The sequence below is a fragment of the Streptomyces sp. NPDC048415 genome (assembly GCF_040651675.1).
Lineage (GTDB): Bacteria > Actinomycetota > Actinomycetes > Streptomycetales > Streptomycetaceae > Streptomyces.
Window position 1 is genome coordinate 1 of sequence record NZ_JBEZKJ010000076.1, and the last position, 41,318, is coordinate 41,318.

The window sequence follows — 41,318 nt, forward strand, 5'->3', positions numbered from 1 at the left end:
GGCACGGGGCCGGGCGGCGCCTTCCGCGGACGCCGCCGCCGTCGTACTGGCGCGGCTGTCCGCGACGTACATCTCAGGACGTCCAGATGCCGGTGATGTCCTTGCCGGAGGCGGCGTTGCCCGCGTGCGGGAGGCCGTGCATGTCCTCCAGCGTGCGCAGCAGGTCGTAGTGGTTGTAGGTGGTGGTGGACGAGGAGCCGGCCGTCACCTGCTGGCCGTAGAGCACCGTCGGGATGCGGTTGCCGCTGAGCCGGTTGTCCTCGTCGAAGGTGACGACGAGCAGGCTGTTGTGGGTCTTGGCCCAGGTCGCGTACGCGCCCAGGTTGTTCTTCAGCCAGGTGTCACCCGTGGCAACCGAGCAGTCGTGCATGTCGCTGCACAGGTTGGGGACCACGAAGGAGACCTGCGGAAGCGTCGTGTAGTCCGTCGGGAACTGCGCGAAGGTCTTGGCGCTGGACGTCGGTACGTTGCTGAAGCCGAACCACGGGTTGTGCTTGCGCGCGTAGTTGCCGCTGCTGCACGTCGTGGAACCCTGGCTGGGCAGCGTCTCGTTGTAGCTGGCCCAGGTGTTGCCGGCGGCGATCAGCTCCGAGGCGAGGTTCGGGGCGGAGGAGAAGCCGGGCGTGTAGCAGCTGTCGTCCGTGATCCCCTGGGTGGAGCCGGAGAACAGGGCGAAGTAGTTGGGCTGGCTCGGGTGCGTCTCGGCGTACGACTGGGAGAGGTTGGCGCCGCCGGTCTTGAGGGAGTTGATGTATGGGGCGCTGGAGGAGCCGATCACCTGGCTGTATGCGTGGTTCTCGAAGACCACGACGATGACGTGGTCCGGGGTCGGGACCCCGCCCGCGGCATGCGCCGCGGACGAGCCGCCGAACCCGGTCCACAGGCCGGCCGCGGCCGCGGTGAAGGCCATGGCGGACGCCACCAGGGCGCGGCTGCGGCGGTACACGGTTCTGCCGGACACTTCGACCTCCGGTGAGGGGGGAGGGAACGGGGGCGGTGCGGACAGAGCATGCACACGCCAAAATTCCCATTCCCCACGTCGCTCAACCCGCAGAATGAAGACCGGATGAACTACTGCCTCTGCGCCGCCAGCTCGGTCAGCAGCTGGTGCAGCGGCTGTGTGGCCCGCTTCCGGTACTCCTGGATCGCCCAGCCGTTCCCATCCGGGTCCGTGAAGTACATGAACGTGGCGCCGTCCTGCGGCGTGAACGCGACCGGCTCGCTCACATCGAGCCCGCGCCCCGTCAACTCCTCGTACGCGGCCTTGGCGTCCGAGACGCACAGCTGCATCCCGTGGTAAGTCCCCGGCCGCGGCGTGCCCGTCGGGACCTGAAGCCCGTCCACGAGTGCGATCGAACACCCGGAGCCCGGCGGCGTCAGCTGCACGATCCGCACCCCCTCCATCACCTCGCCGTCCAGATCGACATGGAAGCCGACCTTGTCCCGGTAGAACTCCTTCGCCCGGTCCACGTCGGAAACCGGGAGCAGGATCACTTCGAGTGTCATGTCCATGGCGTGACTCCTTCGTCGTACGGCACGGCTCCCCATACAGAAGCCCAATCCGGCGCGGGGCGCCACCCTGGGATGCGGGGTTAGGCTCGGGCTCGTACGACCTTGATCCGACAGGAGGCCGGGATGACGGCGCCGGGGCGCAGAAGCAGTACCTTCACGCGGCTGCTGCGGCACGGCTTCACCGATCCGTCCGCTGCCGAACGGCTCCTGGAGAGCGCGGAACTGGAGCCCGTACGGTCCGATCCGGTGCTCCTGGACGCGCTGGGCGCCACCGCCGACCCCGATCTCGCGCTGCTCGGGCTCGTCCGGCTCGTCGAGGCGCAGGACGGGCACACCGCCCAGCGGGAACTGCTCGACACGCTGATAGCGGCCAAGCCGCTGCGCGACCGGCTGCTCGGGGTGCTCGGCGCCTCCGCCGCGCTCGCCGACCACCTCGCCCGGCACCCGCGCGACTGGCACGCGCTCGTGACGTACGAGCCGCAGGACCTCCACCCCGGGGTGCAGGAATTCGAACGGGGGCTGGCGGAGGCGACGGACCCCGTCTCGCTGCGCGTCGCCTACCGGCGCTGCCTGCTCTCCATCGCCGCACGTGATGTGTGCGGCACCATCGACCTGGCCCAGACCGCCGCCGAACTCGCCGACCTCGCCACCGCCACCCTGCGCGCCGCGCTCGCCATCGCCCGGACCGCCGCGCCCGACGACGCCGCGCTGTGCCGGCTCGCGGTGATCGCGATGGGCAAGTGCGGGGGCCACGAGCTGAATTACGTGTCCGACGTCGATGTGATCTTCGTGGGGGAGGCCGTCGAGGGCGCCGACGAGCGCAAGGCCGTGCAGGCCGCCACCCGGCTGGCCTCGCACATGATGCGGATCTGCTCCGAGACGACCGTCGAGGGCAGCATCTGGCCCGTGGACGCCAACCTGCGGCCCGAGGGGCGCAACGGCCCGCTGGTGCGCACCCTCAGCAGCCATCTCGCCTACTACCAGCGGTGGGCCAAGACCTGGGAGTTCCAGGCGCTGCTCAAGGCCCGTCCGGTGGCCGGGGACCTCGAACTCGGCGAGGAGTACGTGGCCACGCTGGCACCCCTGGTGTGGCACGCCGCCGAGCGCGAGAACTTCGTCGCCGACGTGCAGAAGATGCGGCGCAGGGTCGTCGAGAACATCCCCGCCGCCGAGATCGAGCGGGAACTGAAACTCGGTCCTGGCGGTCTGCGGGACGTGGAATTCGCCGTGCAGCTGCTCCAGTTGGTGCACGGGCGAGCGGATACGTCGCTGCGCAGCGGAACCACACTTGACGCGCTCAAGGCGCTGGCCGCCGGCGGATATGTGGGACGCGTCGACGCCGTACAGCTCGATGCGGCCTACCGGTTTCTGCGGTCCATGGAGCACCGGATACAGCTCTACCGGCTGCGGCGTACGCATCTCGTGCCCAAGGACGAGGCCGATCTGCGGCGCATCGGGCGCTCGCTCGGGCTGCGTTCCGATCCGGTCGCCGAGCTGAACCGTGAGTGGAAGCGGCACGCGGCGGTGGTGCGGCGGCTGCACGAGAAGCTGTTCTACCGCCCGCTGCTCGACGCGGTCGCCCAACTCGCCCCCGGCGAAAGCCGGTTGAGCCCCGACGCGGCGCGGGAGCGGCTCGTCGCGCTCGGGTACGCCGATCCGGCCGCCGCGCTGCGCCACTTGGAGGCGCTGGCGTCCGGCGTGACCCGCAAGGCGGCGATCCAACGGACGCTGCTGCCGGTGCTGCTCGGATGGTTCGCGGACTCCGCAGATCCCGACGCGGGACTGCTCAACTTCCGGAAGGTCTCGGACGCGCTCGGCAAAACCCCTTGGTACCTGCGGCTGTTGAGGGACGAGGGCGCCGCGGCCGAGAATCTCGCGCGCGTGCTCTCGGCGGGGCGGCTCGCCCCCGACCTGCTGATGCGTGCCCCGGAAGCGGTGGCGCTCCTCGGGGACGGCGACGCGGGCGGGCTCGAGCCGCGGACCCGGGCCCATCTGGAGCAGGAGATACTCGCGGCGGTGAGGCGGGCCGACGAGGCTCAGCAGGCGGTCGCCGCCGCGCGCGGGGTGCGTCGGCGTGAGCTGTTCCGTACGGCCGCGGCCGACATCGTCGCCTCGTACGGGACCGAGGAGTCGCCCGCCGTGGCGGATCAGGGCGCGCTGGTGGACCAGGTCGGCGGTGCGGTGTCCGATCTGACGGCCGCGACGCTCGCGGGCACGCTGCGGGCCGTCGTGCGCGAGGGGTGGGGGGACACCCTGCCCACGCGGTTCGCCGTCATCGGGATGGGGCGGTTCGGCGGCCACGAACTCGGCTACGGCTCCGACGCGGACGTGCTGTTCGTGCATGAGCCCCAGGAGGGGATGGACGAGCAGGAGGCGTCCCGGGCCGCGAACGCCGTGGTGTCCGAGATGCGGCGCCTGCTCCAGATTCCCAGCGCGGATCCGCCGCTGCTGATCGACGCGGATCTGCGGCCCGAGGGCAAGTCCGGTCCGCTCGTAAGGACCTTGAAGTCGTACGAGGCGTACTACCGGCGCTGGTCGCTGGTGTGGGAGTCGCAGGCGCTGCTGAGGGCGGAAGTCGTGGCCGGGGACGACGACCTGGGGCGGCGGTTCATCGAGCTGATCGATCCGCTGCGGTACCCGGCGGAGGGTCTGGGCGACGAGGCGGTGCGGGAGATCCGCCGGCTGAAGGCCCGGATGGAGTCCGAGCGGATGCCGCGGGGCGCGGATCCCACGTTGCACACCAAGCTCGGGCGCGGTGGGCTGTCCGATGTCGAGTGGACCGTGCAGTTGATGCAGCTGCGGCACGGGTGGGTGGAGCCGGGGCTGCGGACGACCCGGACGCGGGAGGCGCTGGCCGCCGCGTGTGCGGCCGAGCTCATCTCCACCGAGGACGCGGCGACGCTGGACGAGGCGTGGGTGCTGGCTACGCGGGTGCGGAACGCGGTGATGCTCGTGCGGGGGCGCGCCGGTGACACGTTTCCGTCGGGCGGGCGCGAACTAGCCGCCGTGGGGCGGTACTTGGGGTACGGGCCGGGGCACGTGGGGGACATGATCGACGGGTATCGGCGCACTACTCGGCGGGCTCGGGCCGTGGTGGACGAGCTGTTCTACGGCGCCTGAGCCCTCCGGGCACCGGGGGAGACCAGGGAGGGCTTACGCCTGCAGGGCCCGTGCGTGGGCCAGGAACCCCGTCAGCGCCAGCTCGAACGCCCGGTTCGCTCGGCCCTCGCCCACCGCGTCCAGTGCCGCGGCCAGGCGTGGGGTGGTCGTCTCGTCCGGGAGTTCCCACATCGTTTCCGGGGCCGCGAGGTCCAGGGCGGAGCCCAGGACCAGGTTCTCCAGGGCGATGATCAGGGGCATCACGTCGGCGAGGGCGAAACCGGCGTCCAGGAGGAGGCTGACCGCACGCTCGTACTGCTCGAGGACGCGGGGGGCCCGTACGGGTGACGTGGTCAGGAGCGGGATCGCTCTGGGGTGGGCCGCGAAGGCCGCGCGGTAGGAGCGGGCCCAGGCGTCCAGGGCCGTGTCCCACGGGGTCAGCGACAGGGTGTCCGTGTCGATCGCCGACGCCACCCGCTCCCGCAGGAGCTCCACGATGCCATCCCGGCCGTCCACATGGTGGTACACCGAGCCGGTCTGCACACCGAGCCGCTTGGCGATCTGCGGCACGCTGAACTCGCCCCGCTCATCGATCAGTTCGAGCGCCGTCGTGGTGATGCGCTCACGGTCGAGGAGTGGTGTGCGCGGCCGTCCCATGATCTGCGTTTCTCCCTGAGGTCTTCCCGGGTGCCCAACGGGAGGCTACATTGCCGAAACCGAAAGCCTTTAGGTTTACGGATCCCGGCGGCCGTCACGACCCCGGCATCCCGGGTCGCCCCGCACGCCCCGGACCGCTCCCCGTCCCCGCCAGAAGGGCTTCCCACGCATGCCCGTCACCACCTCCGAGGAGAGAACGCCGGCCCCCGCGGCGACCCTCCGCTCCGGCTCCCTCGGCACCGCCGACATCGCCTTCTTCGTCGTCTCGGCCGCCGCCCCGCTCACCGTCATGGCGGGCGTCGCCCCGCTCGCGATCCTGCTCGGCGGCATCGGCGCACCCGCCGGATACCTCGTCGCCGGCATCACGCTCGCCGTCTTCGCCGTCGGGTTCACCACCATGAGCCGGCATGTGCGCAGTGGGGGCGCGTTCTACGCGTACATCACCCGCGGTCTCGGGCGGCCGGTCGGCATCGGCGCCGCGCTGCTCGCCCTCATCGGCTACAACGGCATGGAGATCGGCGTCTACGGACTGCTGGGCACCGCCACCCAGGACACCGTGCACGCGCTCTTCGGTACCGATGTGCCGTGGCTGCCCGTGTCCCTCGCCGGGCTGCTCGTGATCGGGTACGGCGGTTACCGGTCGATCGACTTCGGTGCCAAGCTGCTCGGCGTGCTGCTCGTCGCCGAGACCGGGATACTCGTCCTCCTCGCGGGCGGGGTGCTGCTGAAGGGCGGCGCGCACGGCCTGTCCGGCGCCTCCTTCGCACCGGGCCATGTCCTGGTGCCCGGTACCGCCGCGGTGCTCGCCTTCGCCTTCGCCGCGTTCACCGGGTTCGAGTCCACCGTCATCTACCGACGGGAGGCGCGGGACCCGGAGCGCACGGTGCCACGTGCGACGTATCTCGCCGTCGGATTCCTCGGTCTGTTCTACGCGTTCATCGTCTGGGTGGTCATCCAGGCGTTCGGCGACGCGGAGGTCGTCGAGGCCGCGGCCACGGATCCCGGCGGCCTCTTCTTCTCCGCGATCACCACGTATGTCGGCGGCTGGGCGGCCGACCTGATGCACGTCTTCATCATCACCAGCGTCCTCGCCTCGCTGCTCGCCTTCCACAACGCCATCAACCGGTACGGACTCGCCCTCGCCGAAGAGGGCGTGCTGCCCCGGGCGCTGGGCCGCATCCACCCCGGCCACCGTTCCCCGTACGTCGCCGGGATCGCCCAGACCGTGCTGGGTGCCGTCGTCGTCCTCGGCTTCTGGGCCGCCGGTGCCGATCCCTACGGGCAGCTGCTGCTGTGGGTCAACACCCCCGGGATGATAGGGCTGTTCGCGCTCCAGCTCCTCGCCGCGATCGCCGTGCCCTGCTACTTCCGGCGGGTCCCGCATCAGGAGGGCGTGCTGCGGACGGTGGTCGCGCCCGTCGTCGCGACCGTGCTGCTCGCGACGGCCATCGTGCTGGTGGTGACCCACATCGACCTGTTCACCGGCGCCTCCACCACGGTGAACACCGTGCTGATCGTCCTGTCGCCCGCCGTCTTCGTCATCGGCCTCGCGCTCGCCTGGTGGCTGCGCCGCCAACGACCTCACGTCTACGCGGACTTCGCCGCCGAGCCTGCCGCATAGCCGTTCACCTCAAAGGAGTCATCCGCATGCCCACCGCCGAGCTGATCCTCACCGGCGCCAAGGTCCGCACCCTCGATCCCACCCGGCCGCACGCCACCGCCGTCGCCGTACGCGACGGGCTGATCGCCGCGGTGGGCGACGAGGGCGACGTACGGGACTGGCGCGGGCCGGGAACGGAGGTGGTGCCCCTCGAGGGCGCGGACCTCGTGCCCGGGCTCGTGGACGCGCACAGCCACCCGGTGTGGGGGCTGGACATGGCCACCGGCGTCGACCTGTCCGCCGTACGGGATCCGGACGGGTTGCGAAGGGCGCTGCGGGATGCGTCGCGGATCGACGGGTGGGTCATCGGGTTCGGGCTCGACCACAACGTCTTCGGCGGGCGGCCCGTGCACCGGGCCCTCGTCGAGGACGTGCTCGGCGGCGCGCCCGCCTTCCTGCGCCTGTACGACGGCCACTCGGCCCTGGTGAGCGAGGCGGCCCTGAAGGCCGCCGGGGTCGGGGGGCCGCGGTCCTTCGTCCAGCGGTCCGAGGTCGTCTGCGACGCCGGGGGGCGGCCCACCGGGCATCTCGTCGAGCATGCCGCGATGGACCTGGTCGCCGGGGTCCTGCCCCGGCCCTCGTACGGGGAGCGGCGGGCCCGGCTCGTCGAGCTGCTGTCCGCGATGGCGGCCACCGGACTGACCGGGGCGCACGCGATGGACCTGGGCGATCCCGAGCTGGTCGGCGCCGTCGCCGAGGAGACGGTGCTGCCGGTGCGGCTGCGGTTCGCGCCCTGGTGCATGCCCGGCGCGGACCGGGACGCCCTGGACGAGCTGGTGGCGCTCCAGGGACGCCGGGGACGGCACTGGCTGGTCGGCGGAGTCAAGTTCTTCATGGACGGGACCGTGGAGGGCGGCACGGCCTGGCTGGAGCACGCCGACTGCCACGGGCAGGGCACCGAGGCGTTCTGGCCCGACCCCGCCGCGTACACCGCCGCGGTACGGCAACTGCACGCGGCCGGTGTCCGCACGGCCACGCACGCCATCGGGGACGCGGCCGTACGGCACGTTCTCGACACGGTCGAGGGGCTCGGGGCCGGGGGACGGCTCGCCCACCGGATCGAGCACATCGAGACCGCCCCGGACGGCACGCTGGAGCGCTTCGCGCGGCTCGGGGTCGCGGCGTCGATGCAGCCGCCGCACACCGCGTACACCAGGGGTGATCACCGGGACGAGTGGTCGCGGCGGCTGGGCGCCACCCGTGCCGGACGGGCGTGGCGCATGCGGGACCTGCGGGACGCCGGCGCGGTGGTCGCCCTGGGCTCCGACTGGCCGATCGCCCCCTACGACGTACGCGGCGTCCTGGCGACCGCGCGGGCGCCGCTGGGAGCCGCCGCCGCCCGCGGCGGGCTCACGGGCCTCCAGGCGCTGGAGGGCTGCACCACGCACGCCGCGCTGGCCGCGGGGGAGTCCGAGGTGGCCGGGCGTATCGCCCCGGGATTCCGGGCGGACCTCACGGCCTTCGGCCTCGACCCGGTGGCGGCGCCCGCCGACGAGGTCGCCGAGGCACCCGTACGCCTCACCGTGACCGGTGGGTACCTCGTCCACCGCGCGGTCTGACGCGGCTCAGGCCTTCACGGGCGGCAACGGCGCGCCGCGCGTCCCCGGCGCCCAGCGCGGCAGCCCGTACGGCAGGGCGCCGTAGCAGAGACGGGCCACCGTGAAGCCGAAGGCGAGGCACAGCATGCCGCCCACCGCGTCCAGCCAGAAGTGGTTGGCGGTCGAGACGATGACGACCAGGGTGAGCGTGGGGTAGAGGAGGCCGAGGACGCGGGCCCACGGGGCCGAGGCGAGCGCGAAGATCGTCAGGCCGCACCACAGGGACCAGCCGATGTGCATGGACGGCATCGCGGCGTACTGGTTGGACATGTGCTTGAGGTCGCCGGAGGCCATGGAGCCCCACGTCTGGTGGACGAGCACCGTGTCGACGAAATGGCCGCCGCTCATCAGGCGGGGCGGCGCGAGAGGGAAGAAGTAGTAGCCGAGCAGGGCCACGGCCGTGGTGGCGAAAAGCCCGAGCCGCGCCGCCGCGTACCGGCCGGGATGGCTGCGGTACAGCCACACCAGGACACCCAGCGTCACCACGAAGTGCAGCGTCGCGTAGTAGTAGTTCATCCCAATGATCAGCCATGTCACCGAGTTCACGGCGTGGTTGACCGACTGCTCGACGGCGATGCCGAGATGGTGCTCCGTCCGCCAGATCCAGTCCGCGTTGCGCAGTGCCTCGTGTTTCTGCTCCGGCACGGCGTTCCGGATCAGCGAATACGTCCAGTAACTCACGGCGATCAGCAGGATCTCGAACCAGAAGCGGGGGCGACGCGGGGTCCGCAACCGACGCAGGAAACCCTGCCCCGCCTTCTCCTCCGCGACGGGCTGGGCAGTGGCCTGCTGCTGCCGGCCTTCCAGTGTCGTCACGGTCGTCTCACCCATAGGCACAGAGTCTGCCAGAAAAGCCCCGTGGCACCGATCATCCCTTGGTTGGGTTCTGGCCGCACGTTCTACGCCGAGCGGAGTCCAACCCGTGCCGTACCTTCTCCTCCTCAGGGACGATTCCGGTCCCCAGGGGCAGAAGCGGTCGAACCGCGCACCACCAGCTCCGGCATGAACACGAACTCACTGTGCGGCGCGGGGGTCCCGCCGATCTCCTCCAGCAACGTACGCACCGCCGCCTGTCCCATCGCCGGGACCGGCTTGCGGATCGTCGTGAGCGGTGGGTCGGTGAAGGCGATGAGGGGAGAGTCGTCGAAGCCGACCACCGAGATGTCCTTCGGGACCTCCAGACCGCGCTGGCGCGCCGCCCGTATCGCGCCGAGCGCCATCATGTCGCTCGCGCAGACGATCGCCGTGCAGTCACGGTCCATGAGGGCGCTCGCCGCGGCCTGGCCGCCCTCCAGCGTGTACAACGAGTGCTGGACCAGTCGCTCCTCGATGTCCGCGGGGTTCAGCCCCAACTGCTCCTGCACCGTGCGCACAAAGCCCTCGATCTTGCGCTGCACGGGCACGAACCGCTTGGGACCCAGGGCGAGTCCTATGTGGGTGTGCCCGAGCGAGACGAGGTGGGTGACCGCCAGGGCCATCGCCGCGCGGTCGTCGGGTGAGATGAACGGCGCCTGCACCTTGGGCGAGAAGCCGTCCACGAGGACGAACGGGACGCCCTGGGCGCGCAGCTGCTCGTAGCGCTGCATGTCCGCGGAGGTGTCCGCGTGCAGGCCGGAGACGAAGATGATGCCCGCGACACCGCGGTCCACCAGCATCTCCGTCAGCTCGTCCTCGGTGGAACCGCCCGGCGTCTGGGTGGCGAGGACCGGCGTGTAACCCTGCCGGGTCAGTGCCTGCCCGATGACCTGCGCCAGCGCGGGGAATATCGGGTTCTCCAGCTCCGGGGTGATCAGGCCCACCAGGCCCTCGCTGCGCTGCCGCAGCCGTACGGGCCGCTCGTAGCCCAGCACGTCGAGGGCGGCCAGGACGGACTGGCGGGTGGTCGCGGCGACGCCCGGCTTCCCGTTCAGGACGCGGCTGACAGTCGCCTCGCTGACCCCCGCCTGGGCTGCGATGTCGGCAAGCCGTGTGGTCACAGGATTGGACTGTACCGGTCGCATCTCAGACTGCCCACCAGACCGTTGAATCCGCGGGCACTTCGGTCGTTTCGGTGCCCGGCTCGACGTTCGCGCTGGCGAGGAGCAGGGTGCCGGGAGTCGGCACGCGGACGGGGAGCGCGGTCAGGTTCACCGTACAGACGAACGAGCCCTCTTCGGTGTCCCGGCGGAAGGCGAGGACACCCCGCGGACCCGGCAGCCAGGTGATCTGGCGGCCCGCGCCGAGCGCCGGATGATCCCGGCGCACGGCGAGCGCGCTCCGGTAGAACTCCAGCGTCGAAGTGGGGTCGCCCTCCTGCGCCTCGACTGTCAGGTGCTTCCAGGAGGCCGGCTGCGGCAGCCAGCTCGGGCCGCCCTCGACCGGCCCGAAGCCGAACGGCGCGACCTCGCCGGACCACGGCATCGGCACCCGGCAGCCGTCGCGCGTGCCGTCCTGGCCCGCGCTGCGGAAGAACGCCGGGTCCTGGCGGACCTCGTCGGGCAGATCGACCACCTCGGGCAGGCCGAGCTCCTCGCCCTGGTAGAGGTACGCCGAGCCGGGCAACGCCAGCATGAGCAGGGTCGCCGCCCTGGCCCGGCGCAGGCCACGCGCCTCGTCCCCTTCCGCGAGACGCGTGGAGTGCCGTACCACGTCATGGTTGGAGAGCACCCAGGTGGCGGGCGCGTGCACGGCGTTCATGGCGCTGAGCGAGCGGTCGATGACCTCGCGCAGGTCCGCCGCGTTCCAACCGGTGGTCAGATAGGAGAAGTTGAAGGCCTGGTGCAGCTCGTCCGGGCGCAGGTACAGCGCGCTGCGCTCCACGGTCGGCGTCCACGCCTCCGCGACGGCGATGCGCTCACCCGAGTACTCCTCCAGGATGCGCCGCCAGTTGCGGTAGATCTCGTGCACGCCGTCCTGGTCGAAGTACGGCACGGCCTCGGTGCCGAGCAGCTTGACCTGCTCGTCGTGACCGATGTCGGGCAGTCCCGCCGCCTTGACCAGGCCGTGTGCCACATCGATGCGGAAACCGTCGATGCCCAGGTCCAGCCAGAACCGCAGGATCGAGCGGAACTCGTCGTGCACGGCCGGGTGGTCCCAGTTGAAGTCCGGCTGTTCGGGTGCGAACAGGTGCAGGTACCACTCGCCGTCCGCGACCCGGGTCCAGGCCGGGCCGCCGAAGATGGACTCCCAGTCGTTGGGCGGAAGTTCACCGCTCTTGCCCTTGCCGGGACGGAAGTGGAAGCGCTCCCGGATCGGCGAGCCGGGGCCCTCACGCAGTGCCTGCTTGAACCACTCGTGCTGGTCCGAGCAGTGGTTGGGCACCAGGTCCACGATCACCCGCAGACCGAGCGCGTGCGCTTCCCGTACCAGGTCGTCGGCGTCCGTGAGGTTGCCGAACATCGGGTCGACGGCACGGTAGTCGGCGACGTCGTAGCCCGCGTCCGCCTGGGGGGAGGCGTAGAACGGGGACAGCCACACCGCGTCGACGCCCAGTTCCCTCAGGTAGGGAAGCCGGGCCCGGACGCCGGGCAGATCGCCCATGCCGTCGCCGTTGCCGTCGGCGAAGCTGCGCGGATAGACCTGGTAGATGACCGCGTCGCGCCACCACTCCCGGCGCGCGGAGGCGGCGGAGGCGGCGTCGGTGGGGAGTGCGTCGGTGACGTGCTGGGTCATGGATTCCCTTAGGGGTGCGGGGGGAACGACGAAGGCGCTTGCGCAGTGCGGCGGGGCCGCCGCTACGACTTGGTGCCGCCGGCGGTCAGCCCGGAGACCAGGCTGCGCTGCACCAGCATGAAGACGAGGGCGGCCGGAATGGTGATGATGATCGCCGTGGCCGAGGTCCACGCCCAGTCGGGACGCTGGTCCTGGGCGAAGGTGCGGATACCGACGGCGAGCGTGTAGTGGTCGGACTGCATGAACTGCGTGGCGTACGCGACCTCGCCCCAGGCGGTGAGGAAGCTGTAGAACGCGGTCACCGCGAGCCCCGGCTTGGCCAGCGGCACGATCAGCCGCCAGAACGTGCCGAACGGGGTGAGCCCGTCGACCCGGCCCGCCTCGTCTATCTCCTTCGGGATGGTGTCGAAGTACCCCTTCATCATCCAGGCGCAGAACGGCACGGCCGTCGTCGCGTACGCCAGGACCAGGCCGAGGTAGTTGTCGAGCAGGTTCAGCTCGGACATAAGGAGATACAGCGGCACGATCAGCACGATACTGGGGAACATCTGGGTGACCAGGAACGTCCACATCAGCTGCCTGCTGCCCGGGAACCTCATCCGGGACACCGCGTACCCCGCGGTTGCCGCCAGGAATACGCCGAGCGCTGTGGTGCCGCCCGCCACGATCACCGTGTTCAGGAACCATTTCGGCAGATCCGAATGACTCAGCACATCACTGTAGTTGTGGAAGCTGAGGTTCTTCAGCACCTGGCCCGGCTCCTGCCAGGCGTTCTTCGGGCCGAGCGAGATGAACAGGATCCACAGCACCGGGAAGGCCGCGATCACCGTGGCCACGATCAGGGTGCCGTGCAGGGCGATCGAGGAACCGAGGCCGCGCTCCGCACGGCCGCGCACCTTGCGCGGGGCGGCCGTGGCGGTCCGTCCGGCGGGAGCGGACGCGGAGGCCTCGTGGGTTGCTGTCGTCATGACCATGGCTCCTTACGCCTGCTCGGTCTTCAGGGTGCTGCGGCGGTAGAAGGTCGAGAAGGCCAGCAGGAGGGCGAGGATGATGATTCCGTACGTCGCCGCGCCCGCGTAGTCCGAGATACCGGTGAACGCCTTGCGGAAGGCGAAGGTGACAAGGATGTCGGCGTCGCCGCTGGTGTTGTTGCCCAGCAGCAGATAGATCACGTTGAACATGTTGAACGTCCAGATGCAGCCCAGCAGGATCACCGTGTTCGACACCGGGCGCAGGCCGGGAAGCGTCACGTTGACGAAGCGCTGCCAGGGCGAGGCGCCGTCCATCTCGGCGGCCTCGTACAGCTCCTTGGGGATGGACTGCAGTCCGCCGAGGACCGCGACCATGTTGAAGGGGATGCCGATCCAGACGTTCACCATGATGACGGCGACCTTCTGGGCGAGCGGGGTGCCGAGCCAGTTCTGGGCGGGCAGCCCGAACGCGGTGATGATCTCGTTGAAGACGCCGTACTGGGAGTTCAGCATCAGCCGCCAGGCGAAGACGCCGATGAACGACGGGACGGCCCAGGGCAGGATCAGCATGGCGCGGTAGAAGCCGCGGAAGCGCACCTCGCGGTTGAGCAGCACCGCGAGGCCCATGCCGATGCCGACCTGGAGGGTCACGCACGACACGGTCCAGATGACCGTCCACCACAAGCGCGGATAGAAGTCGCTGTCCGCGCCGGACAGGACGTGCCAGTAGTTGTCGAGGCCGACGAACTTGTACGTGGCCGGGCGGTGGAAGGCGCCGATGGTGGAGGCGACGTTCGCCTCATTGGCGTCGGTCAGCGACTGGTAGACGCCGTACCCGAGCGGATACAGGACGAGGACGGCCAGGACGATGGCGACCGGGGTCACCATGGCCCAGGCGTACCAGTACTTGTCCCAGGACCGCCTGAGTGCCGAAACGCGTGGGGGGCGCTCGGCGTTCCTGCCTCGCGCTGACTTGTCGGTGTTGTCGGTGCTCGCTGCGGTCGTCATCCTCATCGGCTCTTTCGCGGCGGAAGTTCTGGTGGAGCGGCGTGAGTGGTGGATCCGCAGCCCCGGGGAGCCCCGTTCGGGGCGGCAGCGGGGTGTTCGTTCCCCGGGGCTGCGCGTTCTTCGGTTACCTGTCGGCTACTGAGTGCCGGGTCAGCCGATGGAGTAGCCGGGCAGGAGCTTCTGGAACTCCTTGGCGGTGGCGCCCAGGCCGTCCTTGACCGACGAGTCGCCCTGCAGGATCTTCACGTAGTTCTGCGCGAGCGGCGTGAAGAGGGAGCCGACCTGCGGAAGCGCGACGCGCGGGCGGGCGGTCTGCTCCAGGATCGGCTTGAAGCCGGCGATCTTGGAGTTCGAGGTGACCTCGGACGTGTACGCCGACTTGCGGGTCGGCAGCGTGCCCGTGCCCTTGGCGATCGCGACCTGGCTGTCGGTCGACGTCATGAACTGGGTGAACAGGTAGCCGGCGTCCAGGTTCTTGGAGCCCTGGTACACCGCGAGGTTGTGACCGCCGGTCGGGGCCTGGGCCTTGCCGCCCGTACCGGCCGGGACGGGCGCGTAGCCGAGGTTGGCCTCGTCGCCCTTGAACGACTTGCCCTCCAGGTCCTCGCTGACCGACCAGGGCCCCTGGATCAGCATGGCGACCTTGCCGCTCTTGAAGGCCGTCTGCATGTTCTGGTAGGCGTTCGCGAAGTCGACCTTCATCGACGCCTCGTCATAGATCTTCTTCGCCGTGGTCAGCGCGCTGACGGAGTTGGCGTCGGAGATGGTGATCTTCTTGGCCGAGGTGTCGGCCATGTCCGCGCCGTTGCTGTAGAGCAGCGGGAGCAGGAAGTAGGAGTCGGGGTTGAGGTAGGTGCCGTACGCCCCGGTCTTCTTCTTGATGGTCTTGGAGTCGGCGATGAACTCGTCCCACGTGGCGGGCGGCGTGGAGATGCCGGCCTTCTTCAGCAGCGCCTTGTTGTAGAGCAGGCCCAGGGTGTCGGTGACCGACGGGACGCCGTACGTCTTGCCGTTGTACTTGGTGGTGTTCAGCGGCCCCGAGTTGAAGTCCGAGGTGTTCGTCAGCGCGGTGGTGCCGTCGAGCGGGGCGATGTAGCCCAGCGAGGCGTACTCGGCCATCAGACCGACGTCGGTGCGGACGACGTCCGGGGCGCCCTTGCCGCTCTTCGCGGCCGATTTGAACTTCTGCTCGACGTCCGTGAACGGGACGCTCTGGTAGTTCACCTTGATCTTCGGGTACTTGGCCTCGAACTTCTTGATGAGCGCCTGGTACGTCGGGCCCTCGGTCGCCGCGTCCGATGTGTCCCAGTACGTGATCGTCCCGGAAATGTCCTTGGCGGCCTTCGGCTTGCTCGACGAGTTGTCGTCGGAACCACCGCAGGCGGTCGCGGTCAGCGCGATGACAGTCACCGCGGCGGCGATCGATATGCCACGTCGCATATGAACTCCTAGAAGAGGGTGGCCCGGATCTTCCCTTGGGAGGACCGCGGGTGCCGTCTGTCCCATCGACGGCCGCCGGGCTGGGCAGGAAACTAACAGCGCTGCAAGTCCTTGCGAAAGACGTTGCAAGGAAATTTCCACAAGATCCTGCAAGCGTGACGTTCCCGTTACCGCCACATGTCGCCTTTCGCCCGGCTCAGCCCCTCAGTGGACCGGCCCGGTAAGATCACCCGACCATGGACACGAGCGCGGAGCACGAGATGATCGCGGTCCCGCCGGGCCGGGTCACGCTGTCCGACCGGCGCACCCGGCGCACCTGGACGGTCGAGCTCGCGCCCTACCGGCTGGCGGCACACCCGGTCACCCAGGCGCTGTACGCCGAGGTCACCGGGCGGCGTCCGAGTGCCGCCCGGGGCGACCGACTGCCCGTCGAAAGCGTCTCCTGGCGGGACGCCGTCCGGTTCTGCAACGCCCTGTCCGCAAGCGAGGGGCTCACACCCGCCTATCACCTTCACGCCGACGGCGAGGGCGTCGACTGGGACGCGTCCGCCGACGGGTACCGACTGCCGACCGAGGCCGAGTGGGAGCACGCCTGCCGCGCCGGCACGACCGGACCGCGCTACGGGCCGCTCGACGAGATCGCCTGGTACCGCTCCACCTCGCACGAGCGCATCCACGAGGTGGGCGGCAGGCGGCCCAACCCCTGGGGCCTGCACGACATGCTCGGCAACGTCTGGGACTGGTGCTGGGACGTCTACGACGCCGAGGTGTACGGCGGCTACCGGGTGCTGCGCGGCGGCGGCTGGTTCGACGAGCACTGGAGCTGCCGGGCCTCCGCGCGCCGCCGCAGTCATCCGAGCTTCCAGGTCGACGACGTGGGGTTCCGGCTGGCGCGCTCCGGCGGGGGCTGAGCCGCCCAGGGCGCGAAAAGGCCGTATCGGTGTGGGTCCGATACGGCCTTCCCGCACGCGGGGAGAGCGGGTCAGCAGCTCGACTTGCCCGTGTAGATCGCCAGCGCCGTGTTCGCGCCGAGGGTCGCCGTGAACTGGCCCGAGCTGTTGACGGTCACGCTGGTGTTGCTCTGGACGTCGCAGTACGTGCCGGCCGCCAGCGAGGTCTGGTAGGTCCGGGTCAGTGAGCTCGTCTCGTGGTTGATGGCGACGTAGCCCTTGCCACCCCGGCCGAAGGCGATGGCGTCGGCTCCGTCGTCCCACCAGTTGCTGACCGACTCACCGCGGGTGGTGTTGCGGAACGCCACCATCGACTTGATCTCCGGCCAGGCGTGCTGGCACTTCCAGCCGTCCTGCCAACAGGCGTTGACCGTACCGCCGTTGGGCGGCCCGGCGTCCGCGTCGGACCACTCGTAAGCCGAGTTGATGTCGGGCGCCCCGTACGGGTACGCGAGCATGAAGACGTTGGCGAGGGTGTAGTTCGCCCCGTCCTTGTAGTTGAGCGTCGAGCCGTTGCGCTCGGTGTCGTGGTTGTCGACGAAGACACCCGCGACCGAGCTGCTCATATAGCCCCAGCCCTCACCGTAGTTCTTCAGATAGGCGAGGTTCTCGTTGTTGAACACCCGCTTGAGGTCGTAGGCGTACCGGAACTCCTGGACGTCCCCGTTGCCCGTGTACTCCGTGGGCTGGACCGCCTCACCGGAGCCGTAGATGACCTCCTGCTTCCAGTACACCGACGGATTGCTCAGCCGGGACTTGATGTTGGCGAGGTCGGTCGCCGGGATGTGCTTGGCCGCGTCGATTCGGAAGCCGTCGACGCCGTAGCCGAGCAGGGTGTTCATGTACCCGGCGATGGTCTTGCGGACGTACTCCTCACCGGTGTCCAGGTCGGCGAGCCCGACGAGCTCGCAGTTCTGGACGTTGGCGCGGTTGGTGTAGTCGCTGATCGTCGCCGTGCAGTCGTCCATGTCGTACGAGGAGTACAGACCGGGATAGTTGTACTTCGTGTACGACGAGCCGCCGGTCCCGGTGCCACTGCCCGCCGACATGTGGTTGACGACCGTGTCGACGACGACCTTCACGCCCGCCGCGTGACACGTGCTGACCATGTTCTGGAACGCGGTGGCATCCCCCAGCCGCCCTGCGATCCTGTAGCTCACCGGTTGGTACGAGGTCCACCACTGCGAGCCCTGTATGTGCTCGGCGGGTGGCGACACCTGGACGTAGCCGTAGCCGGCCGGGCCCAGCGTGTTGGTGCACTCCTTGGCGACCGAGCCGAAATTCCACTCGAAGAGGACGGCGGTGACGTCCTTGGTGCCGGGAGGGGACGCCTGGGCGACGCTCGTGGGGAGGGTCACTGAGGCCGCGAGGCCCGCCGCGAGGGCGAACGTGGCGGCCAGCGTTTTTCTGGCCATGTTCTCTCCTGCACATCCTTGTGCGGGTGGGGGGAAATGCGGTGCGTGCGGGCCGGAGCCGTCCGATCAGGAACCGTTGTGCGATCAACAACACCGGGCGTGTGCGGGAACGTATCCCTTGCCATCAGGTTTCAGCAAGATGTCGTAAGCACTTCCAACACATGCCTTGATGGAGTCCGTTGACCGCGCCCGCGATCCCCGTGTCGCGAGCGCCAAGGCCCCGGCGGCTTGGGTACTCACCGTGCGCTGGAAGGCATCCGGTGGTCGGGCGCCCGGGACCGTCAAGGCCGGAATTGAAACTCCTTGCTGTGAGTTGCAAGCCTCTTGCTGTAAAGCTTGCGTTAGCGATACGGTCGCGCCGGTCGCCCGGCAACGAAGCCGACGCAGGCGTTCGGGGGCGCACCCAACTGAGCCGTACTCGCAAGGAGTTCACGCCTGTGATACCGAGATGGCCGGCGCCCCGGGTGCGCCGCACCCAGCGCAGACGGGTCGCGGCCGTCGCCGTGGCCGCCCTCGCGGCAGCTTTCCTCCAGCCCCTCGCGGCCCGGGCCGACACCCCGCCCGCGCCCCCGTCCGACGCCAAGCTCGCCGCCGAGCCGTCCCGGCACGACGACACCCGCGAGCAGTTCTACTTCGTCATGCCGGACCGCTTCGCCAACGGCGACACCTCCAACGACGAGGGCGGTCTGACCGGTTCACGCCTCACCACCGGCTACGACCCCACCGACAAGGGCTTCTACCAGGGCGGCGACCTCAAGGGCCTGACCAAGAAGCTCGACTACATCAAGGGGCTCGGCACCACCGCCATCTGGATGGCGCCGATCTTCAAGAACCAGCCCGTGCAGGGCACCGGCAAGGACGCCTCGGCCGGCTACCACGGCTACTGGATCACCGACTTCACCCGGGTCGACCCGCACTTCGGCACCAACAAGGACTTGGAGACCCTCATCTCCAAGGCGCACGCCAAGGGCATGAAGGTCTTCTTCGACGTCATCACCAACCACACCGCCGATGTCGTCGACTACCAGGAGAAGTCCTACGACTACCTCTCCAAGGGCGCCTTCCCGTATCTGACCAAGGACGGCGAGCCCTTCGACGACGCGGACTACGCGAACGGCAAAACCGCCTTCCCGGCGGTCGACAACGACTCCTTCGCCCGCACGCCGACCGTGACGGCGGCGAAGAAGACGGCCAAGGTCCCGTCGTGGCTGAACGACACGACGATGTACCACAACCGCGGCGACTCCACCTATGCCGGTGAGTCCACCACGTACGGCGACTTCTCCGGCCTCGACGACCTGTGGACCGAGCGTCCCGAGGTCGTCGGCGGCATGGAGAAGATCTACGAGAAGTGGGTGCGGGACTTCGACATCGACGGCTTCCGGATCGACACGGTGAAGCACGTGGACATGGAGTTCTGGACGCAGTGGGCGACGGCCCTCGACGCGTACGCCGCCGAGCACGGGCGCAAGAACTTCTTCATGTTCGGCGAGGTCTACTCCGCCGACACCTCGGTCACTTCGCCGTACGTCACCCAGGGCCGCCTCGACTCCACGCTCGACTTCCCCTTCCAGGAAGCGGCCCGCCAGTACGCCTCCCAGGGCGGCAGCGCGCGCAAGCTGGCCTCCGTCTTCGGCGACGACTACAAGTACACGACCGACAAGGCCAACGCGTACGAGCAGGTCACCTTCCTCGGCAACCACGACATGGGTCGCATCGGGTACTTCCTGAACCAGGACAACCCGAAGGCGACCGACGCCCAGCTGCTGAAGAAGGACAGGCTCGCCAACGAGCTCATGTTCCTCAGCCGAGGCAACCCGGTCGTCTACTACGGCGACGAGCAGGGCTTCACCGGCGCGGGCGGCGACAAGGACGCCCGGCAGACGATGTTCGCCTCCAAGGTCGCCGACTACCTCGACGACGACGAGATCGGCACCGACCGCACGCACGCGAGCGACGCCTACGACACGAGTGCACCGCTCTACAAGGAGATCACCGCTCTCTCCAAGCTCCGCAAGGACAACCCGGCCCTCGCCGACGGAGTCCAGACCGAGCGGTACGCGGCCGACGGCGCCGGTGTGTACGCCTTCTCCCGTACGGACGCGAAGACCGGCATCGAGTATGTGGTCGCCGTGAACAACGCCGACGAGGCGAAGACGGCGACGTTCGCGACGGGTTCGGCGAAGACGCGGTTGCGGGGGATCTACGGGACCTCCGCCGAGGTGACCAGCGACGCCGACAAGAAGGTCACCGTCACCGTCCCGGCCGGCTCGGCGGTCGTCTTCAAGGCCGCGGGCAGGCTTGCCGCCCCCGCCGCGCAGCCGTCGTTGACGCTGAAGACCCCGGCCGCGGGCGCCACCGGCACCGTCGAGCTGAGCGCCGACGTGGAGGGTGGACAGCTCAACCGCGTCGTCTTCGCTGCCCAGATCGGCCATGGCACGTGGCAGACGCTCGGCTCCGCCGACCACGCCCCGTACAAGGTCACCCAGGCCATCGGCAAGGACGTACCGGCCGGAACGGCCCTGCGCTACAAGGCCGTGGTGATCGACTCGGCCGGGCGTACGGCGAGCGCGACGGCTGCCAGTACGAGTGGCACCCCGCCCGCCGAAGAAGTCCCTACGGCCTCCTCCCGCGACTACGGGATCGTCCACTACAAGCGCACCGACGGCGACTACACCGACTGGCGGCTGTACGCGTGGGGCGACCTCGCCGACGGCGAGTCGACGACCTGGCCCGCGGGCCACGACTTCATCGGCCGCGACGCCTACGGGGCCTTCGCCTATGTGAAGCTGAAGCCCGGCGCCTCCAGTGTCGGTTTCCTCGTCATCGACAAGGACGGCAACAAGGACGTCGCCGCCGACCGCACGATCGACGTCACCAAGACCGGTGAGGTCTGGGTCGAGCAGGGCAAGGAAGCCGTTCTCACCGAGCGGCCCGACTACCCGGCGCAGGACAAGACCAAGGCGGTCCTCCACTACCACCGCGCCGACGGCGACTACACCGGCTGGGGACTGCACGTCTGGACGGGCGCCGCGAGCCCCACGGACTGGTCGAAGCCCCTGGAGCCGGTGAAGACTGACGCCTATGGCGCAGTCTTCGAGGTGCCGCTCGCCGAGGGTGCCACCAGCCTCAGTTACATCATCCACAAGGGCGACGACAAGGACCTCGCCACCGACCAGTCGCTCGACCTCTCGGCCAAGGGCCACGAGGTGTGGCTGTTGAACGGCCAGGAGAACCATCTGCTTCCGCAGCCTGCGGGCAGTGCCGCCGCGCTCGACCTGACCACCTCCAAGGCGGTCTGGATCGACCGGAACACGGTGGCCTGGAACGGCTCCGACGCGGCCGCCTCCACCCAGCTGCTGTACTCCCACGACGGCTCGATCGCGGTGAAGGACGGCACGCTGACCGGGGACGCCACATGGCTTCGTCTGTCCAGGACCAGCCTCACCGACGCGCAGAAGGCCACGTTCCCGCATCTCAAGGACTACACCGCCTGGTCCGTCGACCCGCGTGACCGCGACCGCGTACGAGAAGCGCTGAGCGGTCAGATCGTCGCCTCGCAGCGGGCCGCCAACGGCGCCGTGCTGACGGCTACGGGCGTCCAGATCGCCGGTGTACTCGACGATCTGTACGACGCGACGAAGGCGGCCCTGGGGCCGACGTTCCACAACGGCCGTCCCACACTGGCCGTCTGGGCGCCCACGGCGCAATCCGTGAGCCTGGACCTCGACGGTTCCACGGTCGCCATGAAGCGGAACGACACCACCGGCGTCTGGTCCGTCACCGGCAAGAAGTCCTGGACGGGCAAGCCCTACCGGTACGTCGTGAAGGTCTGGGCGCCGACCGTCCGGAAGGTCGTCACCAACAAGGTCACCGACCCGTACTCGGTGGCCCTGACCGCCGACTCCGAGCGCAGCCTGGTCGTCGACCTGGACGCCAGGTCCCTTGCCCCGAGCGGCTGGTCGTCGCTCAAGAAACCCAAGGCCGTGGCCCTGAACGACGCCCAGATCCAGGAGCTGCACATCCGGGACTTCTCCGTGGCGGACAAGACGGCCAAGTACCCCGGCACCTATCTCGCCTTCACCGACAAGGACAGCGACGGCTCGAAGCATCTGCGTGAACTTGCCAAGTCCGGTACCTCATACGTGCACTTGCTGCCCGCGTTCGACATCGCGACGATCCCCGAGAAGAAGGCCGCCCAGGCGACCACCGACTGCGACCTCGCCTCGTACGCGGCCGACTCCCAAAAGCAGCAGGAGTGCGTCGCGGCGATCGCCGCGAAGGACGCCTACAACTGGGGCTACGACCCGTACCACTACACGGTCCCCGAGGGCTCGTACGCGACCGACCCGGACGGCACCGGGCGCACGGTCGAGTTCCGGAAGATGGTCAAGTCGCTGAACGAGGACGGCCTGCGGGTCGTCATGGACGTGGTCTACAACCACACCGCCGCCAGCGGCCAGGCCGACACGAGCGTTCTCGACAAGATCGTGCCCGGCTACTACCAGCGGCTCCTGGCGGACGGCTCCGTGGCCACGTCCACGTGCTGCGCCAACACGGCCACGGAGAACCCCATGATGGGCAAGCTCGTCGTGGACTCCATCGTCACCTGGGCCAAGGAGTACAAGGTCGACGGCTTCCGCTTCGACCTCATGGGCCATCACCCCAAGGCCAACATCCTCGCGGTGAGGAAAGCCCTCGACGCGCTCACGCTCGAGAAGGACGGCGTCGACGGCAAGAAGATCATCCTGTACGGCGAGGGCTGGAACTTCGGCGAGGTCGCCGACGATGCCCGCTTCGTCCAGGCCACCCAGAAGAACATGGCCGGCACCGGCATCGCGACCTTCTCCGACCGCGCTCGTGACGCCGTACGCGGCGGGGGCCCCTTCGACTCCGACCCCGGCGTCCAGGGCTTCGCATCCGGCCTCTACACCGACCCCAACTCCTCCACGGCCAACGGCACTTCGGCCGAACAGAAGGCCCGCCTGCTGCACTACCAGGACCTCATCAAGGTCGGCCTGACCGGCAACCTCGCCACGTACCACTTCACCGACTCCGACGAGCTGGAGGTCAAGGGCTCCGAGGTCGACTACAACGGCCAGCCCGCCGGATACGCGGACGCGCCCGGTGACGCGCTCGCGTACACCGACGCGCACGACAACGAGTCGCTGTACGACGCCCTCACCTACAAGCTGCCCGCCGCGACCAGCGCGAGCGATCGGGCCCGTATGCAGGTCCTGGCCATGGCGACGGCCACCCTCTCGCAGGGCCCGTCCCTCTCCCAGGCCGGATCCGACCTGCTGCGCTCCAAGTCCCTCGACCGCAACTCGTACGACAGCGGTGACTGGTTCAACGCCATCCACTGGAACTGCCAGGACGGAAACGGCTTCGGGCGCGGGCTGCCGATGGCCGCCGACAACGCCTCCAAGTGGCCCTACGCCACACCGTTGTTGACCTCCGTGAAAGTGGGCTGCGACCAGATCGAGGGCGCCTCGGCCGCGTACCAGGATCTGCTGAGGATCCGTACGACGGAGAGCCTGTTCGGGCTCCGCACGGCCGACCAGGTGCAGTCGAAGCTCTCCTTCCCGCTGTCCGGGAAGGGCGAGACACCCGGGGTGATCACCATGGAACTCGGCGACCTCGTCGTCGTCTTCAACGCGACGCCCGATAAGCGGGAGCAGACGATCGGCGCCCTGGCCGGGACGGCGTACGCGCTGCATCCGGTGCAGGCGTCGGGCGCGGACCCTACCGTCAAGGCCTCGTCCTACGACGCGGAATCGGGCACGTTCGCCGTTCCGGGTCGTACCGTCGCCGTGTTCACCCGCGCCGCGCGCTAGCACACTAGATTGGGCGGGGCAGGGCCACAATCCGGTCTGCCCCGCCAACCGCGCGGTCCGAAGGGCTGTTCACATGGATGGCAACGACACCGGGTCCACCGTGATGGTGGTCGACGACACGGCGTCCAACCGCTATGCGATGGGCGCCGTGCTCAGCCGTGCCGGGCACAGCGTCATCCCCGTGGCCAGCGCCGGCGAGGCGCTCGTCGAACTCGACGTACGACTGCGCGCGGGCGGCCTGCCCGACGTGGCCCTGGTGGACGTCGGACTGCCGGACATGAACGGCTTCGAGCTGTGCCGCAGACTCAAGGCACGGCCGCCCACGGCGGCGCTGCCCGTCGTGCACTTCTCCGCCGTCTCCGCCGGAGCCGCCTACCGCTGCCGTGGCCTGGACGCCGGGGGCGAGGCCTACTTGACGGTGCCCGCGGAGCCGGAGGAAATACAGGCGGTGGTACGCGCCGCGGTGCGCGGTGCCCGGACGCGCCGCGGAGCCGAAGCGCTCGTGGAACGGCTGACGCTGCTGTCCGAGACGATCGTCTCCGTGCAGGCGGCGCGCTGTCTGCGGGAACTCGCCGACGCCGCCGCCGAGGGCACCGCCCGGCTCACCGGCTCGCCCGCCGCCGTGTTCGTCCTCGCCGAGGACGGCGAACTGTACCGGGGCATGTCCCGCAACCGGGCCAGAACCGCGCTGCCGGACCCCAGCGCGCACGACAGCGTGGCCCGGCTGATCCGCCATATGACGGCCGGCCATCCCGAGGCGCGCAGCGCCGTGGTCCCCGCCCCGCTGTGGCCCGCGGGATTCTTCCGGCCCGGCGCACCCGATGACGCACGGCTCGTACTGGCCCTGACCCACGACGGCAAGACACCGGTGTGTCTGGCCACCCCCGCGCGCGGTGGGCGCGACGGGTCGGTGGACACGGACGCCCTGGTGGCCCGGCTCGCCCAGGCCACCGCACTGGCCGCGGAGCCGCTGCTCATGTACCAGGTGGAGCGCCATGTCGCGCTCACCCTGCAACACAGCTTCCTGCCGCAGAGACTGCCCGAGCTGCCGGGCGTCGAGGTCGTCGTCCGGTATGAGCCCGCCTCCCGGCAGGCCGAGATCGGCGGCGACTTCTACGCCGCTCTGCGCACACCGGACGGGCTGCTCACCGCCGTCGGTGACGTCGTCGGGCACTCGCTGGACGCGGCCACCGTGATGGTCGAGATCCGGCACGCCCTGCGCGCCTACTGCGTCGAGGACCCCGACCCCGGAGTGCTGGCCCGGCGCCTTGACCGGATGCTCCAGCACTACCATCCCGACCTCACGGCCACCGTCTGCCTGACCCTGGTCGACCCGGCGAGCGGGCGCATCCGGATCGCCAACGCGGGCCACATCGCCCCGCTGATCATCGGCGATGACGGCACCGCCGGCTATGTGAAGGCCGGCGGCCCGCTGCTCGGCCTCGGCCTGGACCGCCCGCCGCCCACCGAGGCCGTCCTGATGCCCACCGACCGGCTCCTCATGGTCACCGACGGCCTCATCGAGACCCGCGGCACGGACCTGGAGGTCTCCCTCGAACAGCTGCGCACCGCCGCGGCCGCCGCCCCACCCGGCACGGCCGCCCTCTGCGACACCCTGCTCGACTGCTTCGGCCGGGACAGGGAGGACGACATCGCGCTCCTGGCGCTGCGGCTAGGGTGATCGGGAATCCCCTGGAACAGGAGTGCCCATGCCGCAGATCACCGTCGACTACTCCGCGCCGCTCGAGGACGCCTTCGACCGGCGCGGGTTCGCGCTCGCCCTGCACGCGGAGGTGGTCGAGACGGCGGCCGCGAAGATCGGGGCGTGCAAGACGCAGTTCCGCCGGACCGAGGACACCGTGGTCGGCGCCGACACCGACGGGCACGCCATCGTCCACGTCACTCTCGCTCTGCTGGCCGGCCGGACCGACGAGACCAAGGGGAAACTGACCGAGGCCGTACTGGAGCTGCTGAAGACGCACGTGAAGCCGGCCGAGGGCCTTGAGCTGCACGCCTCCGCGGAGGTGCGTGATCTCGACCCGTCGTACCGCAAGTTCGAGGCGTAGTACTCAGAAGGCTGACGCCGCCGGAGGCGAGGCCAGCGCGATCAGCCGGACGACGAGGTCGCTGAACGGTCCGTCGCCCGGCTCGTCCCCCAGCCCCTTGCGCAGCAGCTCGCTCACCTCCTCGTCGTACGCGGCGCTCACCGCGGCCAGCGCCGCGAAGTCGTGCACGAGCTGCACCTCCAGCTCGCCGCGCGGAATCCGCCGCCCGTCCAGCCAGATCAGCGCCGTCGACTCGACGAGGGAGATCCAGGAGCGGATCACCAGCTCGAGGCGGGCCGGCGGATTCTCGACCTTGAGATGCGAGAGGATCTGGACGTACGCCGCCTGCCGTACGGCGTCGATCAGGGCGTTGGTGGTGGAGGAGCCGACCGCGGGGCCGCCCCGCATCAGCGCGGCGAAACCGGGCCCGTGGTCGTCCACGAAGTCGAAGAACCGCCGCATCACACGCAGCAGCCGCGCCCCCAGCGGCCCGTCCTGGGGCTCCACGAACCGGCTCGCGAGATCGTCCGCCGCGCGCTGCAACGCCGCCTCGTACAGGCTGAGTTTTCCCGGAAAGTAGTGGTAGACCAGCGGCCGTGAGATGCCCGCGGCCGAGGCTATCTCGTCGATGGAGACCTCGTCGGGCGAGCGTCGGCTGAACAGTTCGAGGGCGACGCCGATCAACTGCTGCCGCCGCTCGTCGACACCCATCCTGCGGCGTACCCCGGTTGTCATGCGAACACCTTACCGATCGGATCCGGCCCGGAACGGGCCGGTCCGGCCACGGTCGTTCACATATCCAACACGATTCGCTCACCGCGTGTCCGCGATACACAGATCAGCATCGACCGATCACGCTCCGCATCGGTCAACAGTTCGTCCCGGTGCTCGATCTCCCCGGCCAGGACCCGCTGTTGGCAGGTTCCGCAGAACCCCTGCTCGCAGGAGTACGCCGTGTCGGGAAGCACCGCGCGGACGGCGGCGAGGACGCTGGAGTCGGCGGGCACGGTCACGGTACGTCCGCTGCGGCGCAGTTCGACCTCGAAGGCGCCGTTGCCGTCGGTGGACGTGCGGGGCGCGAAGCGCTCCAGGTGGAGTGTCGCGCCCTTGGGGAGGCGGGATGCGACGGCGGTCAGCAGCCCCTCCGGTCCGCAGCAGTAGACGGCCGTGCCGTCCGGCAGGTCCGCGAAGAGCGCGTCGAGATCGGGCAGCCCGTCCTCGTCCTCGGCCACGACCGTGACCCGGTCCAGCTTCTCGATCTCGTCCAGGAACGGCATGGAAGCGCGACTGCGACCGCCGTACAACAGCCGCCGTTCCACGTCTTCTCCAAGCCCCCGCACCATGGGCAGGATCGGCGTGATCCCGATGCCGCCCGCGACGAAGACGTACGCGGGTGCGTCAATGAGGGGGAATCGGTTGCGCGGCCCGCGTACCTCGACCGTCAAGCCCTCGCGCAGCCCCTCGTGCACCTCGCGCGACCCGCCGCGCCCGTCCTCGGCCAGCCGTGTCGCGACGGTGTACGACGAGGTGTCCGCCGGGTCCCCACACAGCGAGTACTGCCGTACGAGCCCCGACGGCAGCACCAGATCGAGATGCGCGCCCGGCTCCCAGCGCGGCAAGTCCCGCCCTTCCAGGCGCAGTTGTACGACCCCGTCGGCGACCCGCTCGTGCCGGGTGACCCGCAGCCGCAGCGCCCGGGAACGCGGCCGGCCGGAGATCGGCTCCTCCAGGGCGGGCAGCGGCCACAGCGGCGAGGCTCCGATCCGGCGGCGCATCGCCCGTCTGACGAGCAGGGCGGCACCGGCGACGGCCACGACGGTCAGCGGCCGGGGCATCACGCCACCCCCCGTTCCGCCGCCGTCGCCGCGGGGGAGGAGGCGAGATAGGCGACCGCCTGCTCGGTGGAGCCCTCCTGGGAGGGGTGATAGGCGCGGCTGAGATAGCGGGGGATGGACTTGAGCATGTCCCCGGCGGTCGGCAGCACGCCCTGCTTCCCGCTCACGTAGAAGTCCTTGAAGCTCGCCCGGCCCGCCGTCAGCGTCGGATCGTTCTCCATGAAGAAGCGCGTCCCGCGCTGCCACAGGAAGACCAGTGCGGTGAAGGCGGTCGCCCAGGTCCGCGCGCGCCGCCGGTAGCCCCCGTCGACGTGCATGAAGAGCTCGAACGCCACCGACCGGTGCTCGACCTCCTCCGCGCCGTGCCAGCGCAGCAGGTCCAGCATGGTCGGATCGGCGCCGCGCCGGTCCAACTCCTCGGCGTTCAGCACCCAGTTGCCGAGGAAGGCCGTGTAGTGCTCGATCGCCGCGATGATGGCGACCCGCTCCAGCAGCCACCACTTCCTGGCCCTGCCTGGTGGCAGCGTGCGGTCGCCGAGCAGCTTCTCGAAGAGCCAGTCGACCTGGGCGGTGTACGGCGTCGGATCGAGCCCCAGTTCCCTGACATGCGGCAGCACCTCGTCGTGGGCCTGCGCGTGCATCGCCTCCTGCCCGATGAACCCGATGACGTCCTCGCGCAGCCGCTCGTCCCGGATCAGGGGCAACACCTGCTTGTACACATGCACGAACCACCGCTCACCGGCCGGCAGCAGCAGGTGCAGCACATTGATCGTGTGCGTGGCGAACGGGTCGCCCGGCACCCAGTGCAACGGCGTGTCCTCCCACGAGAACGACACCTTCCGCGCCTTGAGCGGTATCCGTTCGGACTCGACGGGCCGGGGCAGCCGGGCCTGCTTGTTAGACATGCTGTCAATGTACTGACGGGTAAGTCCGCAGGGAACCCTCGTGTGGAGAGTTCCTCGTCGTCCTCGGCGGTGCGTAGCCATCCCACCAACCCCGGCAAGGTGACCGTCCTGTGCGGCGGCCCCCGGCGGGCTGGGAAGCGGCGCCACCGCGTTCAACCTGGTCCTTCGACCGCTGACGGACCCCCGGGCCCCCAGGGCTGTCGGCAAACTCCCGTCTGCCGCGCGAGCCATGCACCCGCGGCGCGGCTACCGCAGCGCGTCGATCGAACTGCCGTCGCTGAGCGTCCCCTTGAGGTCCGCCTGGGCGCCCCGCTTGGTCGGTACGGCGAGCAGGGCGCCCTGGGACGCCCCGCGCGCGCCGCCCGTCGCCCGGATCGACTCGGTGTCGCGGCTGCCCGCCGCCAGCAGGTACCAGGACCCCGCCGCCGACTTCCACAGCACCCCGGCCAGTACATGGGGGTCACGGGAGCCGCACGCGGGTGAGTTCTCGGCCTTCGCCGCGACCGCCCCGTACGCACCGCCGGGGGTGTGGAACTGCGCGAGCACCCGGGTGCCGCCGCCCCGCCAGGTGTCGGCCCGGGTGCACACCCAGTCGGCGCTGCCGCCGGCGTCGGGCAGCGGCTGCCGCGTGTACTGCCAGGCGTTCACGGAGCGCACGCCCTGCGAGCGCACGGAGGCGAGGGAGCAGGCGAACGGAGCCCAGCCGTGCAGTCTCTCGGAGGTGGACGCCTCGTGGGGCGCCGAGGGCCGGCCCGAGGTGAGCCGGGCCGGGGTCAGCTCTCCGAGGTCGGTCAGCACATGGGTGCCCGAGCCGTCCTTCAGCTGCAGCACGTTCCACGACGTGCAGGTGCCGGTCCGCTGGGCAGGACCGGCCAGCGGAGAGGTGACGCCGTCGGCCGAAGGGCCGAGGTCCATCGCGCCGGAGTTCGGCTTCATCAGATCCCGCTCGGCGGCCTTGGTCACCCAAGGGGCCGTCAGGTAGCGGACATTGCCGTCGGCCCGGTCCAGGACCACGGCGCTCGCCTCGGCGCCGGTCGCCCCGTCGACGCGCGCGAAATCGAGGGCGGCGCCGCTCGTGCCGTCCTTCGGCTCGGCATAGCGCGCGATGCGCAGACCGTCGTAGAGGATCACCACGCGCGCCTGGTCGACCTCGCCCGCGTACAGCAGCTGCGGTGGTCCGGGCGGGGCCCCCGACGGGGTGCCGGGGGTCGCCGAGACCTGCACGGACTTGCCGGGTCGCGCCCACACGGCGAGCGCGCGCCGCAGGAGTGCGGTGTCCCCGGCGAGGTTCCCGCGCGCGGGCCACACGGAGAAGTCGGTGCGCGCGGAGGACTCCCAGGCCGTGGCCGGCACCCGGGTCAACTTGCCCGGATCAAGGGCGGCTTCGGCCGCCGGGTTCTGCGCGTACGAGGGGGCCGCGGCGCCGTCGGGACCCCAGCCGTCGCCGGGCAGACCGAGGAGCGCGCCGCACACGGCGACGGCCGCGGCGGCGGCGAGGGCGGCCTTCATATGCTGCCTGCGCCGCATCAGATCGGTGGGCCGGGCGTGCAGCGAACAGGGGTCGAACTCGGGGGAGTTGAGCAGGGACTCCTGAGCCTCGACCCCCTCGGCCTCCGTGAGCGCCGCGCCCGGGTCCTCGACGCCCGCCGCCGTCAGCACCTTCCGGGTATGCGCGTCGGACAGCTTCTCCAGGCCGCGCAGCACATACGCGGCACGGGCGGGCCCGGACAGCGCGGACAGCCGCTGGTCCAGGGCGAGTTCGTCGGCTCCGCCCGAGCGGGGGAAAAGCCTGAGGCCCCATACCTGAGGGAGGAGAGGCGGCAGCTGGGACCGCTTGGGCCAGGCCCGCCGCTTCAGCGGCAGGCCCGCCTCCAGGGCCGTACGCACCACTTGGAGGCGCACGAAGGCGTAGCCCGGGTCGCTGTCGCGTCCGCCGCCGCCCTGCTGGGCCGGGATGACCGACGCGTCACCCGACGTACGGCCCCGCGGCAGCGCGCGCTGGGTGAGGGCGTGCGCGGTCAGCACCCGGCGGTTGCGGCCCAGGCTCGGCGGCAGCACCAGATAGGCGAGCCGGACCAGCCGCGGATAGTGCTCGACGAGCGCGGCCTCGACCTGCTCGACGTCGACGACCGGTCCTGAGGAGGGTGCGGGGCGCGGGGCTACATCCTGTGACTGCACGTTCAGCAAAACGAGCGAATCGGTGGATGGTCACCGGCCCCGTGGCGGGTCAGTCCTCGGGCTCCACGAGCAGGCGCGCGTAGTTCGCCATCGACCGCTGGTAGCGCGGCAGATGGGGGGCGAGGGCGCCGATCACGAGGGAGAGGCCCTCGCGCTCGCGCCCGAGGTCGGCGAGGCAGAGCGCGAGGCACGCGCGTACCGCGTCGTCCAGCTCGTCGGGCGGGCCGTCGAGTTCGCGTGTGAGCAGCTTGACGCCCTCGTCCGCCTGTCCGATGTTCCGCAGCGAACTGGAGAGCTGGATCTTGGCGCGCCGGCCCTTGTACCCGCTCAGGCCGCGCGCGAGCGCCTCCCGGTACAGCGGCACCGCCTTGTCCGAGTGCCCCGTCGAGTCCCAGGCGCAGGCCTCCTCGAACGGACCCAGGGGACTGTCGGCCGGCAGTTCGGCCACCAGCGCGTCGATCACGGCCCGGAAGTCCGCCGCGTCCGCTTCTTCGTAGTCGTCGAACGTGCCCCACGCGGCCGCCGTACGCTCTTCCCAGTCTTCGTTCACGGGAGCACCCTCGCACACCAGTGCCCCGGCGGCATCGGCTTTACCTCCGCCGGACGGCGGCCGATTGAGCGCGGGGCGCGCGGGAGCCGTATCGAACGGCAGAGCCCTCGCCGGGGCTCTTATCGGCGTGAGCGCCGACAGGTACCGGAGGAACGTATGAGGTTGACACGCGAGAAACTTCTGGCCGGGGCGGCCGTGGCCCTGCTGGCGCTGACCGGCTGCGGCGGATCGGGCGACAAGGGGGCCGCCGACCAGGAGACGGTCCCGGCCACGGCGACCGGCAGCCTGGAGGACCTGGCGGCCGAGGTGAAGTGCAAGCCGGACATCCAGACGGACGCGGACGAGATCCGCCAGGGCGTCTGCAAGATCAGCGACGGCAAGTTCATCCTGGCGACTTTCGCCACCGACCGGGGCCAGCGCGAGTGGCTCAACGGGGCCAAGGACTACGGCGGTTCGTATCTCGTCGGCGCGAAGTGGGTCGCCGTCGGGGACCAGAAGATGGTCACGACGCTGCGCGGCCAGCTCGGCGGAACCGTGGAGGAGGGGGCCTCGCACCACTCGGGAGGCAGCGGTGGTGGGGGGACCGAGACCGCGCACTCCGGTCACGCCGGGGGCTGACCGCGCAGGACTTTGGGGGTAGAGGAAAGCCGGTGGCGGGATTCCCCGCCACCGGCTCTCTCAGTGGGTTACTTGCAGCGCTGGCCGTTGTTGATGCAGGTGACCACCTTGTTCATCAGGTTCTCGTCGAAGACGTTGATGAAGTCGTCGTGGTCGGTGATCGCCTTGTGCAGCTGCTCCTGGAAGCCGTCGACGGCGTACGGGTTCTTCACGACCCCGTTCGCGATGGTCGGCGCCGGAACGCTGTACACCAGACGCATCGTCAGCTGCGGAATCGCCTTGAAGCCATTGGCGCAGTTGCCGCCCGCGTCGGCGAAGGCCACGTGGGTGCGGTGGTTGGCGCTGTCGATGTTCTGGCCGTCCCAGCAGCTCTGGAACTTGAAGGTCCGCACCACATTGCTGCCGGAGGGGCAGATCGGGTACTTGTCCGTCAGCTGCACCTTGTTCTCGAAGCCGGTGCAGCTCCAGTGCGCGTTGGCATTGGCGGGGCCGTTGGTGAAGGCCTTGGCGTCGCCGGTGATGATGCGCAGGAACTTCGGCATCGCGACGACCTTGCTCTTCGCGTTGCCGACGAACTTGATCTGCGCGGACTTGGCCTGCAGGACCTTACCGGCGTTGCCTTCCGTGCCCCCGCCGGCGTTGTTCTGGTCGAAGTCCTGCGTGCCGTCCTGCACACGCAGCACCGGCCAGTAGTACGACGACTTGTCGCCCTGGTTCGCGCAGCTGGTCTGGGCCGCGGCGAACGTGTCGTTGTTGGCGAAGGCGTCGTTCGACTGGTTGCCGACGTAGTCGTGCAGGTGGTGGGCGCCGTTGCTGACACCGGGCGCCACGATCACGTTGTCGGTGTTGAACTTCTTGTTGGCGTTCACACCGCAGGAACTCGTGAACGTGCCGGACGAACCGCCGGCCCGGGTCCGGGCCTTCTGGGCGACATTCGCCTGGACCTGCGTGATGTCGACGAAGTCGGCGGCGGCGGGACCGTTACCGGCCTGACCGCCGTTGCCGGCCTGCTGACCGCCGTTGCCCGCCGGCTGACTGGCCGATGCCGACGCGCTGGGGGCCGGGGAGGCGCTGGCCTGGCCGCCGTTGTTCTGGCCGCCGTTGTTCTGGCCGCCGTTGTTCTGGCCGTTGTTGTTCCAGCCGCCGGCGTTGGTCTGGGCCTGGTCGGCGGGGGTTGCGGTACAGGCGGCGAGACCGTCCAGCGAACCCGGGGCGGTGGCCCAGGCCCGCTTGAAGTCGATCTTGATCCGGCCGATGACCGCGGTCCGCTTCTCCTTGAGCGGGCCCAGGATGGCGTTCTGGACGAAGCCCGCGTCGTTGGTCTGGGCCTGCCGTGTGGAGGCCAGCCGGGCGTAGGCCTCGGTGATCTGCTTGTCGAGGTTCGCCAGCTCTTTGGCCACGCCCCACTTCGCCGCGTTCGGCACATTGGTCAACTGCTGCCCCACGTCGGGGCAGCTGATGGTGGCCACCTGAGCGGCGGCGGCCTTGGTGGTGTTGGGAGATGAGTTCTCCTCGTGTGCCGAAGCGTAGAAATTCGCCCAGATCAGCCCACCCCCACCGATCGCGAGAGCTGCCGACGCGGCCACGGCGCGAACGGCCAGCGGCGAACGGCGTTTTCGAATGTTGCGTCCCATGGAACTCCTCTGACTTCCTTGCGGGGCAGCGAGGCGCCCGACAGGAGTGAAGCGGCTCCCTCTCATACGCAGGGGGCGCGTGAGGCGTTCAGAAACCTAGGAAAATCTTAGAAGTTCATGAGGTCAATTCCGGCGCAAGGGTCCCAGAAGCCCGCGAAATAACGGGAGTTGATCTTCCGTAACAGGTTTGAACGAGGGTTTTTTGAATTATGTTCAGCGCCGCCGACCGGATTCATCGATCGCCCCGGTCCAGATAGGCGAGCACCGCGAGGACGCGTCGGTTGTCGTCGTCGGAGACCTCAAGTCCCAGCTTGGCGAAGATGTTGGAGGTGTGCTTGGCGATCGCCCGCTCCGTGACAACGAGTTGGCCGGCGATCGCCGCGTTCGACCGCCCCTGCGCCATCAGTTCGAGCACCTCCAGCTCGCGCGGCGTGAGCCGTCCGAGCGGCTGGTCGACGGTGGACCGCCGCGACAGCAACTGCTGAATCACCTGCGGGTCCATCGCCGTACCCCCCGCCGCGACCCTTCGCACGGCGTCGATGAACTGCTCCGCGTCGAAGACCCGGTCCTTGAGCAGATAGCCGACCCCGCCCGCGCCGTCGGCGAGCAGCTCCCGGGCGTACAGCTGCTCCACATGCTGCGACAGTACGAGCACCGGCAGTCCGGGCCGGTCGCGGCGGGCCGCCAGCGCGCACTGCAGCCCCTCGTCCGTGTGTGAGGGCGGCAGCCGTACGTCCACCACGGCCACGTCCGGCTCCAACTCGGCCAGGGCACGGCTGAGTTCGGGGCCGCTCGCGACGGCCGCGGCGATCTCGAAGTCGTACGCCTGGAGCATCCGGACCAGTCCGTCACGCAGCAGGAACAGGTCTTCGGCTAGGACAACGCGCAAGGGATCTCCATGGTGACCATGGTGGGACCGCCCGCGGGGCTGCTGACGGCCAGGACGCCGTCGAATGTACCCAGTCGCCGCTCGACCCCCGCCAGGCCCGTGCCCGCGTCGATCCGTGCGCCGCCCTTGCCGTTGTCGGTGACCGCGAGGCGCAGCATGCCGTCGGCGTGATGGAGGTCGACCCAGACGCGGTCGGCGCCGGAGTGCTTGACCGCGTTGGTCAGTACCTCGCTGAGGGCGAAGTACGCGGCGGACTCGACGGGCGCGTCCGCCCGGCCCGCCAGCTCCACACTCACCTCGCTCACCAGGGGCAGCCGAAGCGCCAACGCCCGTACCGCGTCGCCCAGTCCGCGCTCCGCGAGCACCGGTGGATGGATACCCCGCACGAGATCCCGCAGCTCGGTGAGCGCGTCGGCGGAGGACTTGCGGGCCTGCGCGAGCAACTCCTTGGCCCTGGCCGGATCCTTCTCGATCAGCGCCTCGACGGTCCCCAGATCCATGCCCATCGCGACCAGCCGCGCCTGCGCTCCGTCGTGCAAATCCCGCTCGATGCGGCGCAGTTCGGCCGCCGAGGTGTCCACGGCGTCGCGCCGCGTCTCGGTCAGCACGCGCACCCGCTCGGCGAGCTCGCCGTGACCGGGGGCGAGGACGGCCCGGGTGATCCGGAAGTGGACGCGCAGGAGGAGCGGGGAGAGGCGATAGCCGCCGACGAGGAGTACGGCGGCCAGGGCTCCCGCGAGGAGGGCGGTGCCCTGCCCCGAGACCGGCACGAAGCCGTACCACCAGCCGACGTAGCTGCCGTCCGTGAAGACCCGCCACAGGCCGAGCGCCAGCGCGAATCCCTCGACGGGGTAGAGGACCAGCGCGGCGGGCAGCATCGCGGTGACGAAACCCACGGTCATGTCGAACGGCAGCCAGACCAGATCCCGCCGGGTGGCGGGGTCCCCGAGCATCAGCCGACACCGTGCCCAGGGGGTGGCACCCTCGGGTACGGGACGGTACGCGGCCGGTATCCGTATGCCGGACCACTGGGCGGCGACGATCCGCCGCGCGTTCGCGAAGGCGCGGACCGCGGTCAGTACCCAGGGGGTCGTGACGATTCCCACGCCGGCGGGTATGAGCGCGAGCGACACGGTGGCCAGCACGAAGAGGGTGACCGAGCCGGCCATCCCGACCACGGCGAGCGCCAACCCGCGGGCCCCGCTCACGACCATGTCCCGCGCTCGCGCCTGGATCTCGGTGCGTTGCGTCTCCATGCCGTCAGTCTTGCCGACCGGCCGGGGGCGGGTCACTGGGCCGGGCACCCCGGTGGGGAGTGGTGGTAGCAGCACCTGGCTTCAGCCCGTCCGGCGTTTGAGGACGAGCGCGAAGCGCGACGGGGTCTGGGGGCGGAGCCACCAAGGGGGGACGAGGGGGTCCCCCCTTCTCGAGCGGCAGCCGAGAGTGGGGGAGAGCAGGGGCGGGGGAGGGCAGGCGCGGAGGGGGCGGACGGGGCGGAACACCATCGGTCACAGCCGCAGCAGCTTCGCCTCCAGCTCGGGGTCCAGCCCGACCGCGGGCCGATCAGGACGCCGGGGCGCGACCCCGCCGAGGCCCTGGAGCCACTTCCAGGTATCGGCGACGGTCTCGAGAACGGGCCGGCAGCGGAGCCCGGCGACGACCGCCCGGGAGACATCCGCCGAGTGCAGCGCGGCATGCAGGTCACCCCCACCCGGCACCCACACCGGCAACTGAGTCCACGGCTCGATCCCGGCATCAAGGACCACCTCGGGCTCGGTCCACCGAAGCTCGACCTGGGCCCCGGTGACCCGAACGCACGCGTCGAGCAGCCCTCCCATCGTCGTGTGCCCCGGCGGACTCACGAGGTTGTACGCCCCGCCCAACCCTGCCTCCGCCGCCCCGAGAACCCACCCGGCGAGATCCCGCACATCGACATACTGGAGCGGCAGCTCCCGAGGCCCGGGCGCGAGAACGGGACCGCCCCGCGCGACCCGGTTCAGCCACCAGGGCAGCCGCCCGATGTTCTCGTAGGGCCCGAGGATCAGCCCGGCCCGCACGAGCAGCGCCCCCGCCGAGCCGAAGGCGTCGAGCACGGCCAGCTCCCCGCCCCGCTTGTCCCGCGCGTAGTCGCTCTGCTCCGCGCCCGCGGCCGCGCCCTCCACGAGAGGAGCGTTCTCGTCGTACCCGGCGGAGGGAGGCCACGCGTACACGGAACAACTCGACACGTACACGTACCGGGAAACCCGGCCCGCGAGCAGCCGCGCCGCGTCCCGGACGGCCCGCGGCGCCGCCGACCAGGTGTCGACGACGACATCCCATTCACCGTCGGCAAGCGCCGCGAGCCCGTCGGGAGCGGTGCGGTCGCCCAGCAACGACCGCACCCCGGCAGGGGGTTCGTGCCGTCCTCGGTGGAAGACGGTCACGTCCCAGCCACGGCCGAGCGCCGCCTCCACAACGGCGCGCCCCACGAACTCCGTACCGCCCAGCATCAGAAGTCTCATGCGGACAACTCTGCACGGACGGCCGGGCGGCGGAACGGAAATCTGCTCTCAGAAGATCCGCCGGCAGTGGACGCTGTCACCGGCGGACGATCAACGTGCGGTCAACGCCCGGTCGGCGGCGCGTACTTGTAGCCCACCCGCCGCACGGTCTGGATCGCCTGCCGGTGCTGCGCCCCGAGCTTGCGCCGCAGCCGCGCGACATGGACGTCGACGGTCCGCCCGTCACCCACATGGCCGTAGCCCCACACCGTGGTGACCAGCTGGTCGCGGGTGTGCACCCGGTGCGGATGCGCGACGAGATGCGCCAGCAGCTCGAACTCCAGGTAGGTGAGGTCCAGCGGCTTTCCGTCGACCTCGGCGGTGCGCTGCACGGTGTCGACGCGGACCAGCGGGTCGTCACCGTCGGCGGCCGGGGCGGGCTCGGGCCGGTCCGGCACGGCGACCGGCAGCGCGGGCTGCTGGTCGGCCGGTACGAGGACCAGGTAGCCGATCATCGGCGGCTGCCCCGGCAGTACGGGCAGGGTGTGCTGGGGAGCCGGCAGCCAGGTGGCGCCTGGCGGCAGGAAGTCGGCGACGTCCACCACCTCGTCCCGGTCGACGGCACGCAGTCGGTGCCGGGGCGGGGCGGAGGTCGGAGCAGGAGCGGGGGCCGTCGCGACGGAGGAGAAGGAACGAGTGGTCGCCATGAGAGGTCAGCTCTTTCGCGCGAGAAGTTCGTCGGGAAGGTCGACGACCGCGAGTTCGTGGTCGGGGCCGTCGAGGACGTACGTCGTGCGCGCTGGCCGAAGGCCGGGGTATACGGCGTTAGAGGGCCGGCGCGTTCATCGCGCGGCAACACACCCGGTCGAAGTCGTGATGCTGACGGGAAGGCCAGAAGGGCTCGAGGTCATGGCGACCCGTCGCGGTGTACTTCTGGAAACTGGCCATGGCCCCATTGAAGCAGAAGCCGGGGCCGGGCAGGAGACTTCTCTCAAGGGTCGGACGCTTCCTTGGCGTGAACTTGACGTTGCGTCCCCTTATCCAACCAGCCGTTTGTGCCATGTCAGGGCCGTGACCGTGATCGCGCTGTCCGGGGAGCCGTCCCACTCCGTGGACAGTCCCAGGTGCGGCAGCAGGTGAAGTTCTCACTGGCACGCGCCACTGACAACGCGAGGGGGCGCCCACCACGACGGTGGGCGCCCCCTCGCTCAGGCAGGGTGGATCAGACCTGGCCGGCCTTCTCCAGGGCCGAGCAGCAGGTGTCGACGAGCAGACGCGTCACCACGTACGGGTCGACGTTGGCGTTCGGACGGCGGTCCTCGATGTAACCCTTGCCGTCCTTCTCGACCTGCCACGGGATGCGGACCGAGGCGCCGCGGTTGGAGACGCCGTAGGAGTACTCGTTCCACGGGGCGGTCTCGTGCAGACCGGTCAGGCGGTCGTCGATGCCGGCGCCGTAGTTCTTGACGTGGTCGAGCGGCTTGGAGCCCTCGCCCAGCGACTCGCACGCGGTGATGATCGCGTCGTAGCCCTCGCGCATCGCCTTGGTGGAGAAGTTGGTGTGCGCGCCCGCGCCGTTCCAGTCGCCCTTCACCGGCTTCGGGTCCAGCGTCGCGGAGACGCCGAAGTCCTCGGCGGTGCGGTAGAGCAGCCAGCGGGCCACCCACAGCTGGTCCGAGACCTCCAGCGGCGCCAGCGGGCCGACCTGGAACTCCCACTGACCGGGCATGACCTCGGCGTTGATGCCGGAGATGCCCAGACCCGCCGTGAGGCAGTTCTCGAGGTGCGCCTCGACGACGTCACGACCGAAGATCTCGTCCGCGCCGACACCGCAGTAGTAGCCGCCCTGCGCGGCCGGGAAGCCGCTCTCCGGGAAGCCGAGCGGGCGCGAGCCCTTGAAGAAGGTGTACTCCTGCTCGATGCCGAAGATCGGCTCCTGGGCGCCGAACTTCTCCTCGATCTCGGCGAGCGCGGCACGCGTGTTGGACTCGTGCGGCGTCATGTCGATGTTCAAGACCTCGCACAGGACGAGGACGTCGTCGCCACCGCGGATCGGGTCCGGACAGCTGAAGACCGGCTTGAGTACGCGGTCGGAGGCGTGCCCCTCGGCCTGGTTCGTGGAGGAACCGTCGAAGCCCCAGATCGGCAGTTCTGCACCGTTGGCGTCGTCGCCCAGAATCTTCGTCTTGGAACGGAGCTTGGCCGTCGGCTCGGTGCCGTCGATCCAGATGTACTCAGCCTTGAAGCTCACGGGCCACATCCTTCGGGGTGGGTCTTCGGTCGCACTTGCGGGTGCTGCGGCGCTGCGGCACTGGGGCGCCGCTGGGGATGCCCGGCAGCCTGTCAACAGGCGATTTCCCGATCATTGCCCGAATGTGAACCCCGTGTTACCTGGCCTGTGTGTGCCCGGTTTCACTCGACCCCGGCGGTGGGGGAGCGTGTGCGCGAGAGTGTTCGCGACCGCGATCGCCGGCCCTGCCCCGCGCGCCGTTCCCGCCGCCTCCGGGAGCGACGGCTCGTATGCGATGGGGTTGAGCGCGAGCCCTCCACGTCCCTGCGGCGCATGCGACATGTGTCGGCCCTGCCGCTCCCGAACACCGGGAGCGACAGGGCCTTCGACGCGTGTCCTGCTCTCACCCCACCTTCTCGATAAGGGCCCTGCGGATCAGGAACTTGCCGGGCTCGCGGACCTGCTCGAATGCCGCGTTGTTCAGCAGGGCACAGCTGCCGGAGACCGAGGTGACCTGAACGGTCGTCGACTTGTTGTTGTCCAGGTTGGTGACCTTGAGCTTCGTTCCGGCCGGGAACTGGTTGCTGGACGCGGCCGGGGCGCCGCCCTCGCCGGAGAGCGTGACGGTCGAACCGGCGCACACCTGCTGCCCGGTGGCGGCCCCACCACCACCGGCGTTGTTCGCGGGTGCGGTCTGCGCGGGGGCCGACTGCGCGGGCGCGGACTGTGCGGGCGCGGACTGGGCCGGCTGCGTGGCGGTCTGGGAGCCCTGAGCCGACTCCCCGACCGCGCAACCGGACGCCTTCTGCTGCACCTTGATCTGCGCGATGACGGCCTCGCGGTTGGCGATCCGGGCCGCCGACTGCGCGTCGGGGTTGGCCCGCTGGCCGTCGATGAACTTCTGGTTGTTGCCGAGCGCGGTGGCGAGGCCCTGGCAGACCGTCGAGTCCTGCGCGTTCTGCACCGACGCCGCGTTCGAGGTGGCGGCCAGGGCGAAGGCCCCGCCTCCGGCCACGGCCGCGGCGCTGACCAGCAGGGCCAGCTTCTTCCTGGTGCTGAGAGTTCTCCTACGCGACATGCGCGCCTCCTGGGTGAGGGGAGCGGTACGCCGCTATGTACGAGATACCGAACGAGGTTACTCAACGGTTACAGGAGTCAACTGAAGTGGCGTGAGTCACAAGGGAGTTGGCGTTGCCCGGGGGTGCTACCGGGACAAGGCATCCCGTACCGCCTCGTCGGTGCGCCCCACGACCGCCGTGCCGTCGTCCGCCGTGATGATCGGCCGCTGGATGAGCTTGGGGTGCTCGGACAGCGCCTTGACCCACCGATCCCGCGAACCGGCGTCCCGCGCCCACTCCTTGAGCCCCAGCTCCTTGGCCACGGCTTCCTGGGTCCGCGTGATGTCCCACGGTTCGAGCCCGAGGCGCTCCAGTACGGCGCGGATCTCGTCCTCGGTCGGTACGTCCTCCAGATAGCGGCGGACGGTGTACTCCGCCCCCTCCGCATCAAGCAGACTCACCGCGCTACGGCACTTCGAACAGGCCGGATTGATCCAGATCTCCATGCCGCACACGTTACGCGAGACCTCCCCTCCCACCGGTGTCACGGCACCCCCAAAGTGCTTGTGGCCAGCGGCTTTTGTCAGTGGTCGACGGTAGAATAGAAGCAGTGTTCGAGGGTGTCGCCGGGAAGTCCGGACGGTGCCCTGTCCGCGACAGGAGGATGCCTGTGCCCGCTGCCGCACTGAAGCCGTTGCCCACTCAGTCCACGTCCAAGAGGGCGGTTGTGCTGGAGCTGCCGTACGAGCCCGTGGCGAAGCGACCGCTGCCGCCGGGGCGGCCCCGCGAGTGGTATGTCACGCACAACCGCCGGCTCAAGGCGATGCGTCTCGCGATCGCTCTGCTCGACTCCGGTGTCCATATGCCGAACCAGGCCCGCAACGAGAAGATACGCAGCACCGCGCAACTCATCGGTGTGCACCCCCCGTCGGACACCACGTGCCACATGGTGCGGGCGCTGATGAGGTACGCGCGCTGAGTCCCCCCGTCGGTGCCGGGTGCGCTGCCGTTGGCGGGCACCCGGCACCGGCCGTGCCGTACCCGGGGGCTGCCGCCCCCAGACCCCCGCCGTCGGCCTAACGGCCTCGTCCTCAAACC

Annotated in this window: 33 protein-coding genes; 9 read left to right on the top strand and 24 right to left on the bottom strand. The window is 70.0% G+C overall.

The window, feature by feature from the left end:
- Nucleotides 1–73 precede the first annotated feature (73 nt).
- Complete coding sequence (locus tag AB0D27_RS34245) at nucleotides 74–961, bottom strand: alkaline phosphatase family protein (protein WP_362516414.1); 888 nt, start codon at nucleotides 959–961, stop codon at nucleotides 74–76.
- A gap of 110 nt (nucleotides 962–1,071) precedes the next feature.
- Entirely contained in the window at nucleotides 1,072–1,512 is a 441-nt protein-coding gene (locus AB0D27_RS34250) for a VOC family protein (RefSeq protein WP_362516416.1), read from the bottom strand.
- A gap of 123 nt (nucleotides 1,513–1,635) precedes the next feature.
- Between AB0D27_RS34250 and AB0D27_RS34255 the strand changes: the two genes are divergently transcribed.
- Entirely contained in the window at nucleotides 1,636–4,632 is a 2,997-nt protein-coding gene (locus AB0D27_RS34255; protein ID WP_362516417.1) for a bifunctional [glutamine synthetase] adenylyltransferase/[glutamine synthetase]-adenylyl-L-tyrosine phosphorylase, read from the top strand.
- A gap of 33 nt (nucleotides 4,633–4,665) precedes the next feature.
- Here AB0D27_RS34255 and AB0D27_RS34260 read toward each other — a convergent pair whose 3' ends face one another.
- On the bottom strand, nucleotides 4,666–5,268 hold the full coding sequence (locus AB0D27_RS34260) for a TetR/AcrR family transcriptional regulator C-terminal domain-containing protein (protein WP_362516419.1): 603 nt from the start codon (nucleotides 5,266–5,268) through the stop codon (nucleotides 4,666–4,668).
- Nucleotides 5,269–5,437: 169 nt separating this feature from the next.
- Between AB0D27_RS34260 and AB0D27_RS34265 the strand changes: the two genes are divergently transcribed.
- On the top strand, nucleotides 5,438–6,889 hold the full coding sequence (locus tag AB0D27_RS34265) for an APC family permease (protein ID WP_362516421.1): 1,452 nt from the start codon (nucleotides 5,438–5,440) through the stop codon (nucleotides 6,887–6,889).
- A 26-nt stretch (nucleotides 6,890–6,915) separates the two neighbouring features.
- The gene (locus tag AB0D27_RS34270; protein WP_362516423.1) at nucleotides 6,916–8,487 is read left to right on the top strand and encodes an amidohydrolase; all 1,572 of its coding nucleotides are present in this window, start codon (nucleotides 6,916–6,918) and stop codon (nucleotides 8,485–8,487) included.
- A 6-nt stretch (nucleotides 8,488–8,493) separates the two neighbouring features.
- Here the strand turns inward: AB0D27_RS34270 and AB0D27_RS34275 are convergent, their stop codons facing one another.
- From AB0D27_RS34275 to AB0D27_RS34300, 6 genes are all read right to left on the bottom strand, one after another.
- On the bottom strand, nucleotides 8,494–9,357 hold the full coding sequence (locus tag AB0D27_RS34275; protein ID WP_362516425.1) for a phosphatase PAP2 family protein: 864 nt from the start codon (nucleotides 9,355–9,357) through the stop codon (nucleotides 8,494–8,496).
- A gap of 110 nt (nucleotides 9,358–9,467) precedes the next feature.
- Entirely contained in the window at nucleotides 9,468–10,502 is a 1,035-nt protein-coding gene (locus tag AB0D27_RS34280) for a LacI family DNA-binding transcriptional regulator (protein ID WP_362516427.1), read from the bottom strand.
- 25 nt (nucleotides 10,503–10,527) lie between these two features.
- On the bottom strand, nucleotides 10,528–12,177 hold the full coding sequence (locus AB0D27_RS34285) for a glycoside hydrolase family 13 protein (protein WP_362516429.1): 1,650 nt from the start codon (nucleotides 12,175–12,177) through the stop codon (nucleotides 10,528–10,530).
- 62 nt (nucleotides 12,178–12,239) lie between these two features.
- Nucleotides 12,240–13,145, bottom strand: a complete 906-nt coding sequence (locus AB0D27_RS34290) for a sugar ABC transporter permease (protein ID WP_362516431.1) — start codon at nucleotides 13,143–13,145, stop codon at nucleotides 12,240–12,242.
- Nucleotides 13,146–13,157: 12 nt separating this feature from the next.
- Nucleotides 13,158–14,156, bottom strand: coding sequence for a sugar ABC transporter permease (locus AB0D27_RS34295; RefSeq protein WP_362516433.1), 999 nt, complete (start codon nucleotides 14,154–14,156; stop codon nucleotides 13,158–13,160).
- Between the two features lie 150 nt (nucleotides 14,157–14,306).
- Nucleotides 14,307–15,596: an extracellular solute-binding protein gene (locus tag AB0D27_RS34300; RefSeq protein ID WP_362516435.1), complete on the bottom strand. Its 1,290-nt coding sequence runs from the start codon at nucleotides 15,594–15,596 to the stop codon at nucleotides 14,307–14,309.
- Between the two features lie 236 nt (nucleotides 15,597–15,832).
- Between AB0D27_RS34300 and AB0D27_RS34305 the strand changes: the two genes are divergently transcribed.
- Nucleotides 15,833–16,507, top strand: coding sequence for an SUMF1/EgtB/PvdO family nonheme iron enzyme (locus tag AB0D27_RS34305; protein WP_362516437.1), 675 nt, complete (start codon nucleotides 15,833–15,835; stop codon nucleotides 16,505–16,507).
- A 71-nt stretch (nucleotides 16,508–16,578) separates the two neighbouring features.
- On the opposite strand, the gene AB0D27_RS34310 is transcribed toward AB0D27_RS34305, so the two are convergent.
- Nucleotides 16,579–17,961, bottom strand: a complete 1,383-nt coding sequence (locus AB0D27_RS34310; RefSeq protein WP_362516438.1) for an alpha-amylase family protein — start codon at nucleotides 17,959–17,961, stop codon at nucleotides 16,579–16,581.
- A 437-nt stretch (nucleotides 17,962–18,398) separates the two neighbouring features.
- Here AB0D27_RS34310 and pulA point away from each other — a divergent pair, with 437 nt between their 5' ends.
- The 3 genes from pulA (at nucleotide 18,399) to AB0D27_RS34325 (ending at nucleotide 25,864) form a co-directional block, all read left to right on the top strand.
- Complete coding sequence (pulA, locus tag AB0D27_RS34315) at nucleotides 18,399–23,798, top strand: pullulanase-type alpha-1,6-glucosidase (protein WP_362516440.1); 5,400 nt, start codon at nucleotides 18,399–18,401, stop codon at nucleotides 23,796–23,798.
- Nucleotides 23,799–23,871: 73 nt separating this feature from the next.
- A complete protein-coding gene (locus AB0D27_RS34320) occupies nucleotides 23,872–25,479 on the top strand; it encodes a fused response regulator/phosphatase (protein ID WP_362516441.1) in 1,608 nt (535 codons plus the stop codon).
- Between the two features lie 28 nt (nucleotides 25,480–25,507).
- A complete protein-coding gene (locus AB0D27_RS34325; RefSeq protein WP_362516443.1) occupies nucleotides 25,508–25,864 on the top strand; it encodes a 5-carboxymethyl-2-hydroxymuconate Delta-isomerase in 357 nt (118 codons plus the stop codon).
- A 3-nt stretch (nucleotides 25,865–25,867) separates the two neighbouring features.
- Here the strand turns inward: AB0D27_RS34325 and AB0D27_RS34330 are convergent, their stop codons facing one another.
- The 5 genes from AB0D27_RS34330 to AB0D27_RS34350 form a co-directional block, all read right to left on the bottom strand.
- Nucleotides 25,868–26,578, bottom strand: coding sequence for a TetR/AcrR family transcriptional regulator (locus tag AB0D27_RS34330; RefSeq protein ID WP_362516445.1), 711 nt, complete (start codon nucleotides 26,576–26,578; stop codon nucleotides 25,868–25,870).
- A 56-nt stretch (nucleotides 26,579–26,634) separates the two neighbouring features.
- Nucleotides 26,635–27,678: a PDR/VanB family oxidoreductase gene (locus tag AB0D27_RS34335; RefSeq protein WP_362516447.1), complete on the bottom strand. Its 1,044-nt coding sequence runs from the start codon at nucleotides 27,676–27,678 to the stop codon at nucleotides 26,635–26,637.
- Nucleotides 27,678–28,583, bottom strand: a complete 906-nt coding sequence (locus AB0D27_RS34340) for a metal-dependent hydrolase (protein WP_362516449.1) — start codon at nucleotides 28,581–28,583, stop codon at nucleotides 27,678–27,680. Before AB0D27_RS34340 ends, AB0D27_RS34335 begins: the two co-directional genes overlap by 1 nt.
- A 246-nt stretch (nucleotides 28,584–28,829) precedes the next feature.
- Nucleotides 28,830–30,761: a hypothetical protein gene (locus AB0D27_RS34345; protein ID WP_362516451.1), complete on the bottom strand. Its 1,932-nt coding sequence runs from the start codon at nucleotides 30,759–30,761 to the stop codon at nucleotides 28,830–28,832.
- Between the two features lie 49 nt (nucleotides 30,762–30,810).
- Entirely contained in the window at nucleotides 30,811–31,329 is a 519-nt protein-coding gene (locus AB0D27_RS34350) for a tetratricopeptide repeat protein (RefSeq protein WP_362516453.1), read from the bottom strand.
- A gap of 138 nt (nucleotides 31,330–31,467) precedes the next feature.
- On the opposite strand from AB0D27_RS34350, the gene AB0D27_RS34355 reads away from it, so the two are divergent.
- On the top strand, nucleotides 31,468–31,929 hold the full coding sequence (locus AB0D27_RS34355) for a hypothetical protein (protein ID WP_362516455.1): 462 nt from the start codon (nucleotides 31,468–31,470) through the stop codon (nucleotides 31,927–31,929).
- Between the two features lie 68 nt (nucleotides 31,930–31,997).
- Here the strand turns inward: AB0D27_RS34355 and AB0D27_RS34360 are convergent, their stop codons facing one another.
- The 9 genes from AB0D27_RS34360 to AB0D27_RS34400 all read right to left on the bottom strand — a co-directional run bounded on the left by AB0D27_RS34360 (nucleotide 31,998) and on the right by AB0D27_RS34400 (nucleotide 40,726).
- Nucleotides 31,998–33,563: a DUF1996 domain-containing protein gene (locus AB0D27_RS34360; protein ID WP_362516457.1), complete on the bottom strand. Its 1,566-nt coding sequence runs from the start codon at nucleotides 33,561–33,563 to the stop codon at nucleotides 31,998–32,000.
- A gap of 232 nt (nucleotides 33,564–33,795) precedes the next feature.
- A complete protein-coding gene (locus tag AB0D27_RS34365) occupies nucleotides 33,796–34,452 on the bottom strand; it encodes a response regulator transcription factor (RefSeq protein ID WP_362516459.1) in 657 nt (218 codons plus the stop codon).
- A complete protein-coding gene (locus tag AB0D27_RS34370; protein ID WP_362516461.1) occupies nucleotides 34,437–35,708 on the bottom strand; it encodes a sensor domain-containing protein in 1,272 nt (423 codons plus the stop codon). The genes AB0D27_RS34365 and AB0D27_RS34370 overlap by 16 nt, the downstream gene beginning before the upstream one ends.
- Before the next feature lie 252 nt (nucleotides 35,709–35,960).
- Entirely contained in the window at nucleotides 35,961–36,953 is a 993-nt protein-coding gene (locus AB0D27_RS34375) for an NAD-dependent epimerase/dehydratase family protein (RefSeq protein ID WP_362516463.1), read from the bottom strand.
- Between the two features lie 101 nt (nucleotides 36,954–37,054).
- The gene (locus AB0D27_RS34380) at nucleotides 37,055–37,639 is read right to left on the bottom strand and encodes a winged helix-turn-helix domain-containing protein (protein ID WP_362516465.1); all 585 of its coding nucleotides are present in this window, start codon (nucleotides 37,637–37,639) and stop codon (nucleotides 37,055–37,057) included.
- A gap of 118 nt (nucleotides 37,640–37,757) precedes the next feature.
- Nucleotides 37,758–37,994: a hypothetical protein gene (locus AB0D27_RS34385; protein WP_362516467.1), complete on the bottom strand. Its 237-nt coding sequence runs from the start codon at nucleotides 37,992–37,994 to the stop codon at nucleotides 37,758–37,760.
- 160 nt (nucleotides 37,995–38,154) lie between these two features.
- A complete protein-coding gene (glnII, locus tag AB0D27_RS34390; RefSeq protein ID WP_362516468.1) occupies nucleotides 38,155–39,183 on the bottom strand; it encodes a glutamine synthetase in 1,029 nt (342 codons plus the stop codon).
- A 382-nt stretch (nucleotides 39,184–39,565) separates the two neighbouring features.
- Nucleotides 39,566–40,240: a hypothetical protein gene (locus tag AB0D27_RS34395; RefSeq protein WP_362516470.1), complete on the bottom strand. Its 675-nt coding sequence runs from the start codon at nucleotides 40,238–40,240 to the stop codon at nucleotides 39,566–39,568.
- A 126-nt stretch (nucleotides 40,241–40,366) separates the two neighbouring features.
- Nucleotides 40,367–40,726: an arsenate reductase family protein gene (locus AB0D27_RS34400; protein WP_362516472.1), complete on the bottom strand. Its 360-nt coding sequence runs from the start codon at nucleotides 40,724–40,726 to the stop codon at nucleotides 40,367–40,369.
- A 164-nt stretch (nucleotides 40,727–40,890) separates the two neighbouring features.
- Here AB0D27_RS34400 and AB0D27_RS34405 point away from each other — a divergent pair, with 164 nt between their 5' ends.
- Nucleotides 40,891–41,199 carry a hypothetical protein gene (locus AB0D27_RS34405; RefSeq protein WP_362516473.1) on the top strand — a complete coding sequence of 103 codons (309 nt, stop codon included), beginning with the start codon at nucleotides 40,891–40,893 and terminating at the stop codon, nucleotides 41,197–41,199.
- The last annotated feature ends 119 nt before the right edge of the window (nucleotides 41,200–41,318 follow it).

Coding starts and splice junctions, on each gene's coding strand:
- AB0D27_RS34355 (WP_362516455.1), top strand. CDS start 31,468: ATGAGGTTGACACGCGAGAAACTTCTGGCCGGGGCGGCCGTGGCCCTG.
- AB0D27_RS34340 (WP_362516449.1), bottom strand. CDS start 28,583: ATGTCTAACAAGCAGGCCCGGCTGCCCCGGCCCGTCGAGTCCGAACGG.
- AB0D27_RS34305 (WP_362516437.1), top strand. CDS start 15,833: ATGGACACGAGCGCGGAGCACGAGATGATCGCGGTCCCGCCGGGCCGG.
- AB0D27_RS34395 (WP_362516470.1), bottom strand. CDS start 40,240: ATGTCGCGTAGGAGAACTCTCAGCACCAGGAAGAAGCTGGCCCTGCTG.
- AB0D27_RS34290 (WP_362516431.1), bottom strand. CDS start 13,145: ATGACGACAGCAACCCACGAGGCCTCCGCGTCCGCTCCCGCCGGACGG.
- AB0D27_RS34360 (WP_362516457.1), bottom strand. CDS start 33,563: ATGGGACGCAACATTCGAAAACGCCGTTCGCCGCTGGCCGTTCGCGCC.
- AB0D27_RS34250 (WP_362516416.1), bottom strand. CDS start 1,512: ATGGACATGACACTCGAAGTGATCCTGCTCCCGGTTTCCGACGTGGAC.
- AB0D27_RS34285 (WP_362516429.1), bottom strand. CDS start 12,177: ATGACCCAGCACGTCACCGACGCACTCCCCACCGACGCCGCCTCCGCC.
- AB0D27_RS34400 (WP_362516472.1), bottom strand. CDS start 40,726: ATGGAGATCTGGATCAATCCGGCCTGTTCGAAGTGCCGTAGCGCGGTG.
- AB0D27_RS34260 (WP_362516419.1), bottom strand. CDS start 5,268: ATGGGACGGCCGCGCACACCACTCCTCGACCGTGAGCGCATCACCACG.
- AB0D27_RS34295 (WP_362516433.1), bottom strand. CDS start 14,156: ATGACGACCGCAGCGAGCACCGACAACACCGACAAGTCAGCGCGAGGC.
- AB0D27_RS34325 (WP_362516443.1), top strand. CDS start 25,508: ATGCCGCAGATCACCGTCGACTACTCCGCGCCGCTCGAGGACGCCTTC.
- AB0D27_RS34265 (WP_362516421.1), top strand. CDS start 5,438: ATGCCCGTCACCACCTCCGAGGAGAGAACGCCGGCCCCCGCGGCGACC.
- AB0D27_RS34380 (WP_362516465.1), bottom strand. CDS start 37,639: ATGGCGACCACTCGTTCCTTCTCCTCCGTCGCGACGGCCCCCGCTCCT.
- AB0D27_RS34270 (WP_362516423.1), top strand. CDS start 6,916: ATGCCCACCGCCGAGCTGATCCTCACCGGCGCCAAGGTCCGCACCCTC.
- AB0D27_RS34370 (WP_362516461.1), bottom strand. CDS start 35,708: ATGGAGACGCAACGCACCGAGATCCAGGCGCGAGCGCGGGACATGGTC.
- AB0D27_RS34300 (WP_362516435.1), bottom strand. CDS start 15,596: ATGCGACGTGGCATATCGATCGCCGCCGCGGTGACTGTCATCGCGCTG.
- AB0D27_RS34255 (WP_362516417.1), top strand. CDS start 1,636: ATGACGGCGCCGGGGCGCAGAAGCAGTACCTTCACGCGGCTGCTGCGG.
- AB0D27_RS34330 (WP_362516445.1), bottom strand. CDS start 26,578: ATGACAACCGGGGTACGCCGCAGGATGGGTGTCGACGAGCGGCGGCAG.
- AB0D27_RS34375 (WP_362516463.1), bottom strand. CDS start 36,953: ATGAGACTTCTGATGCTGGGCGGTACGGAGTTCGTGGGGCGCGCCGTT.
- AB0D27_RS34385 (WP_362516467.1), bottom strand. CDS start 37,994: ATGGCACAAACGGCTGGTTGGATAAGGGGACGCAACGTCAAGTTCACG.
- AB0D27_RS34310 (WP_362516438.1), bottom strand. CDS start 17,961: ATGGCCAGAAAAACGCTGGCCGCCACGTTCGCCCTCGCGGCGGGCCTC.
- AB0D27_RS34320 (WP_362516441.1), top strand. CDS start 23,872: ATGGATGGCAACGACACCGGGTCCACCGTGATGGTGGTCGACGACACG.
- AB0D27_RS34275 (WP_362516425.1), bottom strand. CDS start 9,357: ATGGGTGAGACGACCGTGACGACACTGGAAGGCCGGCAGCAGCAGGCC.
- AB0D27_RS34335 (WP_362516447.1), bottom strand. CDS start 27,678: ATGCCCCGGCCGCTGACCGTCGTGGCCGTCGCCGGTGCCGCCCTGCTC.